This window comes from Massilia sp. 2TAF26, assembly GCF_052115005.1.
In the GTDB taxonomy this organism is placed as follows: Bacteria; Pseudomonadota; Gammaproteobacteria; order Burkholderiales; family Burkholderiaceae_D; genus Telluria.
In genome coordinates this window covers 112,271-155,561 of the sequence record NZ_JBFRFV010000013.1, presented here as the reverse complement: position 1 = coordinate 155,561, position 43,291 = coordinate 112,271, and the positions used below count along the sequence as shown (strand labels likewise).

45 protein-coding genes (1 of these 45 only partly in view) are annotated in these 43,291 nt (G+C 66.0%); 22 read left to right on the top strand and 23 right to left on the bottom strand.

Annotation, left to right across the window (positions count from 1 at the left end):
* From AB4Z32_RS15530 to AB4Z32_RS15495, 8 genes are all read left to right on the top strand, one after another.
* On the top strand, nt 1-710 hold a 710-nt coding region (locus AB4Z32_RS15530; RefSeq protein ID WP_442122754.1), incomplete at its 5' end, for a flagellar hook-length control protein FliK.
* Between the two features lie 21 nt (nt 711-731).
* On the top strand, nt 732-1,193 hold the full coding sequence (locus AB4Z32_RS15525) for a flagellar basal body-associated FliL family protein (protein WP_442122753.1): 462 nt from the start codon (nt 732-734) through the stop codon (nt 1,191-1,193).
* Between the two features lie 23 nt (nt 1,194-1,216).
* Nucleotides 1,217-1,948: a FliA/WhiG family RNA polymerase sigma factor gene (locus AB4Z32_RS15520; protein ID WP_442122752.1), complete on the top strand. Its 732-nt coding sequence runs from the start codon at nt 1,217-1,219 to the stop codon at nt 1,946-1,948.
* A gap of 25 nt (nt 1,949-1,973) precedes the next feature.
* The gene (motA, locus tag AB4Z32_RS15515; protein WP_442122751.1) at nt 1,974-2,864 is read left to right on the top strand and encodes a flagellar motor stator protein MotA; all 891 of its coding nucleotides are present in this window, start codon (nt 1,974-1,976) and stop codon (nt 2,862-2,864) included.
* Nucleotides 2,865-2,882: 18 nt separating this feature from the next.
* Nucleotides 2,883-3,839, top strand: a complete 957-nt coding sequence (locus AB4Z32_RS15510) for a flagellar motor protein MotB (RefSeq protein WP_442122750.1) — start codon at nt 2,883-2,885, stop codon at nt 3,837-3,839.
* A 29-nt stretch (nt 3,840-3,868) separates the two neighbouring features.
* On the top strand, nt 3,869-4,138 hold the full coding sequence (gene flgM, locus AB4Z32_RS15505) for a flagellar biosynthesis anti-sigma factor FlgM (RefSeq protein ID WP_442122749.1): 270 nt from the start codon (nt 3,869-3,871) through the stop codon (nt 4,136-4,138).
* A 2-nt stretch (nt 4,139-4,140) separates the two neighbouring features.
* Nucleotides 4,141-4,569 (top strand): flagellar export chaperone FlgN, encoded by a 429-nt coding sequence (flgN, locus tag AB4Z32_RS15500; protein WP_442122748.1) that lies wholly within the window; start codon nt 4,141-4,143, stop codon nt 4,567-4,569.
* A complete protein-coding gene (locus tag AB4Z32_RS15495; protein WP_442122747.1) occupies nt 4,556-5,290 on the top strand; it encodes a glycoside hydrolase family 73 protein in 735 nt (244 codons plus the stop codon). The genes flgN and AB4Z32_RS15495 overlap by 14 nt, the downstream gene beginning before the upstream one ends.
* On the opposite strand, the gene flgA is transcribed toward AB4Z32_RS15495, so the two are convergent.
* Nucleotides 5,280-5,993: a flagellar basal body P-ring formation chaperone FlgA gene (flgA, locus tag AB4Z32_RS15490; protein WP_442122746.1), complete on the bottom strand. Its 714-nt coding sequence runs from the start codon at nt 5,991-5,993 to the stop codon at nt 5,280-5,282. The two genes, AB4Z32_RS15495 and flgA, sit on opposite strands and share 11 nt — an antisense overlap.
* A gap of 76 nt (nt 5,994-6,069) precedes the next feature.
* Here flgA and flgB point away from each other — a divergent pair, with 76 nt between their 5' ends.
* The 12 genes from flgB (at nt 6,070) to AB4Z32_RS15430 (ending at nt 15,954) form a co-directional block, all read left to right on the top strand.
* The gene (gene flgB / locus AB4Z32_RS15485; RefSeq protein ID WP_442122745.1) at nt 6,070-6,429 is read left to right on the top strand and encodes a flagellar basal body rod protein FlgB; all 360 of its coding nucleotides are present in this window, start codon (nt 6,070-6,072) and stop codon (nt 6,427-6,429) included.
* 14 nt (nt 6,430-6,443) lie between these two features.
* Nucleotides 6,444-6,848, top strand: coding sequence for a flagellar basal body rod protein FlgC (gene flgC, locus AB4Z32_RS15480; RefSeq protein ID WP_442122744.1), 405 nt, complete (start codon nt 6,444-6,446; stop codon nt 6,846-6,848).
* Nucleotides 6,848-7,516 (top strand): flagellar hook capping FlgD N-terminal domain-containing protein, encoded by a 669-nt coding sequence (locus AB4Z32_RS15475; RefSeq protein ID WP_442122743.1) that lies wholly within the window; start codon nt 6,848-6,850, stop codon nt 7,514-7,516. The genes flgC and AB4Z32_RS15475 overlap by 1 nt, the downstream gene beginning before the upstream one ends.
* Before the next feature lie 16 nt (nt 7,517-7,532).
* Complete coding sequence (locus AB4Z32_RS15470) at nt 7,533-8,714, top strand: flagellar hook protein FlgE (protein WP_442122742.1); 1,182 nt, start codon at nt 7,533-7,535, stop codon at nt 8,712-8,714.
* Entirely contained in the window at nt 8,714-9,439 is a 726-nt protein-coding gene (locus tag AB4Z32_RS15465) for a flagellar basal body rod protein FlgF (RefSeq protein ID WP_442122741.1), read from the top strand. Before AB4Z32_RS15470 ends, AB4Z32_RS15465 begins: the two co-directional genes overlap by 1 nt.
* Before the next feature lie 69 nt (nt 9,440-9,508).
* The gene (gene flgG, locus AB4Z32_RS15460) at nt 9,509-10,294 is read left to right on the top strand and encodes a flagellar basal-body rod protein FlgG (protein ID WP_442122740.1); all 786 of its coding nucleotides are present in this window, start codon (nt 9,509-9,511) and stop codon (nt 10,292-10,294) included.
* A 12-nt stretch (nt 10,295-10,306) separates the two neighbouring features.
* Nucleotides 10,307-10,969, top strand: coding sequence for a flagellar basal body L-ring protein FlgH (gene flgH, locus AB4Z32_RS15455; protein WP_442122739.1), 663 nt, complete (start codon nt 10,307-10,309; stop codon nt 10,967-10,969).
* Between the two features lie 64 nt (nt 10,970-11,033).
* Nucleotides 11,034-12,173 carry a flagellar basal body P-ring protein FlgI gene (locus AB4Z32_RS15450; protein WP_442122738.1) on the top strand — a complete coding sequence of 380 codons (1,140 nt, stop codon included), beginning with the start codon at nt 11,034-11,036 and terminating at the stop codon, nt 12,171-12,173.
* A complete protein-coding gene (locus AB4Z32_RS15445; RefSeq protein WP_442122737.1) occupies nt 12,173-12,535 on the top strand; it encodes a rod-binding protein in 363 nt (120 codons plus the stop codon). Before AB4Z32_RS15450 ends, AB4Z32_RS15445 begins: the two co-directional genes overlap by 1 nt.
* Before the next feature lie 76 nt (nt 12,536-12,611).
* On the top strand, nt 12,612-13,982 hold the full coding sequence (gene flgK, locus AB4Z32_RS15440; protein ID WP_442122736.1) for a flagellar hook-associated protein FlgK: 1,371 nt from the start codon (nt 12,612-12,614) through the stop codon (nt 13,980-13,982).
* Nucleotides 13,983-13,998: 16 nt separating this feature from the next.
* Entirely contained in the window at nt 13,999-14,910 is a 912-nt protein-coding gene (gene flgL / locus AB4Z32_RS15435; protein WP_442122735.1) for a flagellar hook-associated protein FlgL, read from the top strand.
* Nucleotides 14,911-14,916: 6 nt separating this feature from the next.
* The gene (locus AB4Z32_RS15430; RefSeq protein ID WP_442122734.1) at nt 14,917-15,954 is read left to right on the top strand and encodes a hypothetical protein; all 1,038 of its coding nucleotides are present in this window, start codon (nt 14,917-14,919) and stop codon (nt 15,952-15,954) included.
* 142 nt (nt 15,955-16,096) lie between these two features.
* Here AB4Z32_RS15430 and AB4Z32_RS15425 read toward each other — a convergent pair whose 3' ends face one another.
* From AB4Z32_RS15425 to AB4Z32_RS15405, 5 genes are read right to left on the bottom strand one after another with little or no spacing between them, the layout of a single operon-like run.
* Nucleotides 16,097-16,861, bottom strand: coding sequence for a hypothetical protein (locus AB4Z32_RS15425; protein ID WP_442122733.1), 765 nt, complete (start codon nt 16,859-16,861; stop codon nt 16,097-16,099).
* Between the two features lie 3 nt (nt 16,862-16,864).
* Nucleotides 16,865-17,428, bottom strand: coding sequence for a DUF2059 domain-containing protein (locus AB4Z32_RS15420; RefSeq protein ID WP_442122732.1), 564 nt, complete (start codon nt 17,426-17,428; stop codon nt 16,865-16,867).
* A gap of 49 nt (nt 17,429-17,477) precedes the next feature.
* Entirely contained in the window at nt 17,478-19,085 is a 1,608-nt protein-coding gene (locus AB4Z32_RS15415) for an OmpP1/FadL family transporter (protein ID WP_442122731.1), read from the bottom strand.
* The gene (locus tag AB4Z32_RS15410; RefSeq protein WP_442122730.1) at nt 19,082-20,104 is read right to left on the bottom strand and encodes a transporter; all 1,023 of its coding nucleotides are present in this window, start codon (nt 20,102-20,104) and stop codon (nt 19,082-19,084) included. The genes AB4Z32_RS15415 and AB4Z32_RS15410 overlap by 4 nt, the downstream gene beginning before the upstream one ends.
* Before the next feature lie 24 nt (nt 20,105-20,128).
* The gene (locus AB4Z32_RS15405) at nt 20,129-20,890 is read right to left on the bottom strand and encodes a C39 family peptidase (RefSeq protein WP_442122729.1); all 762 of its coding nucleotides are present in this window, start codon (nt 20,888-20,890) and stop codon (nt 20,129-20,131) included.
* 167 nt (nt 20,891-21,057) lie between these two features.
* Here AB4Z32_RS15405 and AB4Z32_RS15400 point away from each other — a divergent pair, with 167 nt between their 5' ends.
* The gene (locus tag AB4Z32_RS15400; protein WP_442122728.1) at nt 21,058-21,918 is read left to right on the top strand and encodes a helix-turn-helix domain-containing protein; all 861 of its coding nucleotides are present in this window, start codon (nt 21,058-21,060) and stop codon (nt 21,916-21,918) included.
* A gap of 151 nt (nt 21,919-22,069) precedes the next feature.
* Nucleotides 22,070-23,137 carry an AraC family transcriptional regulator gene (locus AB4Z32_RS15395; RefSeq protein ID WP_442122727.1) on the top strand — a complete coding sequence of 356 codons (1,068 nt, stop codon included), beginning with the start codon at nt 22,070-22,072 and terminating at the stop codon, nt 23,135-23,137.
* Here AB4Z32_RS15395 and AB4Z32_RS15390 read toward each other — a convergent pair.
* The 17 genes from AB4Z32_RS15390 to AB4Z32_RS15310 all read right to left on the bottom strand — a co-directional run.
* Nucleotides 23,082-23,546, bottom strand: a complete 465-nt coding sequence (locus AB4Z32_RS15390; RefSeq protein ID WP_442122726.1) for a hypothetical protein — start codon at nt 23,544-23,546, stop codon at nt 23,082-23,084. The genes AB4Z32_RS15395 and AB4Z32_RS15390 overlap by 56 nt on opposite strands.
* On the bottom strand, nt 23,543-24,391 hold the full coding sequence (locus AB4Z32_RS15385) for a hypothetical protein (RefSeq protein ID WP_442122725.1): 849 nt from the start codon (nt 24,389-24,391) through the stop codon (nt 23,543-23,545). Before AB4Z32_RS15385 ends, AB4Z32_RS15390 begins: the two co-directional genes overlap by 4 nt.
* Nucleotides 24,391-25,167 carry a hypothetical protein gene (locus AB4Z32_RS15380; protein WP_442122724.1) on the bottom strand — a complete coding sequence of 259 codons (777 nt, stop codon included), beginning with the start codon at nt 25,165-25,167 and terminating at the stop codon, nt 24,391-24,393. The genes AB4Z32_RS15385 and AB4Z32_RS15380 overlap by 1 nt, the downstream gene beginning before the upstream one ends.
* 78 nt (nt 25,168-25,245) lie before the next feature.
* The gene (locus tag AB4Z32_RS15375; RefSeq protein WP_442122723.1) at nt 25,246-25,752 is read right to left on the bottom strand and encodes a DUF6160 family protein; all 507 of its coding nucleotides are present in this window, start codon (nt 25,750-25,752) and stop codon (nt 25,246-25,248) included.
* A gap of 235 nt (nt 25,753-25,987) precedes the next feature.
* A complete protein-coding gene (typA, locus tag AB4Z32_RS15370) occupies nt 25,988-27,823 on the bottom strand; it encodes a translational GTPase TypA (RefSeq protein ID WP_442122722.1) in 1,836 nt (611 codons plus the stop codon).
* Nucleotides 27,824-28,060: 237 nt separating this feature from the next.
* On the bottom strand, nt 28,061-28,621 hold the full coding sequence (locus tag AB4Z32_RS15365) for a hypothetical protein (RefSeq protein WP_442122721.1): 561 nt from the start codon (nt 28,619-28,621) through the stop codon (nt 28,061-28,063).
* A 128-nt stretch (nt 28,622-28,749) separates the two neighbouring features.
* A complete protein-coding gene (gene truB, locus AB4Z32_RS15360; RefSeq protein WP_442122720.1) occupies nt 28,750-29,673 on the bottom strand; it encodes a tRNA pseudouridine(55) synthase TruB in 924 nt (307 codons plus the stop codon).
* Complete coding sequence (rbfA, locus tag AB4Z32_RS15355; protein WP_442122719.1) at nt 29,670-30,098, bottom strand: 30S ribosome-binding factor RbfA; 429 nt, start codon at nt 30,096-30,098, stop codon at nt 29,670-29,672. The genes truB and rbfA overlap by 4 nt, the downstream gene beginning before the upstream one ends.
* A gap of 113 nt (nt 30,099-30,211) precedes the next feature.
* Nucleotides 30,212-33,073 carry a translation initiation factor IF-2 gene (infB, locus tag AB4Z32_RS15350; RefSeq protein ID WP_442122718.1) on the bottom strand — a complete coding sequence of 954 codons (2,862 nt, stop codon included), beginning with the start codon at nt 33,071-33,073 and terminating at the stop codon, nt 30,212-30,214.
* A gap of 95 nt (nt 33,074-33,168) precedes the next feature.
* A complete protein-coding gene (gene nusA / locus AB4Z32_RS15345; protein WP_442122717.1) occupies nt 33,169-34,734 on the bottom strand; it encodes a transcription termination factor NusA in 1,566 nt (521 codons plus the stop codon).
* On the bottom strand, nt 34,731-35,219 hold the full coding sequence (gene rimP, locus AB4Z32_RS15340) for a ribosome maturation factor RimP (protein WP_442122716.1): 489 nt from the start codon (nt 35,217-35,219) through the stop codon (nt 34,731-34,733). Before rimP ends, nusA begins: the two co-directional genes overlap by 4 nt.
* 342 nt (nt 35,220-35,561) lie before the next feature.
* Nucleotides 35,562-37,619: a 23S rRNA pseudouridine(2605) synthase RluB gene (rluB, locus tag AB4Z32_RS15335; protein ID WP_442122756.1), complete on the bottom strand. Its 2,058-nt coding sequence runs from the start codon at nt 37,617-37,619 to the stop codon at nt 35,562-35,564.
* 14 nt (nt 37,620-37,633) lie between these two features.
* The gene (scpB, locus tag AB4Z32_RS15330; RefSeq protein WP_442122715.1) at nt 37,634-38,287 is read right to left on the bottom strand and encodes an SMC-Scp complex subunit ScpB; all 654 of its coding nucleotides are present in this window, start codon (nt 38,285-38,287) and stop codon (nt 37,634-37,636) included.
* Nucleotides 38,288-38,635: 348 nt separating this feature from the next.
* On the bottom strand, nt 38,636-39,688 hold the full coding sequence (locus AB4Z32_RS15325; protein ID WP_442122714.1) for a glucokinase: 1,053 nt from the start codon (nt 39,686-39,688) through the stop codon (nt 38,636-38,638).
* Nucleotides 39,689-39,856: 168 nt separating this feature from the next.
* On the bottom strand, nt 39,857-40,807 hold the full coding sequence (locus tag AB4Z32_RS15320) for a VTT domain-containing protein (protein WP_442122713.1): 951 nt from the start codon (nt 40,805-40,807) through the stop codon (nt 39,857-39,859).
* Between the two features lie 254 nt (nt 40,808-41,061).
* Nucleotides 41,062-42,750 carry an ABC transporter ATP-binding protein gene (locus tag AB4Z32_RS15315; protein ID WP_442122712.1) on the bottom strand — a complete coding sequence of 563 codons (1,689 nt, stop codon included), beginning with the start codon at nt 42,748-42,750 and terminating at the stop codon, nt 41,062-41,064.
* A gap of 6 nt (nt 42,751-42,756) precedes the next feature.
* Nucleotides 42,757-43,291, bottom strand: the 3' portion of a protein-coding gene (locus tag AB4Z32_RS15310) for an ABC transporter permease (protein ID WP_442122711.1). It continues 482 nt past the right edge of the window; only the last 535 of its 1,017 coding nucleotides appear in the window; its start codon lies beyond the right edge, outside the window; it ends in the stop codon at nt 42,757-42,759.

Genomic DNA, 43,291 nt, shown 5'->3' with positions numbered 1-43,291 from the left:
CCGCAACACCGGACCGCGCCCTGGCCCTGCCGCAGGCAGCCGACGCGGTGTCGCCCCCGGCCGCGCGCCAGGTCCAGCCGGACGCCGTGCCGGCGGTGCGTTTCGCCGTCCATGCGCAGAACGACGGCGCCGCCGCAAATGCCGGCGGCCAGGATGCGGGCAGCGACCGTGGCGGCACCGGCAACGCTGCGCCGGCAAGTACGCCGGACCGCGCCGCCTTCGCCGGCGCGATCGCATCGCAGCCGGCGCCGACCGCAGCGGCCGCCGACACCGTCAAGCTGGCCGGCCCGCCGACCGCATGGCGCCAGAGCCTGCAGGAAGCGCTCGGCCAGCGCATGAACGTCCAGGTCGGCAATGGCATCGAGCAGGCCGTGATCCGGCTCGAGCCGCCGCAACTGGGCCGCATCGACATCGCGATCCGTCACAATGCCGGCGCGCTGGAAGTGAACATCTCGGCCTCCAACGGCGAGGTGCTGCGCCAGCTGCAGACCGTCAGCGACAACCTGCGCAGCGACCTGTCGCAGCGCCAGTTCACCGAGGTCGCCGTGACGGTCGTCCCAGCGCCGAAGAACGGCGCGGCGCCGTTCGGCGATCCGCAGCAGGGCCGCGGCCGCCGGCAGGACCGCGAGCAGGAAGACAATCAGCCCGGCCGCGCCCTGGCCGAAGCAGGCAACAACGCGTCCGCTTTCTCCCTGGGTGGACGTGACTAAGGTCAGACAACGATGAGCAAAATGAAAACAATCATCGCCATTGCCGGCGCCGTGATCCTGAGCGCCGCTGGCGCCGGTGGCGCCGTGTGGTGGTTCATGCCCAAGCCGGCCGTCGCCGCGGGCGCGGACAAGAGGGCAGCCGAGGAAAAGCCGAAGGCTGCCAAACCGATGAAATACGTCACCCTCGACAAGGTCATCGTGATGCTGCGCCGCGGCCCGAACGAAGACGAGAGCCACTACCTCTCGACCGACCTGGTGCTGGCCACCGAGCCGTCCAGGGAAAAGGAAACCAAGGAAAACCTGCCGCTGCTGCGCAGCCTGGCCGTGAGCACGCTGTCGAACTTCACGATGGCCGAGGCCTCGACCATGCCGGTCGAAAAATACGCGGCGCAGCTGAATCGCGCCTTCAATGCCGACTATGAGCGCAAGCATGCTGAAAAGCCGTTTGCGGAAGTCATGATCGGCAAACTGATCATCGAATAGCAGCCGGGGACAATGTGGGTTACATGACCGACTACGCCGACAGTTACGCCAGCACCGAGTACGCCGGCGCCGCCATGCACGCGGCGATGAGCGCAGCGGAGGAGCAGCGCCACCTGGTGGCATATGCGCCGCTGGTCAAGCGCATCGCACGCCAGCTCAACTCGCAGGTGTCGGGCGCGATGGGACGCGAGGACATGGAACAGATCGGCCTGATCGGCCTGCTGGAGGCGCTGCGCCGCTACGGCACGCCGGACACCGGCTTCGCCAGCTATGCCTCCTTGCGCGTGCGCGGCGCCATCCTCGACGAACTGCGCCGCCAGGACTGGCGTCCGCGCGCGGTCCGCCAGGACAGCCACAAGATGCGCGACGCCGTGCGCGCCCTCACCCGCAAGCTGGGCCGCGAGCCGAACGACCGGGAAGCAGCGGAAGCCCTCGGCATCGGCCAGGACGAATGGCGCCAGTTCCTGCTGGACGACGTCGCCGAGGAGCTGCTCAGCTTCGACGACGTGCTGCAGGAGTCGACCGATCGCGCCCAGAGCGCGCCGGGGCCGGAAGAACAGTTCATCGTGCGCCGCAGTCTCGAACAGGCCCTGAACGCCCTGTCCGAGCGCGAGCAGCGCGTGATCCAGATGATTTACGAATTCGAGCTCAGCTACAAGGAAATCGCGGCCGTGCTCGACCTGTCCGACGCCCGTGTCTGCCAGCTGAACAAGAGTGCGCTGGCCAAGATGAAAGCGGCGCTGGCCCAGGCCTGAACGACCAAACAAGAAAGGTAACAACATGCAAATCCTTGGCATCCTGATCGTGCTGGGCGCCGTATTCGGCGGCTTTGCCTTCATGGGCGGCACCGTCGGCGCCATCTGGCAGCCCATCGAAATGCTCATCATCGTCGGCGCCGCCGTCGGCGCCCTGGTGGTGGGCAATCCCAAGCACGTGCTGGCCGAGCTGCTGGTCCAGTTCAAGAAGATCATCGGCCGCCAGAAGCACGACTCGGAATTCCAGCGCCAGCTGCTGCTGCTGATGTACGAACTGCTGCAGACCGCCGCCGGCGGCCTGAAGGCGCTCGATGCCCACGTCGAGGCGCCCAAGGAAAGCCCGATGTTCCAGCGCTATCCGCTGATCCTCGAAGAGCCCAAGCTGCTGGCCTTCATCGTCGATAACTTCCGCCTGATGGCGATGGGTAAGATCAACGCCCACGAGCTGGAAGGCGTGCTGGAACAGGAACTGGACGCCATCCACGAAGAGCTGATGCAGCCCTCGAAGTCGCTGCACAAGATCGCGGAGGCGATGCCGGGCTTCGGCATCCTGGCCGCGGTGCTCGGCATCGTGATGACCATGAACTCGGTCGGCGGCGGCGCCGACACCGCCGAGATCGCGGAGCACATCGGCGCCGCGATGGTCGGCACCTTCATCGGCATCTTCTTCTGCTATGGCGTTCTGGATCCGATCTCCAACATGATGAAACAGCTGGTGAATTCGGAAGCGTCGACCATGGAGACCGTGAAGGTCGTGCTGTGCACCCACGTGGCCGGCAAGCCGCCGCTGCTGGCGATCGACGCCGGCCGCCGCCTGATCCAGCTGAACACCAAGCCGAGCTTCGCCCAGCTGGAAACCTGGATCAACGCCATGGCCGACGGCGAAGACGCCGGCGCCGCCAGGAAGCGCGCTTAAGGGACGGGGCGGACCAGCATGCAAGCAGCAAAAAAAGGCGAGAAGCACCTCGAGGAGACCATCGTCAAGCGTGGCGGCGGCAAGCAGCAGGACGACGAGCACGGCGGCGCGTGGAAGGTGGCATTCGCCGACTTCTGCATGGCGTTGATGGCGCTGTTCCTGGTGCTGTGGCTGATTGCCGCGCGCGAGGCCTCGGCCCTCAAGAGCATCGTGCGCGACAACACCGCGGCCGGCCTGATCGAAGGCAGCGGCGGCAGGCACGAGATCGCCGGGAATCCGAGCGGCAGCCTGATCGAACGCTTCCCGATGCCGAAGGCGAACGGCGGCGCGCAGGGGCCGGACGCCGGCGGCAAGGCCACCGCGCACACCCGTTATGAATCGCCGTCCGAGCTGGCGGCGCTGGCCCACGCCCTGCAGAAGATGAGCGCCGATGCCGGCCTGGCATCGAACCTGGCCACCGTGGTCACGCCGGAAGGCCTGCGCGTGATGCTGCACGATACCGACCGCCAGGGCATGTTCGTGCGCGGCAGCCCGATTCCCGTTGACCGTTTTTCAAAACTGTTGCGCGCAATGGCGCCGCTGTTCGAAAACATGGAAAATCAGATGCTGGTCGTAGGCCATACGGACTCCTTGCAGTACACTAGCAAGGACCCGAACAGCTACTCCAACTGGAGCCTGTCGGCCCATCGCGCGCTGGCTGCGCGCTCCCAGCTCCTGATCGGCGGCATGCGGAAGGAAAGCGTCCTGCAGGTGGTCGGCATGGCCGACCGCGCACCGGTCGATGCCGCCAAACCCGACGCCGCCGTCAACCGCCGTATCGAACTGCTGATCCTGACGACCAAACAGGCTGCCTCCATTACCGCGATGTTCGGTACGCCCGCCCAGACCGAAGACCTGAGCAAGGACGTGTCGATCACCAAGCCGGGCGAGGACGGGCTCAAGGAACTGCGCAGCCAATTGCCGAAGAAACCATGACGATTCAATCCAAACCCCGAGGATCCCGCATGAAGATCACAGGCGCCTCCACACCTTCCATCACGATCGCGCCGCAGGCCGGCGGCCCCGTGGCCGCTCCCGCCGCAGCCCCCGTCGCCGCCAGCGAAGCACTCGAATCGAGCGTGCTGCAGCCGGCGCAAAGCGCGCTGAAAGCCTTGCCCGACTTCGACGCCGCCAGGGTCGCCGAACTGCGCGACGCCCTGCAGAAGGGCGAGCTGCCCTTCGACGCCGGCCGCCTGGCGGGCCTGATCCAGCGCTTTCACGGCAGTCAGGGCTGACGATGGGCCGTCTGACCCGCGACCAGGCTGTCGCCCGCCTGCTGGACGGTATCCGGCACGACATGCAATCCTGCTCCGTCATCCGCGAGCTGCTGGAGCGCCAGTTCCAGGCCGCGCTGCGCCACCGCGCCGCCGAACTCGGCGCGCTGGCCGGCGAACTGATGCCCCAGCTCGACGCCATGGAACAGCGCCGCCAGCAGCGCGTGCAGCTGGTGCGCGCCCTGCACGGCGCCGCCGCCACCATGGACGACATGCTGAACGGCCTGCCGGCCGCGCAGCGCGGCCGCGCCACTGCCGACTGGCAGCAGCTGGAACAGCAGGTGCGCGACTGCAAAGAGGCCACCGCCCGCAACGGCAAGCTGATGGCCGACCAGTACACCGTGATGCAGCGCGTGCTGCACGGCGAGGACCAGCTCTATGCGCCAGACTGAATTCACCACTGGCTCGATCACGGCGACCGCGCCAACCGCGGCGACCCGCCCGACGGCGGGCATCGGCGGCGGTAGCGGCTTCGGGAACATCTTCGGCTCGGTCCAGGAAGAAGTCGCGTCCTTCATCCAGAACGGCAGCGGCGACAGCTTCGTTGGCGGCAGCGGTCGTGCGATGCTGAGCGCGGAAGGCAGCATATGGCAGGCGCGCGTCGGCCAGGCCGCCAACGCCATCGTCGGCGACGGCGGCGAGGCGTCGCCCGACCAGCAGGCTTTTTTGGAGAGCATCGCGCCGTGGGCAAAGGAAGCGGCCGACAAGCTGGGCGTCGCGCCCGAACTGGTATCGGCCCACGCCGCGCTGGAATCGGGCTGGGGCCAGCGCCCGCTGCGCAACGCCGACGGCAGCTCGAGCTTCAACCTGTTCGGCATCAAGGCCGGAAAGGGCTGGGCCGGCGACGTCGCCGAATCCGCGACTACCGAATACGTCGGCGGCGCAGCGCTCAAGACGAGCGCGCGCTTCCGCGCCTATCCGGACCAGGCCAGCGCCTTCCGCGACTACGCCCAGATGCTGATCGATAACCCGCGCTTCCGCGGCGCCCTGGGAGCCGGCAGCAACGCCCACGCCTTCGCCTCGGCGCTGGCCAAGGGCGGCTATGCAACCGATCCGGGCTACGCGGCCAAGTTGTCGCGGCTGGCCGGCAAGCTGCAGGGAATCAGCGGCTGAGCCCGCTATCGATGGGTTCGACGGTGCCCGGCCCGGCAACGCGCATGCGCACCACCTGGCCGCTGCCGGCGTTGCGCACCCGGACCACGGCGCCGCGCGCGCCGGCATCCATCGCCTCGCCGGCCGTGCTGACTTCGACGCCTTCGCGGCGCGCAATCATGAGTACTGCATCGCCGCGCTTGACCAGGACCGGCGCGCTGAGCTGCCCGCTGCGCAAAATGTCTCCAGGACGCAACATGCGGCGTGACATTTGTCCGACAGCTTCATCAGGCGAACTGATCGGATCGGCGATGTTGGAAATATCACGACGCTCGATCGTGACCTGCGCATCCGTCAAGGCTTCGTTGGCCGCGACCGGCGCCGCGGCGATGGCCACCATCGCCGTCACGCGGGCGCGGACGATGTACTCGTACCGCCATCCGGGGGTGTCATTACAGCGCGCCAGGAAGCGCATTCTCTGCGGAGAACGGGTGTCGAGCGCTTCGATGACGACGTTCTGGGCGCACGGCGGCGCGGCGCGGCTGGTAACGACGGCAACCTCGAATTGGGGCTCCGTCAAGCCGGCGGCGGCCATCTGCCGGTCGAGCTCGGCACGGGCGGCTTGTTCGATTTGCACCGGAATCGATTGCGTGGCGGCTTGTGCAAACGCACAAAATAATGCAAATGACGAAGCAACAAGGGTTGCCTTACGGAAAGCAATCATTAGACAATAGCGTCAGCGAAAAACCTGATTCTAACCAATCACACTGAAGTTCAAATAAAACCGGAGGTTTCTGCACATGACGATTAACTTCAAGGCCGCGCTCGGGGTGCATGCCGACGCGCTCGAGGTACGCGCCGAGCGCACCAAGGTGTTGGCCGCCAACATCGCGAACGAGAGCACGCCAGGCTTTACCGCGCGCGACCTCGACTTCGGCGCCATGATGCAGGAACGCCAGGATGCGGACAACGGCCAGCTGAGCCTCGGCGACGACTCGCCGCTGTATCGCGTGCCCTACCACCCCAGCGCCGACGGCAACACCGTCGAGATCGGCGTCGAACAGGCCGCGTTCTCGCAGAACGCCTCCGACTTCAATACCAGCCTCACCTTCATCAACATGCAGCTGCGTGGCCTGGCCAAGGCCATCAACGGCCAATAAGGGGCACGACCAGCATGGGCTTTAAAGATATCTCCCAGATCGCCGGTTCGGCGATGGCGGCGCAGTCGGTGCGCCTGAACACGATCGCCAGCAACCTGGCCAACGCCGACGTGTCGGCCGGCTCGGAGGCCGAAGCTTACCGCGCGCGCAAGCCGGTGTTCGCCGCCGCGATGGACAGTGCCGCCGGCGGCGGCGTGCGCGTGCTGGACGTGGTGCAGAGCGCCGAGCCGCTGCGCCGCGTGCACGAGCCGGACAATCCGAAGGCCGATGCCGAAGGCATGGTCTATTACACCAACGTCAACGAAGTGGCCGAGATGGCCGACATGATGTCGGCCTCGCGCGCATTCGAGACCAATGTCGAAGTACTGGGCCGCATCAAGTCGATGCAGCAGTCGCTGCTGAAGCTGGGAGAAAGCTGATGGTCGCCACCACCTCCACCACCAACAGCCAGTTCAACGGCACCGGCGCCCAGGGCTCGGCCAAGGTCGCGGCCCAGGCGGGCACCAGCGAGAACCGCGACATGTTCACCAAGCTGCTGGTGGCGCAGATCCGGAACCAGGATCCGCTGTCGCCGCAGGATCCGACCGCCTACGTCAACCAGCTGTCGCAGCTGTCCCAGACCGAGGCGCTGCAGAACCTGTCGCAGATGACCACCGCCAACGCCAGCATCCTGCAGAGCATGCAAACCCTGGCGATGGGCAGCCAGGTCGGCTCGGAAGTCACGGTCGCGACCAATACCGTCAAGCTGGACGGCAGCAAGGTCAACGGCAGCATCCAGCTGAACGGCGCCAGCAGCGCCACCACGCTGGTGCTGACCGGCCTCGATGGCCAGCAGCACACGATCGAACTGGGCGCCCATGGTTCGGGCGCGCAGTCGTTCACGATCGACCCGGATGCACTTGGCCTGCCGCCGGGTACCTATGCGATCCAGGCCAAGCCTTCGGACGGCACCTCCCCGCAGATCGAAGTCGCCGCACGCCTGAACAGCGTGCGCGTCGCGAACGGCGGCGTGGTGCTGCAGGTGGCGAACATCGGCGAGGTCGATCCCTCGTCCATCACCGGTTTCAACGGTAAAACCGCATCTTAAAGAACAAGGAATCGACATGAGTTTCGACATCGCCCTGTCCGGCATCCAGGCCATCAACCAGTCGCTGGAAACCACTTCGAACAACATCGCCAACGCCGCCACCTACGGCTTCAAGAGCAGCCGCGCGAACTTCGCCTCGGTCTATGCCGGCACGTCCGCCAACGGCGTGCAGGTCGGCTCGCTGACCCAGACCATCGGCCAGAACGGCAGCACCCAGACCACCGGCCGCGCCCTCGACGCCGCCATCGACGGCCGCGGCTTCTTCGTCAGCCGCGACCCGCAGGGCGGCCTGACCTATACCCGCGTCGGCATCTTCTCGACCGACACCAAGGGCTATCTGATCGACAGCAACGGCAAGAAGGTCCAGGGCTACGGTCCGGCCAACGGCGGCGCGCTGGGCATCATGGGCGACCTCCTGGTGCCGACCGGCCAGATCCCGGCGGTGGCGACCACCAAGGTCAACTTCGTCGGCAATCTGTCGTCCGACTGGAAGCCGATCGCCGGCACTCCGAGCCCGGGCGATTCGACCACCTACAACATGGTCAAGCAGTCGGTCGCTTACGACTCGCTGGGCGCCCAGCACACCGTTTCGTCCTACTTCGTCAAGACCGGCGACAATACCGTCGACGTCTACTACGCCGTCGATTCGGCCGGCACCCCGACCAAGGGCGCGACGCTGACCTTCGACAACCAGGGCGCGCTGGCAAGCGGCGGCACCAGCACCGTCGCCATCCCGGCGACCGGCGGCGCAGCCGCAAGCTCCATCGCCTTCGACTACACCGGCACCACCCGCTTCGCCGGCGAAGCCACCACCACCACCAACCGCAGCGACGGCTACGCTTCGGGCGCCTTCGTCGGCGTCGAGCTGTCGAAGGACGGCTCGCTGGTCGCCAAGTACAGCAACGACCAGTCGCAGGTGGTCGGCACCGTCGCCATCGCGACCTTCCCCAACGAAGGCGGCCTGCAGGCGATCAGCGACACCAGCTGGACCGCCAACGCCGATTCCGGCGCCGCCCTGTACAGCGTGCCGGGCGTGGGCCTGTCGGGCAAGCTGAACACCGGCGCGCTGGAAGGCTCGAACGTCGACATCACCTCCGAACTGGTCGGCCTGATGACCTCCCAACGCAACTATCAGGCCAACTCGAAGGTGCTGACCACCGAGAGCCAGATGATGCAGGCCCTGATGCAGGCCCTGTAATGGACAAGCTGATCTTCACCGCCGTCTCCGGCGCCGAACGCCTGCTGCGCTCGCAGCAGGTCCACGCCAACAACCTGGCGAACATGGATACCTCCGGTTTCCGCGCCAGCATGGAAACGGCAGGGAACACGGAGCTGGCCGGCTTCGGCTACGACGACCGCCACCTGTCGACCATGCGGGCCGACGCCGTCCTGACCCGCGCCGGCAGCGTGCGCGAAACCGGCCGTCCGCTGGATGTCGCGATCGGCGGCCAGGGCTACCTCGCCGTGCAGTTCGGCGACGGCGAAGCCTATACCCGCTCGGGCGAGATCGAGATCGACGCCGAGGGCGCGCTGTCGGTGCACGGCCGTCCGCTGCTCGGCGAAGGCGGTCCGATCACCCTGCCCCCGCACACCGCGGTGGAGATCGGCCTAGATGGCACGATCTCGGTGCTGACCGAAGGCGCGACCCAGATGCAGGTGGTCGACAAGCTCAAGCTCGTGAATGCCGAAGGCACCGAACTGACCAAGAACGAGGCCGGCCTGATCGTCACCCGCGACGGCGCCAACCTGGCGGCCGACCCGGCGGTCAAGGTCAAGCCGCGCGCCCTCGAGGGCAGCAATGTCTCGGCGGTCGAGGAAATGGTCGCGACCATGAGCCTGAACCGCAGCTTCGAAATCCAGATGCGCCTGTTCAAGGCCAGCGACAGCATGAATGAAGCGGGCAACCGTCTCATCGGCGCCTAATCGTAATCAGATGGGGTCAGAGCCCACCCGAGAGAACCGGGCTCTGACCCCATGAACAAGGAGTAGTCCATGAATCCAGCAATGTGGATCAGCAAGACCGGCGTGCAGGCCCAGGACGCAAAACTGCAAGCCATCGCCAACAACCTGGCCAACGTGAACACCGTCGGCTTCAAGCGCGACCGCGTGGTGTTCGAAGACCTGTTCTACCAGGTCGACAAGCAGCCGGGCGCCCAGACCGCCGACAACACCGTCTCCAACGGCGTCCAGCTCGGCAACGGTACCCACATCGTCGGCACCCAGAAGGTCTTCACCAACGGCAGCATCCAGACCACCGGCCAGTCGCTCGACGTGGCGATCTCCGGTAACGGCTTCCTGCAAGTGCGCCGTCCGGACGGCCAGCCGGCCTATACCCGCGCCGGCCAGCTGGCGGTCGATGCGAACGGCGTGCTGGTCAACGCGCAAGGCCTGCCGCTGGTGCCGCAGATCACGGTGCCGAACAACGCCACCGGCATCACCATCGGCGAGAACGGCATGGTCAGCGCGACCGTCCCGGGCAATATCGCGCCGACCGAACTGGGCCAGCTGACCCTGACCACCTTCGTCAACCCGGCCGGCCTGCAGGCCCTGGGCGAGAACCTGTTCCAGGAAACCGCCGCCAGCGGCACCCCGAACGAAGGCCGGGCCGGCGACGGCGCCTTCGGCAAGATCAAGCAGGGCGCGCTGGAAGGCTCGAACGTGCAGGTGGTCGAGGAGATGGTCGACATGATCGCCGCCCAGCGCACCTACGAGATGAACACCAAGGTGCTGTCGGCCGCCGACAACATGCTGCAGTACCTGGCTTCCGCTTCCCGCTAATACGCTCATCACATGATCCGTCTGACCACCGCGGCAGTAGCCGCATTGCTGCTCGCGGGCTGCGCTTCGAGCGTCCCCCTGAACAACCCGAAGCCGGTCGACGACGCGCTGGCCCTGCCGAAGGCGTCGGCGGCCCGCGCCGGCATCTCCGGCGGCGTGTTCTCGTCCGACACCGTGTCGCTGACCTCCGATGCGCGCGCCTTCCGCGTCGGCGACGTCGTCACCGTGCTGCTGCAGGAAACCACCCAGGCCAGCAAGAAGGCCGGTACCAGCTTCTCGAAGGGGTCGAGCGCCACCGTGAACCCGATCACCCTGCTCGGCAAGCCCCTGGGCCGCACCGGCGTCGGCGCCAGCGCCGACCGCAGCTTCCAGGGCGATTCCACCAGCACCCAGCAGAACGCGCTGTCCGGCGCCGTCACCGTGATCGTGCAGGAAGTGCTGCCGAACGGCCTGCTGCGCGTGGCCGGCGAGAAGCGCCTGCAACTGAACCAGGGCGAGGAATTCCTGCGCGTGGCCGGCTACCTGCGCGCCGCCGACATCGACAACGACAACCAGGTGTCCTCGCTGCGCGTGGCGAATGCCCGCATCGCCTACTCCGGCCAGGGCACGCTGGCCGAAGCCAACACGCCCGGCTGGCTGACCCGGTTCTTCACCGGTCCGCTGATGCCGTTCTGAGCGCTACCCAAGGCAAAACATGATTCGAATTTCTTCCACTGGTTCGGTTTTCCGTATCATTTCGATGGCACTGGCCGCGGCCCTGGCCCTGCCCGCCCTGGCGGCGCCGGCCGCGTCGGCCGCCCGTCCGGCAAGCGCGGCGGCTACCGCCATGCCGCAGAGCCGCGTGCAGCCGCTGCGCAACCTGGCCAGCGTCGAAGGCGTGCGCGACAACCCGCTGGTCGGCTACGGCCTGGTGGTCGGCCTGAACGGCAGCGGCGACTCGACCCAGGTGAAGTATTCGAGCCAGTCGGTGGTCAACATGCTCAAGCAGTTTGGCGTCAAGCTGCCGAACGGCGAAGAAGCGAAGAACAAGAATGTCGCCGCGGTGATGGTGTCGGCCGTGTTCCCGCCGGGTTACCGCCGCGGCCAGGCGATCGACGTCACCGTGTCCTCGCTGGGCGACGCCAAGAGCCTGCGCGGCGGCACCCTGCTGCTCACCCAGCTGCGCGCGGCCGACAATGAAGTCTACGCCCTGGCCCAGGGCAACCTGGTGGTCGGCGGCCTGTCGGCATCCGGCAAGAGCGGCTCCTCGGTGACGGTGAATACACCGACCGGCGGCCGGATCCCGAACGGCGCCCAGATCGAGCGCGAGATCCCGACCGATTTCGCGACCCGCCAGCAGGTGGTGCTGCGCCTGCGCCATCCGAACTTCGACACCGCCACCAACGTCGTCGAGGCCATCAACCGCCGCTTCGGCCAAGTCGCCACCACCGCCGACGGCACCAGCGTCGAAGTGGTCGCGCCGGTCAATCCGACCGAGCGGGTCGCTTTTGTGGCCAAGCTGGAAAACATGCCGGTCGAAGCCGGCCTCGAAGTGCCGAAGGTCGTGTTCAACTCGCGCACCGGCACCGTGGTGATCTCCGACGGCCTGCGCGTGAAATCGGCGGCCGTCACCCACGGCGCGCTGAAGGTCGTGATCTCGGAAAGCTCGGCGGTCAGCCAGCCTGGCCCCTTCTCGAAGGGCCAGACCCAGGTCACGCCGCAATCCAAGGTCTCCGTCGACCAGGGCTCGGGCCAGATGTTCCACTGGCCGGCCGGCGCCAAGCTGCAGACCATCATCGACGTGGTCAACAGCCTGGGCGCGTCGCCGGACGACATCATGGCGATCCTGCAGGCGCTGGACCAGGCCGGCGCCATCGAAGGCGAACTGGTGGTGATCTGATGCTCGATAAACTCGACCCGCTGAACGCACAGGCGCAAGCCGCCGACAAGGACACTGGCACGGTGGCGCCGGCCGCCGACCTGCCCGCCCCCGCCTCGGCGGACCGCGAATACGTGAAGAAGGCCACCAAGGCCGCCGTCGAATTCGAGAGCTTCTTCATCTCGCACATGCTGCAGCAGATGCGCGAAAGCCAGCGCACCCTGGCGCCCGAGGACAGCCCGATGAAGGATCCGGTCAACAGCGACATGCTGGACATGGCCGACAAGCTGCTGGCCGGCCACATGGCGAACCAGCGCGCCTTCGGCGTGGCGGATGCGATTCTGCGGCAATTGTTGCCGCAAGGACTTAATAAATCCAAGTAAACGGTCGCCCTTGATGATTGACCGCTTACTGATCGCTTGCTGATCGCTTGCTGATCCCGAATAAGAAAGACACGCAATGAGCATCCTGAATAACGCACTGTCCGGCGCGCTGGCATCGCAACTGGCCCTGTCCTCGAGCAGCCAGAACATCGCCAACCTGCAGACCAAGGGCTACACCCGCCAGGCAGCCCTGCTGAGCGCGGTCGGCCCCGCGGCCGGCTCGACCCAGGCCGGCAACGGTGTGATCGTCAGCTCGCTGATGCGTTTTTCGGACAACTACAAGACCCAGCAGCTGTGGCGCGCCGGGTCCGACCTGGGCGAGCGTTCACAGACCCAGCCTTACCTGACCCAGCTCGAAACCGTGATGGGCAACGACGACGCCAGCCTGTCGGGCGGCATCGACAAATTCTTCGCGGCCCTAAACGCGGTGGCCGGCGTCGATCCGACCTCGACCCCGCTGCGCCAGCAGGTGGTGACCGCGGCCGGCCTGCTGTCGCAGCGCTTCAACAGCCTGAACAACGTCTACAACTCGCAGCTGCAGTCGCTGCGCCAGCAGCGCAGCGCGATCGTCGACTCGGCCAACACCTCGATCGCCGCGATCGCCTCGCTGAACTCCCGCATCGCCAACGCCAATGCCACCGGCAGCAATGCCTCCTCGCTGATCGACCAGCGCGACCAGGCGATCGACAGCCTGGCCAGCCAGATGGCGCTCGAAGTCAGCGACCAGCCGGACGGCACCCGCAACGTCTCGCTGAAAAGCGGCCAGTCGCTGGTGCTGGGCAGCGTCGCCGGCAAGCTGACCGTCACCGGCAGCGCCGACCAGAGCTTCAGCCTGAGCTTCGCCGGCACCACCTTCGGCCTCGACGTGACCCGCGCCGGCGGCCAGCTGGGCGGCCTGTCCGCCTACGAGAAAGACGTGCTGCTGCCGCTGCAGAACAACGTGGCCGAGATGGCCCAGCAGCTGGCCGACAAGGTCAACAACCAGCTCGCGCTCGGCAAGACCATGGACGGCAACCCCGGCAAGCCGCTGTTCGTCTACACCCCGGGCAGCACTTCGAACATGCTGCAGGTGGCGAGCGGCTTCCAGACTGCCGACCTGGCCTTCTCCAGCGACGGCACGCCCGGCGACACCGGCAACCTGCAGAAGCTGGTCGCCATCAAGAGCCAGTCGATCTCGCTCACCGGCCTGGGCTCGGTGCTGCTCAGCGACGCGGACACCCAGCTGGTCGGCAAGCTGGCGGTCGACAGCCAGCAGAACAAGGGCGCGCTCGACACCTACCAGTCCATGCGCGGCCAGGCCGAGGCGGACTGGCAGTCGACCAGCGGCGTGAACCAGGACGAGGAAGCGGTGAATCTCGTCGAATACCAGAAAATGTACCAGGCCAATATGAAGGTGATGTCGGTCGCGAACGCACTGTTCGACGCCACCCTGGCGATGATGGGTTGAGAGTAGGGAGAGAACCATGCGTATCGCGACCAGCCAATACCAGGCGATGATGAATGCATCGCTGCAGAAGAACCAGGCCCGCATCACCGAGCTGACCCAGCAGATGGCCAACGGCAACCGCATCCAGGTGCCGTCGGACGACCCGGTCGGCAGCGTGCGCATCTCGCGCCTGAAACGCGAGGAAGCTTCCATCGCCCAGTACCGCGACAACATCGTCGCGGTGCAGCAGCGCCTGTCGAAGAACGAGGTCTACCTGGGCAATATGACCGGCGACATGAACTCCGGCCGCGACCTGCTGGTGTGGGCCTCGGACGGCAGCAATGCCCCGGCCGACCTGAACGCGATGGTGACCTCGCTGAGCGCCCTGCGCGACAGCCTGACGTACACCGCCAATTCGATCGACCAGGAAGGCCGCTACCTGTTCTCCGGCACCGCCACCAACGTCGCGCCGATCGCTTTCGACGCCAGCGCGCCGCTGGGCTCGCGCTACAGCTTCGCCGGCAACGTCAACGACCAGACCGTGGTGGTCGGCAACGGCATCACCCAGGTCGCGAACCAGAACGTGAGCGGCCTGGAAAAGCTGCTCAACCAGCTCGACCAGACCATCTCCACCCTGTCGGCGCCGGGCGTGAACCCGAGCGATCCGGCCGTGCGCACCGTCCTCTCGAACAACCTGGACGGCTTCGACGCCGCCATGAATCTCTTTTCCGGCAAGGTCGCGGTACTCGGCGGCCAGCAGAACATCCTCAAGACGATCGACGCCAACCACGCGAACGTCAGCCTGTCGAACCAGACGGCGCTGCTCGACCTCAGCCAGCTCGACGTCGGTACGGCGGCGATCGATCTGAACGGCTATTCGACGGCACTCCAGGCAAGCTACAAGGCATACAGCAAGATCGGTAATCTCTCCCTGTTCGCAGCGCTCTGATCCGCAATGGAAACCACATTACGTACAACGACCGCCGGCGGCACCGGCAGCCCCCTTGACACCCGCGCGCGCGTCTCGGCGCCCGTGGTGCGGTCACGCGCCGCCACGAACACGGGCGAAACCGGCGCTACCGACAAGCAGGTGGCCGGCAGCGCCGCCGCTCCGCTGCGCATCAATGCCACCAGCGCCGTCGGCGCGCTGCAGGACCAGGTCGCCCGCGCCCAGCAGGCGCTCGACTATCTCGACCAGGTCCAGGGCCAGCTCGAAGCCGTGAAGGGCGCGCTGAGCACCAAGCTGGCCGGCGCCCGCAGCGCCGCCCGCCAGCAGAACGACAGCCAGCTGGGCGCCCAGGTGCGCCAGCTTGCCGCGACCCTCGCCGCGCGCCAGAAGAACGCCGGCGGCGGCATCGACAGCAACCTGAATTTCACCGGCAACCCGGCCACCCAGCGCTTCCGCATCCGCGGCCTGGATCTCGCCTCGCTGCGCAGCGCCGGTCCGCAGAGCCTGGCCTTCTCGGTCGGCGGCAACGGCGGTCCGCAACTGTCGGTGAGCATCGGCCCCGACCAGACCGACGACGAGATCGCGGCCGCGATCGACCGCGCGATGTCGCCGATGGGCGTGCGCGCCGGTCTCGATGGCCAGGGCGGGCTGGTGTTTTCGACGCCGGAATCGAACTGGCCGGCGGTCAAGGACAGCATCGCGATCAGTGGCCGCGGCCGCGTGGCCACCGATGAAGTCTCGCCCGCGCTCGCCCCGCAGCAGTGGCCCGCGGACAGCACCGGCGACGCCCTGCGTTCCAGCCTGCGCGAAGTGGTGCAGGCGCTCGAACGCGTACGCCGTTCGCGCGACGCCGCCAGCAACGCGCTGTCGGCCGCCACCGTCGAAATGACCCAGGCGACCACCCCGCCGCCGGAAGCCCAGGACGCGGCCCAGCAGTTCGCCAGCACCGCCACGAAGCCCGACTACGAGTCGCTGCTGTCGCTGACCTCGGCGCTGGTGGGCGTCAGCCGCGAACGCGTGCTGGCGCTGCTCGGCTTGCGCTGAGCCAACCGATAAAACAAGGTCGCCCGCACTAAAATTACGTCGTCCCCGCGAAGGCGGGGATCCAAGTTCTGCATGCGCTGCGTTAACGCTCGCAAACTTGGGTCCCCGCCTGCGCGGGGACGACGTTTTGAAGCCAACGATTTCAGTGCGGCTTCACACTGATCGTCGTCCCCCGCAAATCGATATCGCGAATTTCCACGCTGCCGAAGCTCGGCCCCGGCGCACTCCCCACGCGGATATTGCGGAAGCTGATCTCGCCGATGGTGCTGGGCATGCGCAGCGTGATCGAACCGTCCTTGTTGATCACTGCGTGCGAATTCGCGGCGTCATAGCTCACGTCGCGCACCGTGGTGTCGGCCGACAGCAGCATCGCCAGCGGATTGAAGACCTGGGCCAGCTCGCCCAGCACACGCACGCCGCCGTCCGGCAGCGCGCTCACCGGGTTGCGGGCCGCATTCACGCCGGCCTGGCCGGTCAGGGCGGCCAGGCGCAGCTCCAGCTGGCGGGCCTGGTCGCGCAGGGCGGCGTCGTCCCCGCCTTTGTTCCATCCTTGGGCCATGATCTCGCCCAGCTCCTCGTCCGACAATTCGCGCAGCGAGCGCTCGCCGGCCGCGCGGGTCGACACCGCCGCGGCCGGCGCCGCCGTCACCGCGGCATAGGCGTGCAAGGGCCCCAGCAGGGCCGCCGCCAGCGCCGCCGCCATCCGAAGGTTGCGCTGGCGCCGGATCGCACCGCGTACCTGGGCTTCGGTGATCAGCTTCATGTCGGCCAGGATCTCGCCCAGCCTGCGGCCGCTGCGGCCCTGCTCGCGGATCGCCGCATCCAGCTGGGCTTCCGAAATCAGCTTCTTGCCCAGCAGGATCTGACCCAGCTGGGATTTCTCGCGCTTCTGCGTCATCCAGTCCATCGCTTACTGCCCCACCGCGGTGCGCAGGCGCAGGCCGACGCGGTTCTGCAGCTCCGTCATCTTCGGCTGGATCTGAGCGGCGTTGGCCTTGGCCACGTTCTCGCCGACGGTCCGCTTCATCTCCGGCACCAGGCTCTCGAACTTGGCCAGCAGCGGCGACTCGAGGATGTCGGCCAGCTGCTTGAGTTCCTCGGTGCTGAACTTCTGCGCCAGCAGCGGCGCCACGCTCGACTGCACCACGGCCTGGGTGCTCGCGCGCAGCGGCGGCGCTTCCTGCTCGATGAATTTATTGGCCTCGTCGGTCACCTCCTTCATCGCCGCTTCCTGCTTCTCGGCCGGCACCCGGCTGGTGACCACCACGCGCGACTGGCGGACCATCTCGGCCACCGGGGCCTGCAGCATCTGCATGCCGACGGAATCGAGCGCCATCTTGGCCAGTACGCGCTTCACCGGCGCCTGCTTCTCGGCCGGCACGCCCGCCGCGTTCTGGGCGCAGGCGCTCCCCGCCAGGGCCAGGGCCAGGCCCGCGGCCACACCTATTACAGACATCGATCGGGACATGTTCATCTCATCACTCCAAATGTAAGTTCAGAACGGCCGCGTATACGACGCGCGGCTAAAACGGGCGCGTATAAGACGCGCCAAAATAGCGCACAATCAGGCTCCCCGACACCGAGGTCGCCGCATACGGGTTATAGATCAGGTTGAAGAAATTGTCGCAGTTCAGGTTGCAGTCGCTGCGCGCCGGGATGTCGTAGCTGCCCTTGATGTAGCTGCCGGTGAGGTTCACCTCGGCGCCGCTGTCGAATTTGTAGCGCAGGCCCAGGCTCTTCAATTTGGTGTCCGGCAGCGGCGCCAGGAGGCTCATCTGGTTGCCCGGGATCGAACTCTTGCGCGGCTCGTAACCGGCCCGCAGCGACAGCTTCCTGGTCAGGTTGATCTGGGTGCCGAAGCTGAAGTTGACCACGCTCCTGAAGCCCATCTTGAAGGTGGCCTGGCGCGAGTTCGCATAGCCGAACAGGCGCGCCATCTCGAGCAGCTTGACGCTCTGGTCGAACTCGAAGGTCAGCTGGTTCCACTTGTTCCAGTCGGCATAGCTGACGTCCGCGTTCAGCTGCACGTAGTCGGTCGCCATCAGCTTGATGCCGGCCTGCACCCGCCACGGGAAGGGAATCTTCGCCGTCATGTTGCCGCTCTGGTACTCGGGGATGGAGGACGGCATGCCGGTGACGGCACCGACGATCGGCCCCAGCAGGCTCGAATTCAGGCCGCGCACGAAGCCGCGCAGCATCGGGTCGGAGTGCACCATGTACTGGCCGCGAAAGGTGGTGGTGCTGCCGCCCTGGTAGACCAGGCCCAGCGCGAACCACTTCTTCGGCTCCCACAGGATGCCGACATTGACGGTCGGATCGAAGGAGGCGTGCAGGTCGAAGTCGATGTTGGCCGCGCGCTTGAACGGGTCGACCATGGCTTCCGGACCGCCGCCGCACAGGCCGAAGGTCAGGGTGTCGATGACCGTGCCGTTGCCGTTCGGGCACAGGGCCCGTTGCAGCTGGCCGACCGTGCCGAGCAGCTTGTTCGGCGCACGGAAGTCGGTGTTGATCGCGAAGATGGAATAGGCGATCGGCACCGAAAGGCCAACCCGCAGCGTGTCCGAGATCTTGTAGGCGGCGGTCGGCGACAGGTAGTTCAGACGCTCCAGCTGGACCAGGCGGCCGTCGAAGCGCGCCGGGTCGTTCGGGTCCTTGGTGCGGTCCACGCTCATCGCCTGCGACAGGTAGACCAGGGTGCCGAAGGTCCAGTTCGAGCCGGGCGCGTTGTACGAGAAACCCAGCCCCGGCACCGCCACCGCCGGCAGGCGCGCCTTCGGTATGCCGATGAAGGGAATCCCGATGGCTTGCCGCACCGGTCCGCTCGAGGTGCCGTTGATCGGGTCGTCCTTGAAGCCGCCGATGTCGATGTCGGGCGCGGTCACGAATTTGTTCGGATTGCGGATCGAAGCGACGAACAGGGTGTCGATGTGCTGGCTGCCGGTCAGGCGCGCCAGGCCCGCGGGGTTGAAGTGGATCGATTCGATCCCCGGCGGGTCGGCCGTCACCGCATTCCCCATCGCCATCGCGGTCGGGCTGGTGGCCAGGTTGTCGGTGACGCCGGCCCGCGCCGCCGGCAGCGCGACGGCCAGCGTGGCCGAGGCCACGGCGGCGGCAAGCAGGCGGGTCTTCATTTCAGCAGCAGCGGCACGCTCATGGTCAGCGACAGGTTCGGCGCCGCCGCGGTCAGGCCGGCGCCGACGGTGACGTTGACGGTGGTCTTGGGCGTGAAGCGGTAGCCCAGGCCGATCGACAGGATGCCGGCGCTCTGGGTCTGGGTCTGGGCCTTGGTGCGGGTCCCGGCATCGTTTTCGAAGGTCAGCGTGGAGCGTGCCGAGATCGATTCCTGGAACGAGAACGAGGTCGTGATCTTGTACGACAGCGCATACGCGAAGCCGAGACCGAAGCCGAAGCTGGCGCCCGGCTGCACTTCGCGCAGCGTGGCGCCGGTCAGCTGCTGGTGCAGGTGCTTGGCCTTCAGGCCGTAGCCGACGTTGACGGAGCCGAACAGCGCCACCGGGTCGACGATGCGGGTCACGTTGGCGCCGAGGCTGAAGGTGTTGACGCCGGAGCCGGTCGCCAGGCCCTTTTCGCTGTCGACCTTGAAGGGACTCTCGCCGGTGGCCAGGCGCACGCCGCCGGTGATGGTGAAGGTCGGCTCGTCGCGCTTGACCTCGAGCGGCTGCCAGCGCACGTTCAGGCCCAGGTCGCCGATCGTGTGCGAGACGCCCGAGTAGCCGGTATTGTCGGCGTAGCGGCTGATGAAGGGCATGATGACGTTGGCGGTCAGGTTGTTGCGCACGCCGTAGTCGAGCATCAGGGTGTTGGTGACCGTGTGCGAATTGCTGTTCTCGATCGAGAACAGGGTCGCGAGCCCGGAGCTCAGGTCGGTGTTGATCTTCTCCTGGCCGATGTAGGCGTAATTCAGTTCGTAGTTCAGCTGGACCTGGCCCTTGCGGATCAGCGAATACTGCTTGTCGACGGCGGTCAGCGTCTCCTTCAGCAAGGTGGTGTTGTCGGCGTCGCCGTCCTTCTTGGCGAGGGCGTCGCGCACCGCATCCGAGGTCGCGGGCGCCGACGACTGCTGGGCAAAGGCCGGCGCTTGGACGAGCAGGCCGCAAACGGCCAGCGCCAGCAGGGAACGAATCTTCATGGTGGTCCTTGTGGTGGTCTGTTTCTATTGTTTCCGGATCGAGACGCCGCCGAAGCCGTTCAGCAGGCGCTCCATCTGCAGCTGGTTGTCGATCGGGCGCAGCAGGCCGCGGTCGCGCACGCGGTCCATGTCGGCCACGCCCAGTTCGTGATCGGACAGGGCCAGCTTCATGACCGGCGGCCTGTCCTTCGGCGGATAGGCCAGGAACAGGGTGTTGCGGTCCCACAGGGTCGCGAATTCGTCGACCGGGAAGGTGATGTTGCCCATCGCCGGATCGGCCAGGAACACCAGGCCGCCGCGCACGCCGCGCAGCACCACGAAGTGCTTGAAGCCGGCGTAGTCGATCGGCACGATGCCCGGCTGGTCGAGGGTCAGGAGGTCGGCCATCTCGGCGCGGAAGCCCGCGCTCTGCACGTTGATCGAGGCCAGGTAGCGCTTCATGTCGAGCAGCGAAAAGCCGCGCCGCTCGATGATCTTGTCCTTCTCGCCGAAGGCCATCATGCCTTCCATCGACTGCTGTTCGCTGACGTCGATGCCGAGGTGGTACTTGAGGATGGTGACCAGGGCCGCCGAGCCGCAGCTGTAGTCGTAGGCCTGGTGGACGATGTTCTTGTACTTGAGCTCGGAGAACGGCTCGATGGCGACGTTCTGCACGCCGGCGGCCGCCACCGACATGGTGGTCGGGATGTCGAAGCGTTCGAGCGGACGGTCCTTGGCCTCATGCTTGGCCAGCACACCCGCGCCACCCAGCAACGCCGCCAGGACGCCCAGCAGGACTGCGATCATGTTTTGTCTCCCCGGACGCTTCTTGCGTTCCTTGTTGGCCTGCCGGTTGGCGTGGCGTTTTGGCCACGTTTATTGCAGTTTTTCTATATTTTGTATGCAGGCAAGCTATGCCGGTGTTATAAAACGCTGTCGATTTTGTAAAAAACCGCTCATTCGAAAACAAGGCGATGAATTCCTGGGACAGGATCAGCAGTGCGCTGGGAGAACCGGTGATCAGCGTCGAGATCGGCGGCGTGCCGCTGCGGGCGGAGCGCTACATCTTCCAGCTCGGCGGCTGCGAGGTGCCGCCGCTGGACTCGCTGGTACTGGCCTGCCACCTGGGCGGCGCGCGCGCCACCGCCGGCCGCTCCGCCTCCCGCTCCTTCGATTTCCTGGCCGGTTCCTCGACCGTGTTCCAGCCGGGCTTCGCCAGCCGCTGGTCCTTCCACGGCGCGATCGACATGGCCATGTTCCACGTGCTGGATCCCAGCCACGAACTGGTGCGCCACCTGCAGCGCCTGCTCACCGCGCGCACCAAGGCCCCGCCCTTCTCCGATCCGCTGGTGAACGCCAGCGCCCAGCAGCTGCTGGGCGAACTGGCGCGCACCAGCTCCCCCAACCGCACGGAGTACGGCTTCGTCGAGCGCCTGGCCCACATCATGATCGAGCAGACCTGCCGGGTCCTGGAGGGCAAGACCGGGCGCCACGTGCCGCCCGACGCCCTGCAGCTGGGCCGCCTGCAGGGCGTGCTGGAATGGATCGGCGACAATCTGTCGAACGAACTCTCGAATGCCGGACTGGCCGAACGGGCCGGGGTATCGGAATCGCACTTCCGCCGCATCTTCCAGGAAGCGATGGGCATGACCCCGCACCGCTACGTGCTGCGCCTGCGCCTCGAGCGGGTCCACGAGCTGCTGACCCGCACCAGTTTTTCGATTGCCCGTGTTGCGGCGCAATGCGGCTTCAACAGCCAGAGCCACATGACGTCCTGCTTCTCGGCCGCCTACGGCATCACGCCGGCGCGCGCGCGCCAGCAATCGCGAATGTGAACCGCAGGAAATGAGCGTTTTTTGAAAAAGAAACGATCATTTTCCGACGCGCCAGCATTTGGCGTGCACACATAATAAAAAACGGCAAGCGGGCGGCAGACCCGAGGCCACACAACAAGGAGACAGGCATGACCAAGGCACGAGGCCCAGCGTGAAGTATTTGTCGGCCACGGACGTGGTGCAGCGCATCAAGAGCTGCCTCTCGGCCGAAGGCGTGGACGTCGAGGGCCTGTTCGAACACGCCGGCCTCGGCTGGTTCGAGCAGGGCAGCGGCCGCGCCGCCGACCTGCTGGCGCTGTCCGACCAGTTCAGCCAGCTCTGGGAAGGCCTGGCTGCGGCCAGCGGCGATCCGCTGATCGGCTTTCGCGTCTTCGCGCCCGATCCCTTGAGCTGGCTCGGGGTGCTGGGTCATCTGATGCTGGCCTCGCCGACCCTCAAACAGGCCGCGGACAGCCTGATGCGCTACATGCCGCTGGTCTCGCCGGTGGTGCGCGCCACCATCGAGCCGAAGAGCGACCGCGTGCGCGTCGGCCTGAACCTGGTCGGCAGCGCGCGTCCGGTGCCGGTGCAGCGCTACGACTTCACCTGGAACCTGCTGTTGACGACCTTGCGCTTCGTCGGCGCCCGTCCCGGGCTGAAGCCGGTCAGCGTCGAATACGCCTATCCCTCCCCCGGCGACAGCGCCGCCGCCTACGCCGAACGCTTCGGCTGCCCGGTGCGCTTCGGCGCGCCCGCCAACGCCGTCGAATTCGCCAACACCGACATCACCGCGCCGATACCGACCGCCAATCCGCTCGCCGCCGAGGGCCTGTTCCGCCTGCTCGACGAGCGCCTGGTGCAGGCCGAGCGCAGCAGCTTCGCGGCGCGCGTGCGCGAAATGCTGCCGGCCATGATCGACCAGGGCGGCGCCCTGCGCGATGCGGTCGCGCGGCGCCTCGCGATCAGCGAACGCACCCTGCAGCGGCGCCTGGCCGACGAGGGCACCGACTTCTCCACCCTGGTCGACGAAGTGCGCCGCACCATCGCCCAGCAATACCTGGGCAGCGACCGCATCAGCGTCAAGAACCTCAGCTACAAGCTGGGCTTCTCCGACCCCAGCGCCTTCCACCGCGCCTGCCTGCGCTGGTTCGGCAAGGCGCCCGGCGAGTTCCAGCAGAAGACCGCTAGTGGGACCATAAACGCAGCTGGCCCTGCATCGTCATCTCGCCGTTCAGGCTGACCCGCCCCAGGTTGCCGCTCACCGCGCCGTGCGGGTCGGACTGCACGCTGATCGAATCGAAGCCGGTATCCGTGAAGCGGACATAGCCCGGCAGGGTCAGCGCCACATAGCTGCTGCCGTCGGCCGCCGTCTGCGGGCTGATGTTCAGGCCCACCATCGTGATCACGCCGCCGATGTTCCGGACCACCATGTAGGTTATGCGGCCGTCGACATTCTGCGCGATGGTCAGGCGGCTGTCGGCGGCGGCGGCGTCGGGCTGGCGGTTCAGGTTCAGCTGGACCGCGAAGCTGATGCCGTCGGCGCCGCTGACCTGGGCCAGTTCGCTGTCCGGCAGCGCCTTCGGTCCGGCAACCGCGGCGCCGCACAACAGCATGGCTAACATGGTGGAGGCGGATGCGGCGATCCTCATGGCCTGAACTTGATGTCGAGGTATTGCAGCTGGATCGAGCCGATGCGCGAGCTGCCCAGGTCGACGTTGGTCCCCGTATCGCTGCGGAAGCCGATATTCCCGATCTGCAGCGCGCCGGCCTGCGCGGCGGCGCCGGCGTCCGGCCAGTTGATGCCGATGTGCAGGCGCGCATTGCCGGCATCGTCGGTGCGCACGTTGAAGATGCCGGCCTGGGAATTCACGTCGGCCAGGCGCCATGGCGCCACCGGCGCCGAACCATCATCGGTGGCGGCGCCGATGCGCACGTTCGACAGCACCATCGCCTCGCCGCCCGCGTCGCGGCCGTTCGGCTGCAGCGCCAGGCTGCCGATCTCGATGCGGGTCGAGATGCCGAAGGCGAGGCCGTCGCCGGCCGCCGGCGTCGACCACTGGAAGCCGCCGCCGTAATAGATCAGGTCCTTCAGGACCACGCTGCCGCCCTTGACCACAATGCCGCCGTCGTCGACGTCGAAATCGAAAGCCGCCTGCCAGGCTTCGCGCCCCAGCAGGTTCTGCGGCATGGCGATGTTGACGATCTCCGCCCTCCCCGGCCCGCCGGGCAGGATGTCCAGGCGATAGGGGTCGGCGAAAGGCGCGTCTACATTGTCCGAACGCGAGGCCGACAGCTTGCCGATGCCGATGCTGCCGCGGCCGTCCGGCGTGGTGTAACGCAGCACCGTGTTGCCGGACACCGCGAAGTTCGACAGGTTGAAGCTCATGCCGTCGCGCCCGCCGATCTTCGACAGCGCGCTGTCCGACAGCGGTTCCAGCGCCGCGGCCAGGCCGGGCACGAACGCAAGGAAGAACAGGGAAACGGCGGCGCGCATCAGTGGCCCGGCGGGTTATTCGCCGGTACCAGGCCGGTCAGGTTCAGGGCCGTCAGCTTGTCGCGCCAGTTCAGCCAGATCCCGGCCTGGGCCTCGGTCAGGGCCGGCATGCCCGGCGCCGCCGGGAAGCTCACCGGCGTCTTCAGCACCGAGATCCAGAAGTCGCGGCTCGGCCCGGCGGCGTCGCCGGCGGTGATGCCGCCGACTTTCGACAGCGAGATGCAGCCGGTGCATTCGCCGTTCCAGCGCTTGCCGCCGCCGGCGTCGTTCAGGCTGTCGACGATGCCGGCCGCGCCGGCATCGATGCGCAGGGCGCCGGACAGGGTCGCGATCTTCATGCCGATGTCGCCGGCGATGCCGTCGAAGCCCAGGCGCATGCCGATGATCTCGCGCTGGCCGGCACTGCCGCTGTTCTGGTAAACGAATTCGAAGTAGGGATTGGTGATCTGCACCAGGCGCTGGGCGTCGCCGGCGTCGCTGCGGCCGAAGCGCAGAGCGCTGATGTCGAGGTCGGCGCCGCCGCCGTTGCGCGGGCCATAGTTGTATTCGCCCAGGCGCAGATTGGCCAGGTTGGCGTTCAGGGTAACGTCGGCATCGAGAGCGATGCGGGTGAAATCGAAACCGTTGTAGCTGGCGTTACTGACGGTGAACAGGCCCTGCCCGCTCACGGTGGACATCTCGCTGTCCGACAAGGCGCGCATCTGGGCCGACGCATTCCCCGCTGCCAGCAGGTTGAACGCGGCCAGCGCCAGCGCAACAAAGAAATATCTGCTCATGGATTATCCCGACGAGCGTTGCAAGTCAAAACGGCCCGGGGCCAAGCCCGCGGGCCGTCCGTCACCAGACCGGAGGGATTAGTGGGCCCAGATGTAGACGGTGGTGCCTTGCAGCTTCATGTTGTTGATTTCGAACTTGCCGTAGGAAGCGTCCGAGTTGCCCATCTTGATCGAATCGACGCTCATCGACAGGTTCTTGGTCGTGTCGACCAGCGGAATCGCGATCTTGACGACGTCGCCAGCCGGCTGGAAGGCGCTCAGGCCGGCGCCGCCGGACACGCCCAGGGTGGACTTCGGATTGGCAGCGCTGACTTCGGTCAGGAAGCTGGCGTTGTCGATGATGTCGATGGTGGCGGCAATCGCGCCAGTGATGTTGATGTTATTGAAGCTCACCGAACCACCGCCGGTGCCGGTATCGGTGTACTTGAATTCACCGATGTTGATATGCAGGTCGGCGGCGATCGACACACCGTCGCGGCCCGAGACCTTGGACAGGTCGCTGTCGGCGATCGGGGTCAGGGCCGATGCGTACGAAGCGATCGAGGACAGGGCGGCGACGACGGCGAGTTGTTTCAGCAGTTTCATGGTATCTCCAGTAGTTATTGTGATCGACGGGTGTCTCTTCGGCTCCGCAGCGCCTGGGAGCTTGTTTCTTAATTGGAAGTCAATTAAGTGGTAATCATGTTATTACTTCCGTTTCATTTAATGCATTTTTTGTCCTGGCTCAGGGAGCCAAATCGATGGATTCCTGAGCCAGCCGAGGGACGAAAAAAAACCCGCTGCAGGCAGCGGGTTTTTTTCGTGAAGCCTTGGCGCCGGATTACACGGCTTCGCGGCTGGCCTTCTTGCGCTCGTGCTCTTTCAGGTGACGCTTGCGCAGGCGGATGCTCTTCGGGGTGATCTCGACCAGTTCGTCGTCCTCGATGAACTCGACCGCGTATTCCAGCGACATCTGGATCGGCGGCACCAGGCGCACGGCTTCGTCGGTACCCGACGAACGCACGTTGGTCAGCTGCTTGCCCTTGATCGGGTTGACGACCAGGTCGTTGTCGCGCGAGTGGATACCGATGATCATGCCTTCGTACACCGGGGTGTTGTGCTCGACGAACATGCGGCCGCGGTCCTGCAGTTTCCAGATCGCGTAGGCGACGGCGGCGCCGTCGTCCTGCGAGATCAGCACGCCGTTGCGGCGGCCGGCGAGTTCGCCCTTGCTGTTGTCGACCGGTGCGTAAGCATCGAACACGTGGCTCATCAGGCCGGTGCCGCGGGTCAGGGTCATGAATTCGCCCTGGAAGCCGATCAGGCCACGCGCCGGGATACGGTACTCGAGGCGCACGCGGCCCTTGCCGTCCGATTCCATGTTCTGCAGGTCGCCACGGCGGCGGCCCAGTTCTTCCATGACGCCGCCCTGGTTGACTTCTTCGACGTCGACCGTCAGGTTTTCGTACGGCTCGTGGCGCACGCCATCGACCATCTTGTACACGACTCGCGGACGCGAGACCGCAAGTTCGAAGCCCTCCCTGCGCATGTTTTCCAGCAGGATGGTCAGGTGCAGCTCACCACGGCCCGACACTTCGAACACGGTATCGTCATCGGTCGGCGAGACACGCAGCGCGACGTTGGCCTTCAGTTCGCGCTCGAGACGCTCACGCAGCTGACGGCTGGTCACGAACTTGCCTTCGCGGCCGGCCAGCGGCGAGTTGTTGACCATGAAGTTCATGGTCAGGGTCGGCTCGTCGACGGTCAGCATCGGCAGCGCTTCCGGCACGTCGGCGGCGCAGACGGTCGAGCCGATGCCGATTTCTTCGATACCGTTGATCAGGCAGATGTCGCCGGCGACCGCTTCGTCGACCAGCACGCGCTCCAGGCCCTTGAAGTTCAGCACCTGGTTGATGCGGCCCTTGATCGGGGTCGAATCGGGACCGTTCAGGATCACGACGTCCTGGCCGGTCTTGACGCGGCCACGGTTCACGCGACCGATACCGATCTTGCCGACGTAGGACGAGTAGTCCAGCGAGGTGATCTGCATCTGCAGCGGACCGTCCGGGTTGTCGTCACGCACCGGCACGTATTTCAGGATCGCGTCGAACAGCGGCTTCATGTCGCCGCCGCGCACGCTTTCGTCCATGCCGGCGTAGCCGTTCAGGCCCGAGGCGTAGACGATCGGGAAGTCCAGCTGCTCGTCGGTGGCGCCCAGCTTGTCGAACAGTTCGAAGGTCTGGTTGATCGCCCAGTCGGCGCGCGCGCCCGGACGGTCGATCTTGTTGACGACCACGATCGGCTTCAGGCCCAGGGCCAGCGCCTTGCGGGTCACGAAGCGGGTCTGCGGCATCGGGCCTTCCTGGGCGTCGACCAGCAGCAGCACCGAGTCGACCATCGACAGCACGCGCTCGACCTCGCCGCCGAAGTCGGCGTGGCCCGGGGTGTCGACGATGTTGATGTGGGTGCCTTCATATTCGACTGCGCAATTCTTCGACAGAATCGTGATGCCACGTTCTTTTTCGAGATCGTTCGAGTCCATCACGCGGGTGTCGACCGCCTGGTTTTCACGGAAGGTGCCGGATTGGCGCAGCAGCTGGTCCACGAGGGTGGTCTTGCCGTGGTCAACGTGGGCAATGATTGCGATATTACGAATCGCGCGTTTGGTGTCTGACATATGCGTATTCAACAGTGAATGTTGCGTGATGGATGGAGTTTCGGCTAGAGGCGCTCGGCGGGAGCCGGTTGGCATTGCCGATTTCCAGAACCCGCTAGTATAGCATGCGGATTCCGTCTGCTGCATTGCAGCGGCGAGAAAAGCCCTGAATTTTCAACGGTTTGAGCTTAAGGCCCAAATATTGAAGGATGATGACGGGCGGTTACGGGCCAGATGTGGAGGACGCTTCGCCCGATTTCAAGAGCGGCGCAGCGCCCACATGGCGCTGGCCCAGAGGATCAGGCCGATGCCGAGAAAGCCCACCGGATCGGCCGGCCCGCCGGCGGCGAGCTGCGGATACGCCAGCGCGAACAGCACCAGCGCGGCCGCCGTCACGTAGTGCGGGGGATTGCGGAACACATAAGCCAGCGGCACGAAATGCAGGCCGATCACGGCGATCGCCATCGGCACCACCCAGGCGCCCTGCCCGATGTTGGCAAGCACATTGCCGAGCACGAGGATGAGGATCCACTGTCCGCCATTCACCAGATGAAACACGCGATCGGCCCGTTTCTGTTCCGGAGTCTTTGCGCGCGCGGCGACGGCAACGGCATGGCGGCGGTAGCACAGCCAGGCAGTGAGGGCCAGACCGATGCCCAGCAGGGCGATGCCGCCGAACACCAGCAGCCCGGCGCCGGCGCGGCAGTCCCAGACCTCGAGCAGGATGGCGCCGAACACCGAGAACAGCATGGCGCCGAAGGCACGTCCACCTGCCTCGGCGGAGAGATTGCTGACGGTCTGGGGGATCTCGGCTTGCATGCGGGCTCCGGAGGAAGGGAATATTGGCTGATGTTCAATATTCTGCTTGCATGTATTAATTACAAGCAAGCTTTTCCTTCCTCACTGTTGTTTCCCGGATTTGTCCGCAGGCTATGGCGGACAGTGACTCAAGCCTGGCGCGCCGCGATCAGGCGTTCCGGCGCCAGGATCGCGTATTCCTGCAGGATGGCCGTGCCCAGCAGCCTGCCGTCGGCGTAGACGCGCACCCTGCCCAGCTCCGGCGGCACGGTCACCGCTTCCTTGCCAAGCGCCAGGCGCTGGCCGTTCAGGAAACGCTTTTCCAGCTCGGGCGTGAGGTCGATGCGCGGGAAGGTCGACAGCAGCGCGTCGACCGGCGCCAGCAGCGACAGCGGATTCTCGTGCGCCTGCAGCTCTTCCAGCGTGACCATGTTGGCGGTGGTGAGCGCGCCGACCTGCACCCGGCGCAGCGCGCTCAGGTGGGCGCCGCAACCGAGTGCCGCGCCGATGTCCTCGCCCAGCACGCGCACATAGGTGCCCTTGCTGCATTTCACGCGAATGCTCAGGAAAGGCGCGGCGATGGCGACCAGTTCCAGTTCATGGATGGTGACCGGACGCGCCTCGCGCTCCAGCGTGACGCCTTCGCGCGCATATTCGTACAACGCCTTGCCGTCGCGTTTCAGGGCCGAGTACATCGGCGGCACCTGCAGGATGGGGCCGCGAAAGCGCGCCAGCGCGGCTTCGACCTGCTCGGTGCTGACATCGACGTCGCGGGTCTCCAGCACCTCGCCCTCGGTATCGCCGGTGGTGGTGGTGATGCCCAGGTGGACGGTGGCGAGATAGGTCTTGTCCGCTTCCAGCAGGTCCTGCGAGAACTTGGTCGCCTCGCCGAAGCACAGCGGCAGCAGGCCGGTGGCGAAGGGGTCGAGGGTGCCGGTGTGGCCGGCCTTCTTGGCGTTGACGATGCGCTTGACCTTGATCAGCGCGTCGTTCGAGGACAGGCCGACCGGCTTGTCGATCAGGAGCACCCCGTCGACCAGGTCGCGGGGCTTTTTCGGCGGTCTTGCGTTCACTCGGAATCCGAATCTTCGTCAGTGTCGGCGGGGGCCGACTCGTCGACGTAGTCGGCGGCGCGCGTCGCATTGGCCTGGTCGATCAGGGCCGACATCGCCAGGCCGCGGCTGGTCGAGGTGTCGTGCACGAAGTGCAGCTGCGGCAAGGTGTGGATGTGCAGGCGCTTGCCGAGCAGGTTGCGCAGGTAGCCGGAGGCCTTGTTCAAGCCTTCCAGGGTCTGCTTGACCTCTTCCGGGCTGTCCTTGAGCAGGGTGAACCAGACCTTGGCGTGCGCATAGTCGGGGGTCAGCTTGACTTCGCTGATGGTGACCATCCCCACGCGCGGATCCTTCAGTTCGAACGCGATGAGTTCCGACAGGTCCTTCTGGATCTGGTCGGCGACGCGCAGGCCGCGCGATGGAATGCTTTTACTGTGTTTAGGCATATTGTTGAGCTGCTTATTGTTATCCGACGGAAATAATTTGGGGCCAGTGGCCCGCGCCACATGGCACAGGCCTACTAGCCCCAATGCTACTCCAATCGTTGGAACGACCGTAATTACAGCGTACGCGCCACTTCCTGCACTTCGAACACTTCCAGAACGTCGCCGACCTGGATTTCGTTGTAGTTCTTCAGCGACAGGCCGCACTCGAGACCGGCGCGAACTTCCTTCGCATCGTCCTTGAAGCGCTTGAGCGAATCGATCTCGCCGGTCCAGATCACGATGTTGTTGCGCAGCAGGCGAACCGAGGAGGTACGCTTGACCACGCCATCGGTGACCAGGCAGCCCGCGATCGCGCCGACCTTCGACACCAGGATGACCTGGCGGATTTCGACCTGGCCGGTGATGTGCTCGCGCTTCTCCGGTGCCAGCATGCCCGACAGTGCCGTCTTGATCTCGTCGATCGCATCGTAAATGATGCTGTAGTAACGGATGTCGACGCCGTTGGTCTCGGCCAGCTTGCGCGCCTGGGCATCGGCACGGGCGTTGAAGCCGATGATGACTGCCTTCGACGCGGTCGCCAGGTTGACGTCCGACTCGGTGATGCCGCCGACCGCCGCGTGGACGATCTGGACACGCACTTCCGAAGTCGACAGCTTCTGCAGCGAACCGACCAGCGCTTCCTGCGAACCCTGCACGTCCGTCTTGACGATGAGCGGCAGGTTCTTGACTTCGCCTTCGCCCATCTGGTCGAGAATGTTCTCCAGCTTGGCTGCCTGCTGCTTGGCCAGTTTCACGTCGCGGAACTTACCTTGACGGAACAGTGCGATTTCACGCGCCTTGCGCTCGTCGGCCATGACCATGACTTCTTCGCCGGCACTCGGCACTTCGGTCAGGCCCTGGATCTCGACCGGGAAGGACGGACCGGCTTCGGTCACCGACTTGCCGTTCTCGTCCAGCATCGCACGGACGCGGCCGAAGGACGAACCCGCCAGCACGACGTCGCCGCGCTTCAGGGTACCCGACTGCACCAGGATGGTGGCGACCGGGCCGCGGCCCTTGTCCAGGCGGGCTTCGACCACCAGGCCACGCGCCAGCGATTCCACCGGCGCCTTCAGTTCCAGCACTTCGGCTTGCAGCAGCACGTTTTCCAGCAGGTCGTCGATGCCCTGGCCGGTCTTCGCCGACACCTGGACGAACGGCGATTCGCCACCGTATTCTTCCGGCACCACACCTTCGGCAACCAGTTCCTGGGTCACACGGTCGGCATTCGCGCCCGGCTTGTCGATCTTGTTGATCGCCACGACCAGGGGCACGCCTGCCGCTTTCGCGTGGGCGATCGCTTCCTTGGTCTGCGGCATCACGCCGTCGTCGGCCGCTACCACCAGGATGACGATGTCGGTCGCCTTGGCGCCGCGGGCACGCATTGCCGTAAAGGCTTCGTGACCCGGGGTATCCAGGAAGGTGACCATGCCGCGCGGAGTGTCCACGTGGTAGGCGCCGATGTGCTGGGTGATACCGCCGGCTTCGCCCGCAGCAACCTTGGCGCGGCGGATGTAGTCCAGCAGCGAGGTCTTGCCGTGGTCGACGTGGCCCATCACGGTCACGACCGGCGCACGCGGCTTGGCCTCGAACTCGTGATGCTCGGCCGGGTCGGCCAGCAGCGCTTCCGGATCGTCCTCGGCGGCGGCAAAGGCCTTGTGGCCCATTTCTTCCACCACGATCATCGCGGTTTCCTGGTCCAGCACCTGGTTGATGGTGCACATCTGGCCCAGCTTCATCAGCTGCTTGATGACCTCGGATGCCTTCACGGCCATCTTGTGCGCCAGTTCGGCCACGGTGATGGTTTCCGGCACGTAGACGTCCTTGACGATCGCCTCGGTCGGGGCCTGGAAGTTCGATTCGCGATCGTCGTGGCCGCCACGACGGCCGCCACGTCCACCGCCCGCACGCCAGCCGTCACGGCCGCCGGTCGAGGGGGCGCCACGGCCCTTCATGCCGCCGCCAGGGGCGCCGCGCTTCTTCTCGTCCGACCAGGTCGAGGCCACGTTGGCCGACTTGATCGACTTCTTGTCGCCCGGTTTCGGACGTGCACCGCCACCGGTCGCGTCGGCCGGCTTGGCTTCGCCCGGTTTCTTTTCGGCAGGTTTATGCAGGGTTGCCGGTTCGGCTGCCTTCGGCTTGGCCGCAGGCACTTCCGGCGCCTTGATCACGCGGCGCGGCTGGGCCATCATGGCCTTGATCTGGGCCACTTCGTCGGCCACGGCCTTGCGTGCGCGCTCGGTGGCGGCGGCGCGTTCGGCGGCTTCCTTGGCGGCTTCGTCGGCCTTGCGCTTGGATTCCTCGGCGGCTGCCTTCTTGGTTTCCTCGGCGGCGGCGCGCTTGGCTTCCGCGGCGGCATCGGCGGCGCCAGCAGCGGCGTCGGCTTGCACCTGTGCGACGGCCGCGGCTTCGCGCTGCAGACGCTCTTCGGCGTCGCGCTTGGCCTGCTCTTCGGCCGCCTTGGCCTGTGCGGCCTTCTCGGATTCCAGCTTGGCCAGGCGTTCCTGCTTCTCACGCAGTTCCGCTTCCTGGCGCGCCAGCAGTTCCGACTGGCGGCGCGCTTCCTCGTCACGGCGTGCCTGTTCGGCGGCGTCGATCACCGGGGCGGTAGCCGCCTTGGCAGTGACCAGATCGTCGCGCTGTACGAAAGTGCGTTTCTTGCGCACTTCCACCTGGATCGTGCGCGATTTGCCGCTGGCGTCAGCCTGCTTGATCTCGGAGGTTTCCTTGCGGGTCACCGTGATCTTCTTCTTTTCGCCCGATTCGGCGGCGCCATGGGTACGGCGCAGATGGTTCAGCAGCTTATCCTTATCATCCTTGGACAAGGGATCTGACGTCGAACTTTTCTCGACGCCAGCAGAACGCAGCTGCGTCAGCAGCAAATCTGCAGGCATCTTCAGTTCGGTGGCAAATTGGGCTACGTTGTTACTCGCCATTCAGTCCTCTTTTCTATGTGTCGCGAGATGATAAAGAATTTTGCTCGGGTTGGAAACGCAAAGACCGCGGCACCGCCCCGGTCTTTGCACAACCCTTATGCCTTGGCCGTTTCTACCTGGCTCCAGGCTTTCGCCTGCAGGGCCTTGGCCCGGTCGTCGTACTTGGCGTCGACCAGTTTCATCTCATCGTCAGACACATCATTAAATGCGTTCTTGATCAAATCACGGGCACGGTCGGTCGGCAGGGCCAGGATGGCGCCGAACTCGTCGTATGCCAGGCCCGCGAATTGTTCGAGGGTCTTGATACCGGCAAGACCAAGCTTGCCGGCGGTGGTACGGTCCATCCCTTCCAGGCTGACCAGCGACTCTTCCATGCCCTCGAGGCCTTCTTCGGAAGCGATCGCTTCGGTCACCAGCGCGTCACGGGCGCGGGTGCGCAGTTCGTTGACGGTGTCTTCGTCGAACGATTCGATTTCCAGCATTTCGGAGATGGGCACGTAGGCGATTTCTTCAAGGCTCGAGAAACCTTCCTCGACCAGGATATTCGCCACTTCCTCATCCACATCCAGCTTTTCCATGAACAGCACGCGCACGGCGGCGGTTTCCTGGGCAGCCTTGTTGGCCGATTCCTCGGCCGTCATGATGTTGATCTTCCAGCCGGTCAGATCGGACGCCAGGCGCACGTTCTGGCCCGAACGGCCGATCGCGATCGCCAGGTTTTCTTCGTCGACCACGACGTCCATCGCATGCTTCTCTTCGTCGACCATGATCGACGACACGTTGGCCGGGGCCAGCGCGCCGATCACGAACTGGGCCGGATCTTCCGACCACAGCACGATGTCCACGCGCTCGCCGCCCAGCTCGCCGGTCACGGCCTGCACGCGCGAACCGCGCATGCCGACGCAGGTACCGATCGGGTCGATGCGCTTGTCGGAGGTGAACACGGCGATCTTGGCGCGCACGCCCGGGTCGCGGGCAGCCGATTTAATCTGCAGCAGGCCTTGTTCGATTTCCGGAACTTCCAGCTCGAACAGCTTCATGATGAATTCCGGCGCGGTGCGCGACAGGATCACCTGCGGGCCGCGCATATTGCGGTCGACGCGCAGGATGTAGGCACGGACGCGGTCGCCGATGCGCAGGTTTTCCTTCGGGATCATCTGGTCGCGCGGCAGGCGGGCTTCGATCTTGCCCGACTCGACGATTGCGTCGCCGCGCTCCATGCGCTTGATGGTGCCGGTGACGAGGGCGTCGCCACGCTCCAGGAAGTCCTGCAGGATCTGCTCTCGCTCGGCGTCGCGGACGCGCTGCAGCACGACCTGCTTGGTGTCCTGGGCGAAGCGGCGGCCGAACTCGACCGACTCGATCGGCTCTTCGATGTATTCGTCGACTTCGATGTCCGAAATCTGCTCCTTGGCTTCGAAATGCAGGATTTCCTGGTCGGGCAGCTGCAGGCCGGCCTCGTCGGGCACGACGTGCCAGCGGCGGAAGGTTTCGAATTCACCGCTGTCGCGGTCGATACTCACACGGATGTCGACATCGCCCTCGTAGCGTTTTTTCGTGGCCTGCGCCAGTGCGAACTCGAGCGCGCCGAAGACGACCTCTTTATCGACGTTTTTTTCGCGCGCGAGCGCATCAACCAGTAACAAAATTTCGCGACTCATGCTTTGCGACTCCTAAAATCCACCTTCGGCACCAGGCGTGCCTTGTCCAGTTCGGCCAGCGTAAATTCCAATAACGCCAGGCCATCCTTGCTTTCAAATTCCAACCCGATCTTCTCGCCTTGCGGGGCGTGCAGGATGCCCGTGTAGGTCTTGCGGTTCGCGGTGCCGGGCATCGCGACGCGCAGCTTGACCGTGCATTCCTCGCCGGCAAAGCGTTCGAAGTCGGCCAGGGTGCGCACCGGACGGTCCAGTCCGGGCGACGACACTTCCAGGCGCTCGTAATCGACGTTTTCGACCGTCAGCACGTGCGACAGCTGGTGGCTGACCGTGGCGCAATCTTCGACCGAGATCGGTCCCTTTTCGTCCGCCACCGCGGCCGGGAAATCGATGAACACGCGCAGGATGCCTCGCTCGGCACGCTCGATATCGACGAGTTCGTAGCCCAGTCCACTGACTGTGGTGGCAATCAAATCAAACAGCTGCACTGATTTCTCCAGATCGCCGGCATGGCGCCGGACCTCTTAAAACGATTCAACAAAAAAAAAATGGGCAACTGCCCATCTTCTTATATTTCCAACCAGATGAAAGTGTCTACACCAAACAAAACGCCGGGGAGAACTTTAATTGGTTGCGAATTATAACCCGATACAGGGCAGCTCGCAATCGCTGCGCTGCAAAATGAACAGGTCTGCAACAGTTTACACCTTTGGCGAACAGGCCGCATTCAAATACGTCGTCGCCGCAGTCATATACCTCACCCATGGCCATCCACGTCGCCCCCGCGGTCATACACGTCACCCCCGCGCAGGCGGGGGCGACGGAGCCGATCAGCCGCGGCGGCCGCGCCGCGGCATGCCGTTATCGCTGACGCGCGGACCCGCCGGGCGGCGGTTCTGGCCGGCGCCGGCGAAGCCGAAGGTGGTCTGCAGCGGATCCGGCTGGCGCGGACCCTTGCCGCCACCGCCACCACCACCGCTGCGGCCCTGGCCGCCACTGCGTCCCTGACCGCCGTTACGGCCGCCCGGGCCGCCGCCGAAGCCGCTGCCGCCGCGCCCCTGGGCGCCCGGCATGCCGGGCTGACCGCGGCCGCCCTGCTGGGACCCGACGCGCACCACCGGCGGGCCGAAGGGATCGACGTTGCGGTTGGCATCGGCACGATCGATGCGGTTGCCGTTGGTCCGGTCCGCATTGGGGCCACCGCGGTCCTTGCCGCCGCCCTGCTTCTGCTTCTGGCCGCCCTGGCCCTGGCCCTGGCCGCCGGCCTTCTGCTCGCCCTTCCTCTCGATGCCGAAGGCGGTCATGAAGTTGCGGACGTCGTTTTCTTCGAGCTCTTCCCAACGACCGCGCTTCAGGCCGGTCGGCAGGGTCATCGCGCCGTAGCGGGTGCGGATCAGGCGCGAGACGGTCAGGCCGACCGCCTCGAACATGCGGCGCACCTCGCGGTTGCGGCCTTCGCCGATCACCACGCGGTACCAGTGGTTGACGCCTTCGCCGCCGCCGTCGACGATCTTGGTGAAGGAGGCCAGGCCGTCTTCCAGCTCGACGCCGGCCAGCAGCTTCTGGCGCATGCCCTCTTCCAGCACGCCGAGGGTACGCACGGCGTACTCGCGGTCGATGTTGTAACGCGGGTGCATCAAGCGGTTCGCCAGGTCGCCGGAGTTCGTGAACAGCAGCAGGCCCTCGGTGTTGAAGTCGAGGCGGCCGACGGCCAGCCATTTGCCGGTCTTCATGGTCGGCAGGCGGTCGAATACCGACGGACGGCCTTCCGGATCGTCCGCGCTGACGATTTCGCCGGCCGGCTTGTGGTACACCAGCACGCGCGGCGGCTTGTTGTTATTCACGCGGCGCTGCAGCAGCTTGCCGTTGATGCGCACGGCGTCGGTCGGCAGGATGCGCTGGCCGATGTGGGCCGGCTCGCCGTTCACCGACACGCGGCCGGCGATGATCAGCTCTTCCATGTCGCGGCGCGAACCCAGGCCGGCCTCGGCCAGCACCTTGTGCAGCTTCGGCGCATCGTCCTCGGCGGTCAGGTCGCGGCGTACCTTGGCCGCCTTGGCCTGGCCCTGGCCGCCCTCGTGGGCGTCGAAGGCGTCCGAGGTCACGAAGGAGAACACGGCGTCGGCATCGTTCGGCTTGGCGCCGCGGTTATCCTTGCCGCCGCGGGCGTTCTTGCCCTTGCCTTGCTGCTGACCCTGCTTCTGGGCCTGCTGGCCCGGCTTCTGGGCTTGCTGGCCCGGCTGGCCGGCCTGGCCTTGCTGGGCCTGCTGGGCTTGCTGGACCTGTTGACCCTGCTGGCCGCGCTGCTGGCCTTTCTTGCCCCTGTTCTGGCCGTCGTGCTTGCCGGTGCGCGCCCCTTGGCGCTGCTCGGTGCGCTTCTCGGCGGCCTGCTCGCCCTGCTCCGCGCCGGCCTGGGCCGGCTCGGCCACGGCGTCGGCGCCGTCGGCCTGGCCGCGCGGCGCGGCGGCCGCAGCGACGGCTTCCCGCTGCTGGCGCTGCTCGCGCATCTGGCGCGGACCGCGCGGCTTGCGCTGGCCATCATCCTGGGCCGCATCGACGGCGGGCGCCGGGGCGGGAGCCGGAGCGGCTTCGGCGGCCGGGGCGCTCACGGCCTCCGCGGCATCGGCCTTTTTCGCACGCGGCTTGCGGGCCGGCTTGGCGGCCGGGCTCGCATCCTGCGATGCAGGAGCCTCGGCTGCCGGCGCGGCGCCTTCCGGAATATCGGCGGCCGGCTTGGCGGCGGCCTTGCGGGTGCGCTTGGGTTTCGCGTCGGCTTCCGGCTGCGTGCCGTCGGCTGCAGCCTGGGCGCGCGTGCGGCGCTTCGGCTTGGCTGCCGCCTCCAGCCCTGCTTCGGCAGGGGTCGTCTCGGTGTTGTCGGTTGGATTCATCATTCGTTTCGTTGTTATTGCTGACCTGACGCGAGATCAACCACCGGTTGCGTCGCAGGGTCGTGTTCATCAAATTGTTGCAAGGCCGCTTCCAGCGCTTCCAGACTGCGTCCGCCGGTGCCGTCCGCCACTTCCTGCAGCGGCGGCAGCTGCGACAGCGAGGCCAGGCCGAGGTCGTCGAGGAACTGCCGGGTCGTGCCCAGCAGGGCCGGACGTCCCGGCACCTCGCGGTGGCCGACCACGTCGATCCAGCCGCGGTCCTCGAGCATCTTGATCGTCTGCGAGTTGACGGCGACGCCGCGGATCTCTTCGATGTCGCCGCGCGTGACCGGCTGGCGGTAGGCGATGATCGCCAGCGTCTCCAGCGTTGCACGCGAATACTTCGGCGGCTTTTCCGGGGCAACCCGGTCTAGGTAAGGCTTCATTTCGGGCCGGCTCTGGAAGCGCCAGCCGGATGCCAGGCTGACGATCTCGATGCCGCGGTCCTGCCAGTCCTGGCGCAGTTCCTCCAGCAGGATCTTGATCGTGTCGGCGCCCACGCCCGCGCCGATCTGGCGGCCGTTCGCATCCACGTCGGCGAACAGTTTCTTCATGCCGTGGATCGTCATCGGCTCACGCGCGCACAGCAAGGCGGTCTCGAGGACCTTCTTGGCCTCATCAGTGTTCATAACGGCAAAGAAAACATCAAACACAAACGGCTTCAACGGTCACGAAGTGTCGTTGCAGCGACACAGGAGCTTACGCCCCAATGAGACAGTACGCGTTGAAACTGGGTTCCGTGGCCCGGCAGTGGCGCCGGGCGGATACCGTGGGGGCTCATGCCTGCCACGCGGCAGCCCGCCGGAAAGCGGACTGCAAAGATAGACTTTCAGGAGAAACGGCGCTGCTGGAGCAGGAAGGACGACATCGTTTCTACCGATTGGCGGCCATTGTACCCGATAAAACCCGGAAAGGGAGAAGCCGCGAACAGGTGCGCGCAGCGCGGCACGGCGGACGATGCGCCGCGATGCGCCCGCTCAAGCGGCGAGGCGTTCGGCAAGGATCGCGGAGACGCCCAGGAAAGCCGGGTACTCGGCCGTGATCACATAGGTCGGGACCGCCGCCAGGTAGGCGGCAAAGCGGCCCTTCTGCTCGAAGCGGCGGCGGAAGCAGGAGCGCGCAAAGCGCTCGCCCAGGCGCGGCACGATGCCGCCGCCGATGTAGACCCCGCCCTGGGCGCCCAGGGTGACGGCCAGATTGCCGGCTACCGTGCCCAGCATGCCGCAGAAGGCTTCGACGACCTCGTCGCACAGCAGGCATTCGCCGGCCAGGGCGCGGCGCGAAATCTCCGGCGCGTCCAGTACGCGCTCGGCCGCCCCGCGCAGCTCGGCCAGCGCGCGGTAGATCAGCTCGACGCCGGCGCCGGACAGCAGGCGCTCGGCCGACACGTGTTCGAATTCGCGCCATGCGTACTGCAGGATCGCGATTTCGGTGTCGTTGGCCGGAGAAAAGGTGACGTGGCCGCCTTCGCTGCGCAGCGCGGTCCAGCTCTTGCCGTCCGGGGCCGGAATCAGGCCGGACACGCCGAGCCCGGTGCCGGCACCCAGCAGGCCGATCGGCGCATTCACGCCCGGGGCGCCGCCGCCGACCTGGACCTTGTCGCTGTCCGTCAGCCAGGGCAAGGCCATCGCCAGCGCCTCGAAATCGTTCACCACCACGAAGGTATCGAAGCCGCACTCGCGGCGCATCGCCTCGATCGAGAATTCCCAGTGGTGATTGGTCATGCGCACCATGTCGCCCAGCACCGGATTGGCGATCGCGATCGCCGCATGGCGCACCGTGCCCGAGCCGGCCACCGTCTCGGCCACCGCCGGCAGGGCCAGGTAGGCGCGCAGGGCATCCGCCAGCGTCGGGTGGCTGGCGCAGGACAGCACTTCGATGTGCGCGATGCGGCCCGGGCCCAGTTCCAGCGCGAAGCGCGCATTGGTGCCGCCGATGTCGGCGAGCAGGCGCGGGCTGGCATGCCCCGCGGTCATGGTCGGGGAAGCGGCGGACGGCTGGAGAACGGGGGATGCGGGCGCAACAGTCATGGCATGGAATCGGAAACAGATTCCAGAAGCTTAAGGACTTCTCGGCTTCAGCGCAAGCACTTATTGTAGTTTAGGTACATCCGCCCTTGTTTCGCTAGGAATCCCACAAAATATTGCAGAGATTCATGAGTAGTCGAGCTACCAAACTTCGGCTGCAAAGACGCTTGCTCAGCCGGCTTTCGGCTTGAGTTCGACGTCCGCCTCGGCGGCGCAATCCGCGTTCCAGGCGTCGAGGCCGCCGCGCAGGGGACGGGCGTGGTGGAAACCGTTGGCCAGGAAGGTCTTCGCAACCTGGGCCGCGGTGACGTCGTTCGGGCAGCTGCAGTAGATGACGATGTGGCGGTCGCGGTCGAGGCTGGCCATCAGGCGTTCCGGGACGGTGTCGCCGTAGACCAGCGCGCCCGGGATGCCCTGCTCCAGCTGGCGCGCGGTGACGCCGCGGGCATCGACGATCAGCGGGTCGTGGCCGGCCTCGAGCAGGGATTTCAGCTCGGCGGTGGTGATGCGCGGCAGGTTGGCGGCGCCGAGGTTGCGGCGGCGCTCGATGTACTTGAACAACACGAACAGGGCCAGCAGCGCGCCGACCACCATCAGCGCGGTGCTGCCGAGGGTCTCGAACCAGGAGATGACGTCGTCGACGCTGCCGTGGAACCAGGCGCCCAGGCCCATGCCGACGCCGCTCCACAGCAGGCCGCCGGCCATCGACAGCCACAGGAAGCGCTGGGTGGTGGTGCCCATGGCGCCGGCCAGCGGCGGGGCGATGGTGTTGAAGCCGGGGATGAACTTGGCGACCACCAGCGACTTCGCGCCCCAGCGGCTGAAATTATCCTCGGTCTGGCTGACGCAGGAATCCGGCGACAGCGAAATCTTGCACAGCAGGCGCAGGATGCGCTTGCCGTAGTAGCGGCCGGCGCGGAACCAGAAATAATCGCTGATCAGGCAGGCGGCGATGCTGGCCGCCAAATAGAGCGGCCAGTTGGCTCCCTTGTCGACCGCCAGCGCGCCGGCGATGATCAGCACCGGGAAGGCGGGAATCGGCAGGCCGATCTGTTCGAGCAGCACGATGCCGAACACGATCAACGCGCCATAGGTGTGTATCAGGTGGGAGAGCGAGGCCATGCCAATATGGTATCGGAAAAGCCCGCCCCGCGCCCCCTCCTAATGCCACTTACCGCGGGAGCGACAGCTTAAAATTCGGGGTCAGAGCACATTTCGCAACAAATTCGGGGTCAGAGCACTTTTTGCCCTTGCGCTAACTGAAGCAATCCATGCCGAAGCTCGGCCAACCGCACCTAAAGACCCGGTTCCAAAAAATCGCTCTGACCCCGAATTTCAGCAGAAATGTGCTCTGACCCCGAATTTTTGACGCGGCCTCAGGCCCCGCGCGGGATGGCGTTCAGCAAGGTCTGGGTGTAGGGGTGCCGGGGGTTGCGGTAGAGCTCGTCCGAGTCTGCCATCTCGACCACGCTGCCGTGGTGCATGACCATCACGCGGTCGGAGATGTACTTGACCACGGATAAATCGTGCGAGATGAAGATGTAGCTCATCTTGTACTCGTCCTGCAGGTCCTGCAGCAGGTTCAGCACCTGGGCCTGGACCGAGACGTCCAGCGCCGACACCGACTCGTCGCACACCAGGATCTCCGGCTTCATGGTCAGGCAGCGCGCGATCGCGATGCGCTGGCGCTGGCCGCCGGAGAATTCGTGCGGATAGCGGTGGAAGGCCTGCTCCGGCAGCCCGACCCGCTTCAGCAGATAGTGGGCGTGCTCGATGCGTTCCGCATCATTCAAGCCGATGCGATGGATGCGCATCGGCTCCAGCAAGATCTGGCCGACCGTGAAGCGCGGGTTCAGCGAAGCATAGGGATTCTGGAAGATGATCTGGATGCGCCGCTTATACGCCTGGTACTCGCGGTCGCTCATCGCCAGCAGGTCGCGGCCCTCGAACAGGGCGCTGCCGCCGGTGGCGCGGTGCAGGCGCAGCAGGGTCAGGCCGACCGTGGTCTTGCCGGAACCGGATTCGCCGACCACGCCCAGGGTCTTCCCGCGCGGCAGCGTGAAGGACACGTCCTTCACCGCCTTGAATTCGCGCTTGCCGAACAGGCCTTCGCGCAGATAAAAACTCTTCGCCAGCCCGCGCACCTCCAGCACGTTGTCATCCGACGGCGCATACCCGCGCGCACGCTGCGGCAGCTCTGCATCCGCCGTAAAACGCCCGCTCAGATAGTCGTCGATGACCGGCAGGCGCACCGGCCGCTCGTCCAGCTTCGGCCGGCAATGCAGCAGCGCACGCGTATAGGCGTCGGATGGCGCATGCAAGACCTGGGCAGCAGGCCCCTCCTCCCGCACCTCGCCATGCCGCATCACGATCACGCGGTCGGCAATCTCGCCCACCAGTCCGAGATCGTGGGTGATGAACAGCACCGACATCTGGTGCTTCTTCTGCAGCCCCGCGATCAGTTCCATGATCTGCTTCTGGATCGTCACGTCCAGCGCCGTGGTCGGCTCGTCGGCGATCAGCAGGCGCGGTTCGCAGGCGATCGCCATCGCGATCATCACGCGCTGCTGCTGGCCGCCCGACATCTGGCTCGGATAGGCGTCGATCTTGGCTGCAGGGTCGGGGATGCCGACTTCGTCCAGCAGCTCGAGCGTGCGGGCGCGCGCCTGGCGCTTGTCCATGCCCAGGTGCTGGCGCAGTACTTCGCCGATCTGGAAGCCGACCGTGAACACCGGATTCAGCGAAGACATCGGCTCCTGGAAGATCATCGCGATGTCCTTGCCGCACAGCTTGCGGCGCGCCTCGATCGACTGCCCGAGCAGCTCGCGGCCGTCGAAGCGGATCGAGGAGCCCTCGTGCATGATCGTGGTTTCACGAGGCAGCAGGCCCATCACCGCCAGCGAGCTGACCGACTTGCCGCTGCCGGACTCGCCCACCAGGGCCACGGTGGCGTTCTTCGGCAGGCTGAAGGAAATGCCCTTCACGGCTTCGAACGTGCGCTTCTTGTCGATGCGGAAGGAGACGCGCAGGTCGCGCACCTCGAGCAATGGCTGATCAAAAGTCATACGGGCTCACTTCAATTTCGGATCCAGCGCATCGCGCAGCGCGTCGGCAAACAGCGAGAAGGCCGTCACCAGCAGGGCCATCGCGCTGGCGGCGGCGGCCAGCTGCCACCACTTGCCCAGGATGAGTTCATTCTGCGCCTCGTTCAGCATGCTGCCCCAGGACACCACGCCCACCGGCACGCCGAAGCCCAGGAAGGACAGGATGACTTCGGCCTTGATGAAGCCGACCACCAGGATCGACATCTGCACCAGCGCCACGTGCGAGACGTTCGGCAGGATGTGCGAGAACATCCGCCGCCAGCTCGAGGCGCCGATGGCGTCCGCCGCCATCACGTATTCGCGGGCCTTGTGCTTGATGTACTCGGCGCGGATCAGGCGGTAGGGCCCGGTCCATCCCGTCAGCCCCAGGATCAGCACGATGGTCAGCACGCCCTTGGTCTGCAGCACCGCGGCCACCGTCAGGATCATCAGGATCGACGGAATCGAGGTGAAGATGCTGTAGAACCAGTTGAACAGGTCGTCGACCTTGCCGCCATAGAAG

Bases quoted from the DNA above. Each gene is read 5' to 3' on its own strand.
- AB4Z32_RS15525 (WP_442122753.1), top strand. From the start codon at position 732: ATGAAAACAATCATCGCCATTGCCGGCGCCGTGATCCTGAGCGCCGCT.
- AB4Z32_RS15520 (WP_442122752.1), top strand. From the start codon at position 1,217: ATGACCGACTACGCCGACAGTTACGCCAGCACCGAGTACGCCGGCGCC.
- motA (WP_442122751.1), top strand. From the start codon at position 1,974: ATGCAAATCCTTGGCATCCTGATCGTGCTGGGCGCCGTATTCGGCGGC.
- AB4Z32_RS15510 (WP_442122750.1), top strand. From the start codon at position 2,883: ATGCAAGCAGCAAAAAAAGGCGAGAAGCACCTCGAGGAGACCATCGTC.
- flgM (WP_442122749.1), top strand. From the start codon at position 3,869: ATGAAGATCACAGGCGCCTCCACACCTTCCATCACGATCGCGCCGCAG.
- flgN (WP_442122748.1), top strand. From the start codon at position 4,141: ATGGGCCGTCTGACCCGCGACCAGGCTGTCGCCCGCCTGCTGGACGGT.
- AB4Z32_RS15495 (WP_442122747.1), top strand. From the start codon at position 4,556: ATGCGCCAGACTGAATTCACCACTGGCTCGATCACGGCGACCGCGCCA.
- flgA (WP_442122746.1), bottom strand. From the start codon at position 5,993: ATGATTGCTTTCCGTAAGGCAACCCTTGTTGCTTCGTCATTTGCATTA.
- flgB (WP_442122745.1), top strand. From the start codon at position 6,070: ATGACGATTAACTTCAAGGCCGCGCTCGGGGTGCATGCCGACGCGCTC.
- flgC (WP_442122744.1), top strand. From the start codon at position 6,444: ATGGGCTTTAAAGATATCTCCCAGATCGCCGGTTCGGCGATGGCGGCG.
- AB4Z32_RS15475 (WP_442122743.1), top strand. From the start codon at position 6,848: ATGGTCGCCACCACCTCCACCACCAACAGCCAGTTCAACGGCACCGGC.
- AB4Z32_RS15470 (WP_442122742.1), top strand. From the start codon at position 7,533: ATGAGTTTCGACATCGCCCTGTCCGGCATCCAGGCCATCAACCAGTCG.
- AB4Z32_RS15465 (WP_442122741.1), top strand. From the start codon at position 8,714: ATGGACAAGCTGATCTTCACCGCCGTCTCCGGCGCCGAACGCCTGCTG.
- flgG (WP_442122740.1), top strand. From the start codon at position 9,509: ATGAATCCAGCAATGTGGATCAGCAAGACCGGCGTGCAGGCCCAGGAC.
- flgH (WP_442122739.1), top strand. From the start codon at position 10,307: ATGATCCGTCTGACCACCGCGGCAGTAGCCGCATTGCTGCTCGCGGGC.
- AB4Z32_RS15450 (WP_442122738.1), top strand. From the start codon at position 11,034: ATGGCACTGGCCGCGGCCCTGGCCCTGCCCGCCCTGGCGGCGCCGGCC.
- AB4Z32_RS15445 (WP_442122737.1), top strand. From the start codon at position 12,173: ATGCTCGATAAACTCGACCCGCTGAACGCACAGGCGCAAGCCGCCGAC.
- flgK (WP_442122736.1), top strand. From the start codon at position 12,612: ATGAGCATCCTGAATAACGCACTGTCCGGCGCGCTGGCATCGCAACTG.
- flgL (WP_442122735.1), top strand. From the start codon at position 13,999: ATGCGTATCGCGACCAGCCAATACCAGGCGATGATGAATGCATCGCTG.
- AB4Z32_RS15430 (WP_442122734.1), top strand. From the start codon at position 14,917: ATGGAAACCACATTACGTACAACGACCGCCGGCGGCACCGGCAGCCCC.
- AB4Z32_RS15425 (WP_442122733.1), bottom strand. From the start codon at position 16,861: ATGGACTGGATGACGCAGAAGCGCGAGAAATCCCAGCTGGGTCAGATC.
- AB4Z32_RS15420 (WP_442122732.1), bottom strand. From the start codon at position 17,428: ATGAACATGTCCCGATCGATGTCTGTAATAGGTGTGGCCGCGGGCCTG.
- AB4Z32_RS15415 (WP_442122731.1), bottom strand. From the start codon at position 19,085: ATGAAGACCCGCCTGCTTGCCGCCGCCGTGGCCTCGGCCACGCTGGCC.
- AB4Z32_RS15410 (WP_442122730.1), bottom strand. From the start codon at position 20,104: ATGAAGATTCGTTCCCTGCTGGCGCTGGCCGTTTGCGGCCTGCTCGTC.
- AB4Z32_RS15405 (WP_442122729.1), bottom strand. From the start codon at position 20,890: ATGATCGCAGTCCTGCTGGGCGTCCTGGCGGCGTTGCTGGGTGGCGCG.
- AB4Z32_RS15400 (WP_442122728.1), top strand. From the start codon at position 21,058: ATGAATTCCTGGGACAGGATCAGCAGTGCGCTGGGAGAACCGGTGATC.
- AB4Z32_RS15390 (WP_442122726.1), bottom strand. From the start codon at position 23,546: ATGAGGATCGCCGCATCCGCCTCCACCATGTTAGCCATGCTGTTGTGC.
- AB4Z32_RS15385 (WP_442122725.1), bottom strand. From the start codon at position 24,391: ATGCGCGCCGCCGTTTCCCTGTTCTTCCTTGCGTTCGTGCCCGGCCTG.
- AB4Z32_RS15380 (WP_442122724.1), bottom strand. From the start codon at position 25,167: ATGAGCAGATATTTCTTTGTTGCGCTGGCGCTGGCCGCGTTCAACCTG.
- AB4Z32_RS15375 (WP_442122723.1), bottom strand. From the start codon at position 25,752: ATGAAACTGCTGAAACAACTCGCCGTCGTCGCCGCCCTGTCCTCGATC.
- typA (WP_442122722.1), bottom strand. From the start codon at position 27,823: ATGTCAGACACCAAACGCGCGATTCGTAATATCGCAATCATTGCCCAC.
- AB4Z32_RS15365 (WP_442122721.1), bottom strand. From the start codon at position 28,621: ATGCAAGCCGAGATCCCCCAGACCGTCAGCAATCTCTCCGCCGAGGCA.
- rbfA (WP_442122719.1), bottom strand. From the start codon at position 30,098: ATGCCTAAACACAGTAAAAGCATTCCATCGCGCGGCCTGCGCGTCGCC.
- infB (WP_442122718.1), bottom strand. From the start codon at position 33,073: ATGGCGAGTAACAACGTAGCCCAATTTGCCACCGAACTGAAGATGCCT.
- nusA (WP_442122717.1), bottom strand. From the start codon at position 34,734: ATGAGTCGCGAAATTTTGTTACTGGTTGATGCGCTCGCGCGCGAAAAA.
- rluB (WP_442122756.1), bottom strand. From the start codon at position 37,619: ATGAATCCAACCGACAACACCGAGACGACCCCTGCCGAAGCAGGGCTG.
- scpB (WP_442122715.1), bottom strand. From the start codon at position 38,287: ATGAACACTGATGAGGCCAAGAAGGTCCTCGAGACCGCCTTGCTGTGC.
- AB4Z32_RS15325 (WP_442122714.1), bottom strand. From the start codon at position 39,688: ATGACTGTTGCGCCCGCATCCCCCGTTCTCCAGCCGTCCGCCGCTTCC.
- AB4Z32_RS15320 (WP_442122713.1), bottom strand. From the start codon at position 40,807: ATGGCCTCGCTCTCCCACCTGATACACACCTATGGCGCGTTGATCGTG.
- AB4Z32_RS15315 (WP_442122712.1), bottom strand. From the start codon at position 42,750: ATGACTTTTGATCAGCCATTGCTCGAGGTGCGCGACCTGCGCGTCTCC.